We start from the raw sequence: 57,671 nt of genomic DNA, 5'->3' as shown, positions 1-57,671 counted from the left end.
CCAGGGGCGGCAATGTTCGCGGACACGCTCGCCCATGCCTTTGACCTCGATAGGCTCTACAACTACGCAGTCGAGCGTGCACTCGACGGCGTCGCAGCCCGCATTGCGACGAGACAGCCGATGAAACCATAGGCAACATCTCATTAGGGTAGCCTCACCTAAAGGCATCGGGTACACTAGCACCGATCGATAATTTGTGCACTGCACACCTGGCATCGGATTGTCGGTCCTACCCGGCGCGGACACCCTCCCCAGGCGGATCTCCGGTCACCCGCGCTTGCCGAGCCCATCGGAGGTGATTGCCTTGTCCGCGACAGACAGCACTGACGCCTGGCCGCCGGACTCCGATGAGTCCCTTCGGTCAACTCGCAGAGCGTCGCCGCCAGCGCACAACGATCTCGACGAGTCACTGATGGACGCAGACCCCCAGCTGCACACCCTCGTGTCGGAGGAAATGTCACGTCAGCGGCAGACGTTGGAGATGATCGCATCGGAAAACTTCGCGCCAGTCTCCGTGCTTCAGGCGCAGGGTTCGATACTGACAAACAAGTATTCCGAGGGATATCCGGGCCGTCGCTACTATGGCGGATGTGCCCATATCGATGAGATTGAACGTCTCGCGATTGATCGGGCTCGGAAGCTGTTCTCGGCCGACCACGCAAATGTGCAGCCGCACTCTGGAGCTCAGGCGAACGCCGCTGCGTTCGGCGCCCTGATGAAACCTGGTGACACGGTGATGGGTTTGGCCCTTTCCCACGGCGGGCACCTCTCACACGGCACGACAATGAATGCTTCAGGAACCTTCTACAAAGCTGTCCGATATCACCTGGATTCCGATACCGGGCTGGTGAACTTGGAGACCGTGGCCCGTCTCGCGCGCCAGCATCGACCGCGAGTCATCGTTGCAGGGTGGACAGCCTATCCGAGGACGGTTGACTGGGCCGGGTTCCGACATACCGCCGACGAGGTCGGCGCCTTTCTCGTCGCGGATATGGCACACCTTGCTGGCCTGATCGCAGCCGGTGTGTACCCCTCGCCGGTGCCGTATGCCGATGTCGTCACCAGCACGACCCACAAGACTCTCGGAGGTGCGCGCGGTGGGCTGGTCCTCTGCCGGGGCTCACTGGCCGACCGAATCGACGCGGCTGTTTTCCCCGGGCACCAAGGCGGAGCGCTCAATCAGAGCATCGCCGCCAAGGCTGCCACCTTCCATCTCGCCGGCCGACCTGGGTTTGTCGAGCGCCAACGGCGAACACTTCAAGGCGCGAAGATCATCGCCGAGCGGCTCTGTCAGCCCGACATCAGATCATCGGGGATCCAGGTGGTGACCGGTGGCACTGACTGTCATCTCGTGTTGCTTGATTTGTCCGAAGCAATAGAACAAGGCCAGTTCACCGACGGTGCAGACGCAGAACAGTATCTGGAGAGTATTGGCGTGACAGTCAATCGCAATACGGTTCCGAACGAGACGCGCACATCCCGTCGACCTTCTGGGCTTCGGCTGGCCACTTCGGCCCTTGCGACTCGCGGTTTCGACGACTCCGCCTTCGCCGAGGTCGCCGAGATCCTGGCCGACGCCCTAACCCGAGCGGAGAACGGTCCCAGCCTCGCGAGCCGCGTCTCCGCACTGGCCAACCGGTATCCGCTCTATGCCACAACCAGCCTGCCCTGAGCACCCATACACTTCAAGGAGATCCATGTCGTCCAACGTTGATCGAGCTGTCCCGTTAGGGTCATCGTCTGAGGCCGACGCGCGTCCGTCGGACATCATCGCGGACTTGATTGCCGCGCGGCTCGGCTGCGATGTCAGAGCTCTCAGCGACGATGCCGAGCCGTTGAAGCTCGGCCTCGACTCGCTCGGGATGATGTCCGTCATCAACCAGGCACGCCGACTGGGAGTATCGGCCACCTTTGAGCAGCTCGCGGAGCGCCCGACTTTCGGCGCCTGGCGGCAGTTGCTCGATGCCCCGCGCGCCGAGCCCGAGGCTGTGGACCCGGCACCACCGGTGAGTCCTGGCGAGCCGTTCGACCTGGCGCTCATGCAGCATGCATATTGGGCCGGACGAGACGCGGACATGGAGTTCGGAGGTGTGACAACGCATCTGTACAACGAGTTCGATGGCCCCTGCATCGATACGGACCGACTCGACAGAGCCGTGCGGCTGCTCTTAGAACGCCATGGGATGCTCCGAGTCGCGATCGGCGACGACGGGCGGCAGCGTATTCTCCCGCAGCCGGCGTGGCCGGGCCTCACCATTCATGATCTGCGTGACCTCGATGACGCGGAGCAGGCTGCCGCGTTGGAACGTGTTCGTCACGAGGCCTCACATCGACAACTCGATATCGCGTCCGGACAAGTATTCGATGTCGCGGTGTCGCTGGTGAGTGAGAGCAGAACGCGATTGCACGTCAATCTCGACATGATTGCCGCCGATGCAGCCAGCTTCAGGGTCCTCATGGCCGATCTCGCTACCTACTATCACGACCCGGACTCCGTACTGCCGAGCCTGACGTACAGCTTCCCTCAGTATCTTGCCGACCGCCGTCAGGCGGAACAGTCCGAGACTCACACGCGGGAGTATGCCGAGGCTCGCGACTGGTGGCAGGCACGGTTGCCCACACTGCCTGGTGCTCCTGACCTGCCGCGTCTGAGGCAGACACCCGGGCGGACGCCGACGCGCGTGCAGCGGCTGCACCACTGGTTGAACCCGGTTGAACGCGAACGGTTGGAACATATCGCGCGAAAGCATGGCGTGACGCCGGCAATGGCATTGGCGACCGCCTTTGTCGAGGCCATTGGCGGGTGGGCCACCGATCCGCAGTTCCTGCTCAACCTGCCCCTTTTCGACCGTGCAGATTTACACGCCCAGGTGCCACAGTTGGTCGGAGATTTCAGCAGCTCAGTGCTGTTGGCCGCAGATGTCACGGACCGTATGCCGTTTGCCGAAAGAGCTGTTCGTCTACAACAGGAGTTGCGAGCGGCGATCGATCACCGCGCCTATCCCGGCGTCGAAGTGCTGCGCGATCTGTCCCGCCTCGCCGGAGGAGAACGAGTCTTGGCACCCGTCGTGTACACGAGTGCGCTCAACCTGGGAGAACTGTTCGCACCGAACGTGCGGGAGGTCTTCGGTGATCCGGTCTGGCTCGTTTCACAGGGGCCGCAGGTATGGCTCGACGCGCAGGCCACGGAACTCGATGGTGGCTACCTGGTGAACTGGGACGTCCGTGAGGGCTTCTTCGCCCCCGGCGTGGCTGAGTCGATGTTCGGTGCGTACCGGGATGTGCTGTCCCAGCTCGTCGCAGACGACGCCGCCTGGCAACGCCCCATTGACGACCTACGGCCCCCTGCGCAGGCAGCCCGACATTCCGCTGTCAACGAAACCGGCGCACCGCAACGGGCCAACATCCTGCACGAGCCCTTCTTCCGGGTGGCCGCCGAGTGTCCTGACGCGACTGCGCTTGCATGGGAGACCGCCGAGGGGCCAGCCTCCCTCAGCTATGGCGGTCTGTGTGAGCAGGCCCTGCGTGTGGCCGGTGCTTTGGACGCCTCCGGGATCAGTGCCGGCGACCTGGTCGCAGTGAGCCTGCCGAAGGGTCCAGCACAAGTGGCAGCCGTTCTCGGTGTGCTCGCGGCCGGCGGCGCCTATGTACCGATCGGCGTCGATGAGCCGCCTGCCCGACAGACGGCGATATACCGCGCCACTCCGATGGTAGCCGTCATTACCGACGCCAACGCCCATCTTCCAGAGGATCTGCCCGGTAGCCCGGCCATCGTACGAATCGCTGATGCTCTGGAAGCCACCCCGCTGTCGGCAGCCCGTCGTTCTGATCCCGATGGGCCAGCCTATGTGCTGTTCACCTCCGGTTCTACAGGCACTCCGAAGGGAGTGGAGATCACCCATCGTGGGGCAAGCAACACCATCGAGGATCTCAATGACCGGTATGAGGTCGGCCCCACCGATGCTGTGCTTGCCGTGTCCGCGTTGAAATTCGACCTGTCTGTCGTCGACATCTTCGGATTGCTCAGCGTCGGTGGAACCGTCGTCCTCCCAGATGAGGCCCGCCGCGCCGACCCTGATGCGTGGATGCAGCTGATGACCGACACGCCGATCACCGTCTGGAACACCGTGCCCGTGCTCCTCGATATGCTGCTCACGGTCGCCGAGTCGTCCCCGCCCGCCGCCCGACTGGTCGCCAGCTTGCGGCTAGTGATGTTGGGTGGTGACTGGGTGGCGTTGGATCTTCCGCGCCGACTGGCGCGTTTGGCCCCCGGCTGTCGGTGCGTTGTGCTCGGAGGGGCGACCGAAGCATCGATCCAGTCGGTGCTCTTCGACGTCAACGACATCGATCCTTTGTGGCGGTCGATTCCATATGGGCATCCGATGCGCAATCAGAAAGTGCGGGTCGTCGATGGACAGGAGCGTGATCGCCCAGACTGGGCCGCGGGCGAACTCTGGATCGGCGGGGCGGGTGTCCACGGCCGCTACCGCGACAACGACGAGCTGACTGCGCAGAAGTTCGTTGAGCGGGACGGGCACCGCTGGTATCGGACCGGTGACCTCGTGCGCTGGCGAGACAGCGGCGAGTTGGAGATTCTCGGGCGTACAGACTTCCAAGTCAAGATCGCCGGTAATCGCATTGACCTCGGCGAGGTCGAATCCGCGGTTGAGCAGTATCCCGGCGTTCGGCGGGCAGTCGCGACCGTCATCGACGCGGAGAAGAGACCGCGGATCCGCGTGCTTGCCGTCGTCGATGACCCTGAAAACCATGCGCCGGACCTTGACGCGACCATTCGCGAACGGGCCAAGAAGTATCTCCCTGAGGCGATGGTGCCGGAACTCATCGTGAGCGTGACCAGCCTGCCATTGAACAGCAACGGCAAAGTGGACCGTCAGCGGGTGGCCGCTCTCCTGCAGGAGGCCGCTCCTTCGGCGGACGTCGACGGCGAACCACCGCAGGGGCCGGTGGAGGGGGCAATCGCACAGGTGTGGTCCGAGCTGTTGGGTATCACTGTGTCGGGACGAGACGATGACTTCTTCCGACTCGGCGGTGACAGCCTCACCGCGACCCGTTCGGTGGCCCGACTGCGCACCTACACGTTGCCGGGCGGCGTAGCGATCGCTGAATGCACCATATCCGGCCTGATGCGGGGCCGCACGGTGAGAGGGTTCGCATTGACTCTTCGCACGACGCAGGCAGGGCCGCGCTCTGAGAACGCGGTACTTCGCGCCCGCCCTGAGGCCCGCTTCGAGCGCTTCGCGTTGACACCCGTGCAACATGCCTACCTCGTCGGGCGTGACGAGACGCTCGCCCTGGGCGGAATCGGCGCGAACTTCTATCTCGAGCTCGATGGTGACCGTCTCGATCATGAGCGCTGGGAGAACGCGTGGCGGCACCTGGCAGAGCGCCACGACATGCTGCGAGTCACGGTCCGGGACGGACGCCAGCAAGTGGTCGAACAGATGACCGTGACCGAGCTTCCCCGACTGACCGCACCCACTCTTGAAGCCGCACGAACGCTGCTGGAACCCTTGCGGCGGCGGTCGTTCGATCTGGCCAGTGAGCCGCCCTACGCTGCCATGGCCGTCGAGTACGGACCGTCTGCACGTGTCAGGGTCGGGATCGTCGTGGATCCGATCGTGTTCGATGGGCGCAGTGTGAAGACACTTCTGTCTGAACTGGCACATCTGTACGACGATCCTGACTTCGACCTGCCGCCGTTGGGTCTCACCTTCCGTGACTATCTCACCGAAGTCGCCGTCGATCCGGACGACAAGGCCCGCGCTGAGGCGTACTGGGACCGTGTGGGTCCCGAATTGCCGCCAGCTCCTCTACTGCCCCTGGCTTCGGCCCCTGCGGCCCTCGGGCGGCCCCGCTTTGCGCGCGTCGCCCACCGGGTGCCCCGTGCACGTTATCGGCTCCTGCGGGAACGAGCGGCCTTGGTCGGGCTCACACCTTCAGCGCTCCTCCTAACTTGCTACGCACAGACGCTGTCGCGGTGGAGCGCCCGCCCGGAGCTGACGCTGAACCTCACCTTGTTCGACCGCCAGCCCGTGCACGACGATGTCGATTCCGTCATCGGCGACTTCAGTTCGCTGCTGCTGCTCGCACATCGTCCTGATGGGCAGGACGATCTCGTGAACCTCGCGCGTCAGGTGCAGGACGAACTCGCCCGGGCACTTGAGCATCGCAGTGTCTCGGCAGTGGAAGTGCAACAGCGGATCGCGCTGACTGAGGGGATCACCCAGGCCATCTTTCCGGTAGTGTTCACCAGCACCCTCGGCATTGGCGGCGGGCTCCTCGACGACGCGCCAGGCGGGTTCCCAGCGTACGCCGACGGCGCATCACAGACCTCGCAGGTGTGGCTCGATCATCAGGTAGTTGAGCAGGCTGGGGACTTGCTACTCAGCTGGGACTCGGTAGAGGGGCTCTTTCCGGAGGGACTCGTCTCGGCGATGTTCGAGGCCTACCTCGGTCTCGTGGACACGTTCATCGACTCCGCAGACGTTGACGCGATCCCCGCAGACGTCGCACTGCCAGCGGCGCAACAGGACAGCCGTGCTCGCGTCAATGCCGTGCCCAGCCTCGCGCCACAGGCGAATGCCTTGCATGTCGAGTTCTTCGCCAGGGCAGCCAAGCAACCAGCGGCTGTCGCGTTGCGCTGGGGACTGCCTGGCGCATCCGAGTCGGGATCTCTCACCTACGGTCAGCTCGCCGAGCGGGCGCTTCGCCTGGCCCGGCATCTTCAGCAGAACGGAGTGAGACGCGGCGACGCCGTTGCCGTGAGCATGCCGAAGGGACCAGACCAGGTCATCGCGGTGCTCGGAACGCTCGCCGCCGGCGCCAACTACGTACCGATCGGAGTCAATCAGCCCACCGCCAGGATCGAGCGCATCACGCGAACCGTGCAGCCTCGGTTGTTCCTCAGCAGCCTGCCCGACCTGAACGACCTCGCCCCACTCCCGGAACCTTCCCCGACAAAGGCTTCGGAGACGGCGTACACGATCTTCACCTCGGGCTCCACCGGCGAACCCAAAGGCGTACAGATGAGCCATCGAGCCGCCTGGAACACGATCGCCGACATCAACGCGCGGTTCGGGATTACAAAGGCTGATCGGGTTCTGTCGATCTCTGCGCTCGAATTCGATCTGTCCGTGTATGACATCTTCGGGCTTCTCACCGCTGGCGGGGAGGTGATCTGTGCGCTGGAGCACCAGCGGCGTGACCCTGACGAATGGCACGGCCTCGTCCGTCACCACGGCGTGACCGTCTGGAACACCGTGCCGCAGCTGCTGGACATGTACGTCACCGCGGCAGCATGGCACCCAGACACCAGCTCGAGTCTGCGGACCGCTTTCGTGTCCGGGGACTGGGTGCCACTCGACCTGGCCCATCGCCTCGCAAAGTCTGCTCCAAACGCACGGCTGATCGCGATGGGCGGCGCGACCGAAGCAGGTATCTGGTCGAACTTCTACCCGGTCGCCGACGGTATCGACGGATGGCCGAGCGTGCCCTACGGAACTCCGCTCGGCGGGCAAGCGTTCCGGGTGGTCGACGGTGTTGGACGGGACTGTCCGGATTGGGTGCCCGGTGAACTGTGGATCGGAGGCGACAGCCTGGCCGACGGGTACTTCGGGGATCCGCAGCGAACACGAGAACGCTTCCCTGTCGTGGGCGGCCACCGTTGGTACCGGACCGGTGATCTCGGCCGGTACCGGTCGGCGGGATTGCTCGAGTTCCTCGGACGTGACGACGGTCAGGTCAAGGTGCGCGGGCATCGCATCGAACTCGGCGAGATCGAGACGGCCTTGCGGGACCACCCCGATGTTGTCAGCGCCGCCGCCGTGGTGCTGCGGGGCACAGCTGATCGGATTGCCGCCGCGGTTGTTGCCCCCTCGGCCGATGACGAGCGAGACGCGGATGGCGGCCTCAATCTGGACGCGATCGCTCGGCATGCTGCGGGTCTCCTCGCACCCACCATGCGCCCAGACGTTGTCGTCGAGCTTCCGGCCATCCCGCTGACTGCCAATGGCAAACTCGACCGCGACGTAGTTGCCACCAAGATCCTCGCGATCACGAACGCGGAACCCGGAGCACCGGCCTCGCCCGAGCCAAGCAGTCGGTCCGATGAGCGTGTGGAGCAGGTGGCCGCGGTATGGGCGGAGGTTCTCAGCCTGCCGACCTTGCCCGCACCATCTGACAGTTTCTTCGCCCTGGGTGGCGACAGCCTCGCCGCTACCCGGGTCGTGGCTCGGCTACGGGACGCGCCGAGCACGGGCAGGGCACTCGGCGGTGTCGGAGTCGGAGCGCTCTTCGAGCATCCGGTGCTCGCCGACTTCGCCGAACGTCTACGCCCGGCCATCTCAGATGCTCCCCCGTTGCAGCTAGAACCGGATCTGGCCCAGCGGCACGAGCCTTTCCCGCTCACCGACGTGCAACTAGCCTATCTGCGTGGCCGCGCTCCGGGGATGCCGCTGGGCAACATCGGCACGACCTACTACCTGGAACTAAGCGCCGAGAGCGTGGACACTGGCCGCTGGCAGCAGGCCTGGCGTCGCATGATCGACCGACACGACATGCTTCGGGTGATCGTCGAGGGCGAACAGCAGCGCATTCTCCCGCCGGAGGATCTACCGGCTCCACCGGTGAGCATCGGCCGCGCCGACGATGAGCAGTCGGCCTCGGCCAGGCTCCACGAGCTGCTTGCACGTTCCTCGTTCGATCTGTCGACGTGGCCGACGTTCGCGACCGCGCTCATCCGTCATCCCGGCGGAGTGCGCGTGGGAATCGCAGTCGACTATCTGCTGCTGGACGGGTTCAGCGTCCAACTTCTCCTCACAGAACTCGCCGCGTGCTACCTCGACCCGGAGACGTCGCTTCCCGAGCTTGACGTGTCTTTCCGTGACTACGTCCTCGCAGTGGACACTTCCCCGGCAGACCGAGAAGCATCCGTCTCGTACTGGACGGACCGGCTGGAGAGCCTGCCACAGGCCCCGCACCTACCGGTAGCCGTCGATCCGGCACAGATCGACGCGCCCGTCTTCCAACGGCGTGCCGGACGGTTGGAAGCCGAGCAGTGGACCCAGGTCAAGCAGTGGTGCCGGCAGGCCGGCGTGACGCCATCCTCGGTGCTCTTGGCCTGCTATTCGCATGTGCTCTCTGCGTTCAGCGCGCGGCCCGAGCTCACGCTCAATCTGACCCTCTTCGACCGTTCCCGCGTTCATCCGCACATCGACCGCGTGCTCGGGGATTTCACGAGTCTCACGCTCTTGGAGCATCGCCCGACCGCTGAGGAGAGCCTCGCCGATGCGGCACAACGGCTGCAACGCCAGCTCGCCTCAGACCTCGATCACCGGGGTGTCTCGGCGTTGTGGGTCCAGCGAGAGCTGGCCCGAAGAACCAGCCCTACCGAGGCCGCGATGCCGGTCGTCTTCACCAGCACGCTGGGCCTGTCCGATGACGTTCTCGACCGGCTCCGTCCACCATTTCCCACATTCGTCGGCGGCGCGTCCCAGACCCCACAGGTGTGGCTCGACCATCAAGTCATGGAACAATCCGGAGCCTTGCTCTATCACTGGGATGCCGTTGAAGGTCTGTTCGCCCCCGGACTCCTGGACGACATGTTCGAGGAGTATCGGCGCCTGTTGGAACAACTTCCGAACGCCGACCTGTCTGCTGTCAGGACCCGCACGGCTGAATCCGCTCCCAGCCTCACGACCCCAGTGGAAGTCGCGGCCATCGACGCGTCCCCGAACGGGGATGCTACCCTCTCACAAGACCAGGTCGGCGCGATATGGGCTGACGTACTCGCTGTCGCTGAGGTCAACACTCACGACAGCTTCTTTGCCCTCGGGGGCGACTCCCTCCTGGCCACCAGGTTGATCGGACGCCTGCTCGATGCCGGGGCGACAGGAGTGCAGGTCGCCGATATCTTCACCCGCCCCGTGCTCGAGGACTTCTACACCGGCCTCGCTACGCGGACCCCACGTCAGGATCGACGGCGGCGAGTCGTGCCGAACCCGGCGGAGATGACCGAGCCGTTCGAGGCCACCGACGTGCAACGCGCGTACTGGGTCGGCCGTCATAGCGACCTCGCCCTGGGCGGGGTCGGTGCCTACTACTACAGCGAGTTCGACGGCGCCAAGGTGGACATCAGCCGCCTCGAGCAGGCGTGGAACACTCTCGTACGCCGCCATGCCGAGTTGCGTAGCGTGTTCACGCCCGACGGCCGACAGCAGTTTCTGCCATCTGACCAGACGGTTCTGCACGTGCCACACACGCAGCTGGACGCCACCACTGCGCCCGAGGCCGTGAACCAGGAACTGGACACACTGCGCGATCGCCTCTCGCATCGCGTGCTCGACCCCGGCCGATGGCCCCTGTTCACGGTCGAAGCGGTCACCTACCATCAGCTCGGTCAGCAGCGCACACGGGTCGGCATAGGACTGGACAACATCATCCTCGACGGCCTGTCGATGATGATCGTCTTTTCCGAACTCGAAGAACTCTACCGCGATCCCGGTGCCTCACTGCCCGAGAGGGAACTGACGTTCCGCGACTACCGCGTTCAGGTTGAACCATCGGACACACAACTGCGCGCCGATCGACAGTACTGGCAGGAACGTCTGGACAGCATCCCGCCTGGACCGCAGTTGCCAACACTGGTCGACCCCGACACAGTGACGCAACCCCGTTTCCGGCGCTGGCAGCGCCGCATCCCCGCGGAGACCTGGAAAGCGGCCCTGCAGAACGCCCGCCACCTGGGGCTCACCCCAGCGGTGGTCCTGTTGTCCAGCTACGCGGAAGTGCTCGGCCGATGGAGCACCAGTTCAGAGTTCAGCGTGAACGTGACGCTGTTCGACCGGCAGGAAGTTCACCCGCATATCGATCGCATTCTCGGTGACTTCACCTCGCTGCTCCTCGTCGAGATCAGAACCAGGCCCGGCGACACGCGCGGCGTACGGGCTATTCGCCTCCGCGATCAGCTGGCCTCCGATCTAGAGCATCGCTCGGTCTCAGCAATCTGGGTGCAGCGTGAACTGGCCCGCCGACGCGGTGCCGTGGCCGGCGCCTCAGTGGTCTTCACCAGTGGTCTCGGGCTGGGTACGGCGATGTCCCTCGATCCGGGGCCTGGCTTTCCTGACCGGATCTGGGGCATCTCGCAAACCCCACAAATCTGGCTCGACCATCAGGTTTCGCAGACTCCCGACGGAGAGCTGGTTATCCAGTGGGATGCCGTAGAAGGGTTGATTGCGGCCGAAGCCATCGGGTCCATGTTCGACGAATATGCCCGGCTCGTCTCAGCAATCGCCGATCCGGGTTGGGCCGACTCCCGTCCAGGCCTACCGGCAGCATCCGCGTCCCACCTCGCCCAACCAGCATCGTCTCCTCAGGGGCCCGTCTCGATACGAGGCGAGAGTTCCCCAGTCGCCGAGGCAGGCAAGCCCCGCCCCGGCGTCGAGTCGACTGTTGCCCGGATCTGGGAGGAGCTCCTCGGGTCGACCGGGATCGATCGTGTTGCTGACTTCTTCGGTCTGGGCGGCGATTCCCTCGTCGCTACCCGCATGGTTGCCCGAGTGCGCGCTGAGGTGGGGATCGAACTGAGCCTTCGCGAATTCTTCGCTGACCCAACGATCGCCGCGGTGGCTGCGACCGGGATGGGACCACATGGTGGGCAGATGCAGGCCGGGACTGAGGATTTCGAGGAAGGAGAGCTGTGAACGCCAACGCACTGATTACCGAACTTGAACATGCCGGGGTGCATCTCTGGCTTGACGGCGACAAGCTCCGGTTCCGCGGGCCCCGCGGTGTCATGAGCCAGGAACGACGCGAGCAAGTTTCCGCACGACGTGACGAGATCATTCAGCTGTTGCGCCAGCAGGCATTGCCCGAGGCCATCCCCGAGCCGGATGCCTGTCATGCGCCCTTCCCCTTGACCGACGTGCAGGCCTCATATCTGCTCGGGCGGGTGCGGGGGAACCGACTCGGTGGGGTGGGGTGCCACAGCTACATAGAGATCTCTTTCCGCTCCCTGGACGTGGACCGCCTCGAACGCGCATGGCAGGCAGTCATCGATCGGCACCCGATGCTTCGTGCAGTCATTTTGCAGCGTGGCGAACAGCGTGTGCTGCCAGAGGTACCGCGCTACAGAATTGCGGTCACGGACCTACGTGGCGCTGATCGGGAAGCGTGCCAGTCGCATCTGACGCGAACGCGCGCCGAAATCGATCACACCGTGTACGTCACGCATGAATGGCCCCTATTCACACTCCGGATCACAAGGCTGCCGGATCAAGACATCCTGCATCTGTCGATCGACATGCTCATCGCCGACTTCGTCAGCATCCAACTGCTCCTGGCTGATCTCGACCGAAGCTATTCCGGGGTCGACACCGATGAGCCGAGAGTCACGTTCCGCGACTATGTGTTGGCTCATCGCCAACTGCCTCAGCATCCAGAGTGGAGGCGCGACCGCAGTTACTGGCTCGACCGCATCGATACCCTCCCCTCGGCACCGGAATTGCCCGCGGCTGGAGATGGCACACCCGTCGCCGGCCCCGCCCCTGTCGAGGACTCCCATCCTCGCTTCACCCGTCGAACGCTGCGGTTGTCACCGCAGTCGTGGGCTGCACTGCGAGAAGCCGGCCGCAACCACGGACTCACTCCCTCGGGAACACTGCTGTCCGCCTACGCCGAAGTGATCGGGCGCTGGTCACGACACGACCGGTTCTCCCTCAATGTCACCTTGCAGGGGCGCCTGCCCCTACATCCTGATATCGATGCTGTCGTAGGCGATTTCACCTCGGTGATCCCCTTGGCCGTGGATCATTCGGCCGCGACCTACGTCGAGCGGGCCATGGCCGTGCAGAATCAGCTCGCCGACGACCTCGACCATCGAATGTTCTCCGGCATCGAGGTCCTGCGTGAACTCGGTCGCCGTCACGGGTCCGAGACCGCACTCATGCCCGTCGTGTTCACCAGCGCACTCGGGCTCACCCGCACAACCGAGTCAGACACAGGTCCCACCGAGGGCACTGCAGACGGTCTCATGACGGAAGCGACCGCCCGCTACGGCATCAGCCAGACTCCACAGGTTCACTTGGACTGCCAGGTGCTCGAAGACCGCGGCGGCCTCGTCGTCAATTGGGATGTCCGCGACGGCGCCTATCCAGCGGGCGTCATCGAGGACATGTTCGCCGCGTTTGAGTCACTTCTCCACGTCCTCGCCGGAGGGCCTGCGTCTACCGAGGGACCCAGTGATCGGGACCCCGCTTCACTCCAAACATGGGAACTGCAGTGCCCCATACCGGTGCCGGAATCCCAACTACGCACCCGGGAAAACCTCAACCGCATCACCACCCCCGCAGCTCCCGGACCGGACGCCGGGCTCGTACATAGTCCACTCCTCGCCGCCGCGCACCGCACCCCGGACGCACCGGCGATCATTGCGCCGGACACAACCCTGACGTACCAGGAACTCGTCAGCGCCGCCGCCCAACTGGCAACCCTGATCCCAGACCACGACTCGCCGGTTCCAGTAGCAGTGGCGCTCGACAAGGGGGCCACGCAGATCGCGGCCGTGATCGCCGTACTGCTGGCCGGACGACCCTACCTGCCTCTCGATCCACGACAGCCGCTTACACGGCAGATGAGCATTGTTGACGACGCCGGCGTCGACGTGCTGCTCACGGACGGCGCCGATCCTCACACATGGCCCGATGCCCTCACTGTGGTCCCCATCGACCATATCCCTGCCCCGGACACAGCCGCCCTGGTCCCGGCCGGCAGCACCGGCCCGGACGAGCTCGCGTATGTGATCTACACATCAGGTTCGACGGGCCGCCCGAAAGGCGTCGCGGTGTCCCATCATGCGGTTCGGGCGACACTCGACGATATTGTCGACCGATTCCAGTTACACCCGCAGGACCGTGTGCTCGGTCTCTCCGGTTTGAGCTTCGACCTGTCCGTGTTCGATATCTTCGGCACCTTTGCAGCAGGGGCCGCGGTCGTGTTGCCGGAGTCGCACCGGCGCGGTGATCCCGCTCGCTGGGCCCAGCTCATCGATGACCATGGTGTGTCGGTGGTCAATAGTGTTCCGGCTCAGCCTCAGATGCTCGTCCAGTACTTGCGCTCGCAGCCAGAGAGCGGGCGTGCGCTTCTCGAATCGGTGCGCTTGATCATGATGAGCGGAGACTGGATACCCACTTCCTTGCCCGGCGAGCTCTCGGAGGTGTTGCCGCAGGCGCACCAGGTCAGCCTCGGCGGGGCGACCGAGGCATCCATCTGGTCGATCTTCCATCCCATAGCCGAGGTCCCGCCACATTGGCGCAGTATTCCGTACGGGGTGCCGTTGCTGGCCCACAGCTTCGCCGTCCGTGACGAACACGGCCATGATCAGCCCGATTGGGTACCCGGTGAGTTGTGGATCGGCGGGGACGCTCTTGCCACCGGTTATTTCCGTGACGCCGACCTGACCGCTGTCCGGTTTATCACCGATCCGCTGTCCGGGGCTCGCATGTACCGCACCGGCGATATCGGACGGTATCTACCCGGCGGGATCATCGAGTTCCTCGGCCGCGAAGATCAGCAGGTCAAGATTCGAGGGCACCGGATCGAACTGGCCGAAGTGGAGACGGCGATGCAAACCTTCCCACCGGTCGCTGCCGCTGCGGTCATCGTTGACGGTGACCGGGCCCTGGAACGTCGGCTGGTCGGTTTCTACACTCGCGACCATCAGCGCGAGGCTGCTGTACCCGATCAACAGCTCGCAGTCGCCGCGAAGGATGCTGCCGCTGGCATCGTGAATGGAACCGACCCGGATCGGCTGGCAGAGTTCGCGGACCGGATGGACCGGGCAGCTCGGTTGTCCATGACATGCGCCCTTCGTGAACTCGGCCTGTTCTCTGACCCCGAGGTCGCGTACAGCACCGAAGGGCTGCTCACGCAGTCCGGGGCCACCCCTGCCAACCGACGGGTGGTGCGGCGTTGGCTGCGGATGCTCGCTGCCGACGGTCTCGTCACCCGCACGCCGGAGGGCGACTGGACCAGATTGGCCCCGGTGACGCGCCAGGATGTCCAGGATGCGTGGGACTCAGTGGAGCAGGCGCATCATGGCTTGGACGACGGGGCCGAGCTCATCACGTTCTTGCGTTCGTGTGCCCAGGAGCTGGCCGACCTGGTGCGCGGCGAGGATTCTGCCCTGTCTCTGCTGTTCCCGCACGGCGATATCGGAACGGCCGAGGCGGCGTACAAGGACAACATCATCAGCAGATACGTCAATCAGGCTGTGACGGCCGTGATGAGGACACTTGCCGACCAGCACACGGGAACTCTGCATGTGCTCGAAGTCGGTGCTGGCGTCGGAGGGACGACCGCTGACGTCGTCACGGCACTCGCCGGCACACGAATCGACTACTTGTTCACTGATCTGTCGCGGTTCTTCCTTACCGACGCGCAGCGGCAGTTCTCCAACGTGCCGGGGATGCGATACGGGATTTTCGACATCAATGCCGACCTCGACGGACAGGATGTCGAACCAGGCAGTTACGACGTGATCCTGTGCGCGAACGTCCTGCATAACGCCGCGTCGGCCGATGTGGTCATCGACCGGCTTCGTGCCCTCCTCGTTCCTGGTGGGCGACTCGTGTTCATCGAGACTGTGCGCGAGAACACATCGGTGATGATGTCGATGGAGTTCTTGATGACCTTTGACGACACCACACGCCCGGACTTCGCCGATGCGCGACACGGGCAAGATCGTATCTTCCTGACTCGCGATGAGTGGCTTGATGTTCTGCACCGGGCAGGCGGGGCCATTGAGGTCTGCCTCCCCGATGATCGGGTCATGGAACAGTTCGGGCAGGCCGCATTCTGTGTGCGGTTCGGCTCCGACGTCGACGGCGTCCAGGATCATGGCCTCTCCGAGTGGCTGTCCGAACGGTTGCCCGAACCGATGGTGCCCTCACGCCTGATCCCGGTAGATGCGCTCCCACTCACGGCGAACGGGAAGGTCGATCGAGCTGCTCTCGCCGCGCGTGTGCCACGCTCGCAGCCTGCCGCCATAGGAACCAGCGATGCACCGCGTGACGACCTCGAGCGGCGCCTGGCCACTATCTGGGCGGAGTTGTTGGGGCTCGAGACTGTGGGCCGAAATGACGACTTTTTCGCCCTCGGCGGTGACTCGCTGCTGATTGCCCGGCTCGCTGAACAGTTGCGGACTTCGGTCCCGGAGGCCTCTGACATCACGTGGGAGGCACTGATCCCGGAGCTGATGTCACGGCCGACGGTCATGGACCTCGCCGCCCAACTGCGCCGTGCCGACTCCCCACGACCCCTGCGTGTATTGCGTGGCGCCTCCGCCACGTCGGAGCGTCGGCGGGTGCTGGTGCATGACGGAAGCGCGACCCTGCTGCCATACCGGTCCCTGATCGCTTCGCTCGATTCCGATGTTCCACTACTCGGCCTGGCCCCGCCACGGCTGGACGAATACCTCGCCCGTCCAACCGAGAACCTCGTGACCGGGCTGGCAGAAGAATACGCAGAACTACTGGCCGGAGGTCCTCCGGTCGAGCTTATCGGCTACTGCATGGGGGGCATGACCGCACTGGAATTGGCACGCGAACTCCGCCGCCGCGGGACACATGTCCAACGCCTCACCGTGATCGGCAGCCACCGCGTTCCCTACTTGGTCGAAGAGCCCGGACTGGTCGAGTACGGGTATGCCAGGTTACGCGGCATCGACCCGTCCGCCGTGGGCCTGCCTGCCGATCCTGGTGCTGTCGGCCACGAAGTACGGGTGGCGCTGGACCGGCATGGGCTCGTGCCCAAGGGCAGCCTCGACGCAGTGCTCGGGTCCTATCTCACCGCTACCCGCGCCGAGCGCGTCTCCGCACTGGCCGCGCAGACCGGAGACACAGCCGAGCAGTTAGATCAAGGGCTCACCGTGTTCACCCATAGCATCACCGGGGTCGTTCAATGGCGCCCGGACCCCTACGACGGGCCGGTGGAGTTCTTGAGCCATGCCTCCGACGTGCCCTTCCTCCCTGGCGTCGTGGACGAGCCCACAACCTTCTGGCGAGAACTGTGCGGCCCCTCATTGACCATCCATGACATCCCCGGCGACCACTTCGCATGCTTGCACGATCCCCACGTCGACACGGTGGCGGCATGGATCGAGCACCGAGACCAGCAGGCCGAACGATGATCGGCATCATCGGCGCCACCGGGATGGTCGGCGCAGCCGTTGCAGAGCGACTCCACTCAGCTGGCTTCCCGATTCGACTCGGCGGCCGTCGGAGGTCAGCGATCAACCATCCAACGCACGCTGACATCGAGAGCACACAGGTGGACATCACCGACCCGGTCTCCCTCGATGCCTTCTGTCGGAACTGCTCGGTCGTCGTCAACTGTGCTGGCCCGTCCTACAGGATCCTGGATACCGTCGCTCGCGCTGCCTTCAGCAATGGAGCACATTACGTCGATCCCGCAGGCGACGATCCCGTCTACACTCGTCTCGAACAACCCCCTGGTCCACAGAGGGCAGCGGTCGTCTCTGCCGGGCTCTTGCCCGGCGTCAGCGCTATGATTCCGTCCTGGCTCGCCACCCGATTCGACGAGCCCATCCGTCGCCTTTCCTGCCTCGCTGGCGGCATCGCACCATTGTCCGATGCCGCCGCTGCAGACTTCCTCCTCAGCGAGGAAGCGGGAATAGGCCAGCCGCTGGCCGACTGGTCCAATCATCAACGCCGGACCGCGGCTCTACGCCCAATCCGACAAATCAATCTGCCGTTCTTCCCCGGCAGCGTATCGGCATTTCCGTACCTGCCAACTGAACTCGAGCGAGTGTGTCACCGGTACAAGGTGCCGGAGGCACGATGGTTCAACATCTTCCCAGCCGGTCAGGCCGAACAGGTCATCGCCACGCTCGGACCCATACCTGATACCGGCCTCGACGACGCCGTCGCTCAACTGCGAAGCGCCGTCGTACACGACATGCAGGGCCAGGCTCCATATCACAGGATCGTGGTGCAAGCCGCCACCGATGCCGGTGAAGTCCGCACCACGGTCCTCAGCTGCGAAGACGGGTACCAGGTGACCGCGTTCGTCACTGCCACGGTGGCAACGCTTGTCCACTCCGATCAGATCCCAAATGGCGTCTATCGGGCCGAGGATATCCTCGATCCATCCGACATCATCACATCCCTCCACGGCCTACAGGGTGTTTCAGTGATCGAGATCGGTCCTAGCCTTGAACTCATTGATCCCACCCAGGCCCAGACTTCCACGCATGAGGAGGAAGGAGAGCTTTGACTCGACCTCACGACACTTGGTTACGTCCGCTGACGAGCCCTCATACGCCTGACATGACCGTGATCTGCCTACCCCACGCCGGTGGAGCGTCAAGCTATTTCCGACGGTGGATACCTGTCACACCCGAACGGGTCGAACTCCTCGGCGTTCAGTATCCCGGCCGCGAGGACCGGATATCCGAGCCTGTGCCAGGGACCGTGTCAGCACTCGCTGACGAGGTCGCGGCCGCCGTTGCCAGTGAACTTCGAGAGCGCCCCAGACCACGGTGGGCACTCTTCGGGCATAGCCTCGGAGCAGCCATTGCCTTCGAAGTCACCCGACTCTTGGAAAACCAAGACCTCCAGCCTGACCGTCTGATCGTGTCTGCCCGGCACGCACCGCACATCCGGAGGGCAAGCACCTTGCACCTTGCCAGCGATGACCAGCTCGTCGCCGATCTGCGTCGGCTCGGTGGGACTGCTTCGCCAGTCCTGGACGATCCCGAGATCCGTTCGCTGCTGCTCGCCACGATCCGGGCCGATTACCAACTCGCGGAGACCTACCAGCCAAGCGCGTTTGAACCGCGCCGTGCTCTGACCGTGGCGTGCACTCCTATGATCGAGACGCCGGTCACCGCAATCGTCGGCGATCGTGACTCAGAAGCCAGCCCGGCCGACGGACGAAAATGGGCGGCCGTCACCCGTGGCTTTTTCGAGATCCGGGTGCTGCGCGGCGGACACTTCTATCTCGCCGAAGATCCTCGAACGGCCGTCAGCGAAGTCACCAGTGCAATAGCACCCGAGCTCACCAACTGGCCGTCCACCCCGTAATTGTGCCTGCCACCCACTGTTCGAGACCAGGAGCCTCCAAATGACCCTCACACCACCTATCCGACCATCCGGCCTGACCCCGTGGCCGAACGACGCCGCCCTGACCTACCGACGAGCTGGAGCGTGGGCAGACCGCCTTCTCACCGAGTCATTCAACGACTGGTGTCTCAGGAGTCCTGACGGCATTGCCGTGATAGCAGGCGCGGAGAAGCTCACATACACGCAACTCGCCACCAGAGTTGCCCGCCGGGCGGCAGGGTGGGCTGGCCATGGCATCCGTTCGGGTGACCGGGTACTGGTGCAGGTGCCCAACCGTATCGAGTTCCCGATCGTGTTGCTGTCACTCATCCGTGTCGGCGCCGTGCCGATCCTCACCATGCCGGCGCATCGACACAGGGACATAACCGCCCTCGCGAGACGCTCTGGAGCCGTTGCCTACGTGACCGTCGATCGTGAGCGGGGTTTCGACTACCGGAATCTCGCTGCCGAAGTACAGTCAGCAGCTCCTCAACTTCGATACGTCTTCGTCGACGGAGACCCGGGACCGCACATATCGCTGGCACGCGTCGACGCGGACCCTGCGAGTATGCCAAGCGATGACGGAGCAGACCCGAGCGACATCGCGCTCCTGCTGCTGTCCGGTGGCACTACCGGCGTACCGAAGCTCATTCCGCGCACCCACAACGACTACGCCTTCAACGCCCGCGCCTCCGCCGAGCTCTGCTGCTTCGACTCCCACACCGTCTACCTTGCCGCTCTTCCGGCAGCGCACAACTTCGTACTCGCATGTCCCGGAATTCTCGGTACATGGGCGTCCGGCGGCACCGTGGTTCTGGCGCCATCGCCCGCACCAGACGAGTGCTTTACCCTCATCGCGCAACACCAGGTCACGCATACCGCGCTCGTTCCCTCACTCGTGCAAGTCTGGCTCGACGCCGCCGAATGGGAGCACCCCGATCTGTCCAGCATGGACCTGTTGCAGGCCGGCGGCTCACGACTGTCCGCCAGTCTTGCCCGGCGCGCTCGAACTGACTGGCAGCTGACTGTGCAACAGGTTTACGGCATGGCCGAAGGACTGCTCAATTTCACCCACCTTGATGACCCCGACGACATCACCGATAACACCCAAGGGCGCCCTTTGTCCTCCCTGGATGAAATCCGGATAGTCGACGAACACGGGCAAGACGTGCCTGCCGGTGAGGAGGGCGAGCTCTGGACCCGAGGTCCCTACACCATCCGCGGATACGTCGCCGAGGACGAGGTCAACCAACGAGCCTTCTCGAGCGAGGGCTTCTATCGTTCTGGCGACCGCGTTCGACGCTTGGGCAACGGAAACTTGGTCGTCTCCGGTCGAGTCAACGAAACAATTAGCAAAGGCGGGGAGTCCATTGCCACTGATGACATCACCGACATCCTACGAGAACACCCCGCTATCGACGACTGTGCAGTAGTCGGGATCGCAGGTGACGGAGTGGATCAGCGGATCTGCGCAGTCATCGTCCCCTCAGGTACCCCGCCGGTCCTCACGCAACTGCGGGAGTTTTTGCTGGCTGAAGGGATCGCCGCTCACAAACTCCCTGACGTCGTCGAATGCATGCCCGCACTTCCGCTCACGACCATCGGAAAAATAGATTCCAACGCCATCCGCCAGAACCTCGGCCTGAAGAAGGAATAGACCGACAGCCCGAAACCATCCGAATAGCAAAGACACAAACCTACCATGGATGAGAGACTGTACAGTCCCGATGGCTTTCGCGCACTACTTCCTGTCACCTTCGCTGTCGAGGAGACTGACAAGGATGTGAGCGAATCGGAGCTCTTTCCCGAGGAGAAAGTACAGGTGATGGATGCCGTCCGATCGCGACGCCGGGAATTCGCAACCGTACGCGTTTGTGCCCGCCAAGCTCTAGGGAAACTCGGATGGCCACCTGTTTCCATCCTATCCGGTCGGCGGCGCGAACCAATTTGGCCCGAAGGCATTGTTGGGAGCATGACGCACTGCGACGGCTACCGAGCCGCCGCAGTTGCATCGAAGACCGACGCGGTTGCAGTTGGAATCGACGCCGAGATCAACGAGCCACTACCCGTGGAAGTGGTGGATTTGATAATGGCCGGACACGAAGCACAAGCACTCAGCATACTCGCCTCATCCGATCCGCAGATTGCCTGGGGTCGCCTCCTTTTCAGTATCAAGGAGAGCATCTATAAGGCCTGGTATCCACTGACGGCGTCGTGGCTCGATTTCGCCCAATGCGAGGTATCAATCGGGGCCAATACCTTTACAGGACGCCTCTGCGTTCCGGCTCCCGCAGTAAACGGCATTGACCTAAGTTGCATACGAGGACGCTGGACAGTTTACCGCGAGCATCTCCTGACGGCGGCTCTTGTGGGGTAAGTCACATGCTGAACTAATAAATAAGTCCAGCCACTCACTCGCTATGTCCGGCCGCCAAGCCAATCACCATCACCCGCTCAAATAATCACTCTCTGCCTGAATACTTTCAATCCTCGTTGAAGGCGATGAACTGACTGGGCAGATGACACAGATTTGAAGGAGAAGAAAATGCTATACCACCAGTGCGCTTCCGAGTCCGTCACCGAAGGACACCCCGACAAAATCTGCGGCTCAATCCTCGATGCGCTGCCCGAAAAAGGTTAGGGCGCGCGGGTCGCGGTCGAAACACTTGTGACGTTGTGGTCGTGGCCGATGTGCGAGGCGTGAAAATACTCCTCCGTGACCTGCTGCCCATCACGGGTGGCCGTGTATTCCTTGGGCTCGCCGAAAGTGGCCTCTCCCGGCCCACCCCGACGGCGACCAGCCGGCCACGGGGCAGTCATGCAGCGAAGGACTTCTCGGTGCCCGGCTGGGTGCCGGCGCGCAATAGCTCCTCGATCTCGGCGCGATCGGTGCGCAGTTGGGCGGCGTCGGCACGGGTGGGCCAGGCGCGGAGTTTCGTGATGATCGGGCGTGCGGTGCGCAGCATGACCACCCCGGTCCCGAACGGCATCGTGCGCAGCGTGTCCGGCGGCAGGATCGGCACCCTCCGGAGGGAGCGCTGGTTCGAATGCGACCCGTAGGCATCGGTGCTCACCGAGTCGGTGGTCTCGTCCCGGTCCCCCACGAGGGTGGAGACGTCTTGGAGGTCCTTGGAGTTGCTCGCCCCGCCGAGGAGGATCTTCACAATCGAGGCATCCCAGAGCGCGTTCGCATTGTTCTCGCCCCACTTCTCCCTCGCCTGCGCCAGAGACTGCAACACCGGCAAACACGTGATCCCAGTACCGCCTCCTTCGGCCATGAGCACGGGCAGCGCCGGCAGCGGCGCTAAGTTCCCAATCTCGTCCAATGCCAACAGCAGGGCCGGGTCCATCCGGGCGCCTGCTGAGCGGGCCGCGAGCTTCCGGGCGGTCTCGACGAGGTCTTCGATGAACGCGGCGACGAGGGCTGCGGCCGCACCGGACCCGCTGCCGGTAGCCAGCAGGTACAGGGTCCCGTTGGCGGTGAGGAACTCCTCCGGGTCGAACTCTTCGTCGGGACCCGGTGAGACGGCATCGAGCACGCGCGGATCGGCCAGGGCCGCGAAGGCCAGGGAGACGCCTTGCCAGATCGAGTCCCTCGTGCGGGGGTCGGCCTGGACCATCGCGTCGAGGGAATCGGCCCACCCATCGGCAGCATCCGGATGGGTCGAGAGGATACGGACCGCGTCGGCAGCCGAGGTGGGGTTCAGCGCCCACTGGTAGACGGTGCGTGCACCCTGCCCGTCCAAGGCGGCGGCGTGGAGCATGGCCTGGATCGCGGCGGTGGTCTTGCCCTCCCAGAAGCCCCCATCGGAGACGCCGCCGAAGTTCGCTGCCGTCGCCAGGCCCTTGGCCCGGATCATCGCCGTCAGGGGGTCGGCGCAGCCGCGGACCGGGCTCCACCGCATTCCCGCCGGCAGGCCCGGTGCCAGCTGCTGCGGATCGAAGATCGCCACCGGCCCCTTACGCTCCCGTGCCTTCATCGTCACGGTCAGGTTGTCCGGCCGGGTCGAGGTCGCGATCACCGGGCCTGCGGCATCGAGGATCATGTTGATCACGATGTTCAGGCCCTTCCCGCTACGTGGCGGGCCAAGCAGCAGCATGGAGTCCTCGATCGTGGCCCACACCTGCCCGCCCCGCGTCGTGCCCAGCAAGTACCCGACGTCGCTGGGATCGACCCGCCCCGTCAAGGACGGACGCAGCGTCGATGCCTTCTGGATGAGGGCTTTGCGGGAGGCCACGCGTGCGACTTCGTCTGCCGTCGCCGTCCCGTCCAGGCGATGGATCTGGTTGCTCTGCTTCGATCGGCGCGCGATCCGCCATACCAGCCCGGCCAGGAGCGCGAGACCGGTGAGGGTGAGGAGCACGAGCGCCCAGAACACGAACGGGTTCAAGCCTGGTGCTCCCATCGCCGCCCCGGGGTCTAACGGGGAGGCGAAGACACCGATGCCGGTCGCGGGTCCGCCGGTCGGTTGTGGCCTGCCGGTGACGAACGCGGCCGCTGAGCCGATACCGCGTAGGAGCAAGGCGAGGGCGGCGAATCCGGCCAGAGCGCCGAGGGCGAGACTGACGAGTTGGTCATTGGGTGGGCGGTTGTTCACGAGCGGGTCTCCTTCGTGCCAGCCGGCCAGAAGAAGAGGCCGGGCAGCACTCAGGTGAGTGGCCGGATCGTCACGGTGCGCGAGATGCGCCCGGCCAGCACCACCTCGACCGGCTCGGGCAGCTCGTCGACGTCGAGCTCGCCCCGGTCGATGAGGACACGGGTACGGCCACCGGCATCGGCGGAGGCGTGCCGGATGACGAGGGCGACGAGGACCTCCTCCCCGGAGGTGAAGTCCTCCCCGGTGAGCTCGACCAGCCCCGACTCCTCCGCACCGTCGTCTGCCCTGTCGGTGTCGTCTTCGTCTGAGGTGTCGGACTCGGGCGGTGGCGGGTCGAGGATGTCGGCCAGGACGCGGCCGTCGGGTTCATGCATTTCGACGCGCGTGGCGACCCCGAGGGCGCTGACCTGCTCGGCGATATGCGTCCAGAAGTCGGTGCGGGCGATCGTGGTCGCGGTGGCCTTATCGCCGTTGGTGGTCACCACGAGGGTGTCCTCGTGGGCCTCGGCGACGATCAGCGGCAGCACCGGAGGGATCGCCTCTGCCCGGGCCGCGGTGTGCCTACCGGTAGACGTGCTGGAAGGGCGGGAGCGTTTCTGACGTGATCTCACACCCGGCAGGTATGTCGCCTGTCCGGCTAGTCCGCTTCTACGGTGCGTTCACAGCGCTTAGCAGGCGAGCAAGCGCGAGACCCACGAGGAGGACACCCACGATCGCGCAGATGCCGCCACCGATGCGCAGGAGCCGGCCGCCGCCACTCTCTGGGTCCGCATCGGTGGTGGCGAACACCGGAGGCTCGCCGATGCTAGGACTTCTCTGCTGTGCTGGTGGTGCGGTCAGACGGCGTTCGACCCTGCCGTCGAGGTGGTGGATCTCGACGTGCGTGCGCCCGCCCATCTGGCCGGTGAGCTCGTCGATCGCCGCGTCGAGCTCGCTGGTGTGGATCGGGGCGCAGGGCATGCGGGTGCCGTTGATCGTCGCGATCAGCCACGCCTCATCGTGGGCATCGAAGCGAATCCGGTCCGGGGTGACATCTGCTGAGTCCATACCCGGCAGGTACGGACACCAAGCCCCCGCTACCGAGACCATGCACCCAGACCCCGCGCGGTCGGGCACCGGGACTGTGTCGGGGCCTCAGAGCGTCAGGGCAATTCCCGGGTTCGCTGCGGCGAATCGGTCACAGATCGAATGCGGCCCGCGCGGGGATTCTCCATGTTCATCGTCGCTGACCGTGCCGCAGTGGACAGGCACTTTTTTTGAGGTTCGCTGATCACGAGCGGAGTATCTCGTACACTCGCCCCATGGCAAGGAAATTCGTGTCCCAGATTACCGACGACATCGACGGCGAGATTCTCTCTGAAGAGGACAGCGAGACGATCCAGTACAGCCTTGACGGGCGGCATTACGAGATCGACCTCGGTCCTGCCAACGCGAAGAAGTTCCGCGAGGTCCTGGAGCCGTATGTCTCCGTCAGCAGAAAGGCTGCCGCCCCCGCACGGACGCGCCAATCACGATCGAAGACCACGAAGCCCGGTCGCGGGCTCGACATGTCGGCTGTCCGGTCCTGGGCGCGCGAGAACGGGCACACTGTCCCAGACCGCGGCAGGATTCCGAATGTGGTCTTGGACGCATACGAAGCCGCCCATTAAGGTCAATCGCTCGAGCTTGCCCTGAACGGTGGCCGCTGCACGTCCGGTTCGCTGGCGGCGAGTCCTTCCACGGTTACTTCGTAGCCGGCCAGATCGGCAGGAGGTCCCGGCTCGTCGCGGAAGAGCGTGCGTAGAGCCGTCAGGCGCTCGATGAACTCGGCTCTGTCCTCGGCGAAGATGACCAGTGGTTCTTCGTCTTCCTCGCCCGCGCCGATGGCCCGCACCGTGAAGCGCGAGGTGGTGAAGCTGGAGTCGTGGACGCCATGTCCGAGAATGTCGGCGGTGATGTTCTGACGTCGCAGCGTCGTCTCGAGGCGCTCGACGAGGTCGTGTTCTGCGGCCTGCACGCCGTCATCGAGGATCAGCGACTCACCAATCACCAGTGCCGTCGGGGCGTCTGGCTCATCAACGTGCCGGGCCTGACCGCCGAGACTGGAGACGACATCGACGACAGCCGGCGCGTCTTCGCGCCGGACCCTCATCGTCAGGATGATCACTGCCATGAGACCCAGGCTAGCCCGACCACCTGTCTCTGACGACTCCTGGACGGCGAGCGCATCGACGTTTGTGTCCATCGCGCGCCTTCCTTGAACGGAGGCCTCGTGCCGTGAGGGCTGGTGGGCCGGCGTTGGCGGGCCTATTCTGGATGGTGTGTGCCAGTTACGGTCTTGGAGGCGGCCCCTACCCGTTGGAGGGTGAGGAGCCGGAACTCGATCTGGCTCCGCTCGATGAGCAGGTGCCCGCCCAGCAGATCGCTGAGTGGATGCGCGAGCAGGGCCATACTGCGAAGATCACTGGGTCCCGGGCGCGCAATCTCAACCCGATCATCATCAGTTCCGGTGACCATCGGCGCGTCGAGCTCGCCTGGTGGTGGCTCCACTTCGGCGGCAAGCCTGCGAAGTTCTCAGCGTTCAATTCGCGTGCCGATGCCCTCACGCGTCGGTGGAAGGCGGGCCTACATCAGCGCGGTCTGGCCCCGGCCACGTGGTATGTCGAGAAGGGCCGCACCTTCGGCCTCGGTGGTCAGGCCTTCGGGATCGCTGCGATCACCACGACCGCGACCCAGCCCGACGGCTCCGAGCTGCTGACCTACTCCATCGTCACCCGTGAGGCCGTCGGCCCGGCGGCTAGTGTACACCCGCGGATGCCGTTGATCGTGCCCCGCGAGCTCGAGGCCGAATGGCTCTATCCCGGGATCCCCGGCGACGACGGGTTCATCGCCGATGTCGTGGCAGCCTCCGACGAGGTCAGCCACGCCGTCGAGATCGCCGATCCCCCGCAGGCCACAGCCACCCTGCTCTAAGGGCCTCGAACAGAGCCGTCCGAATGGGCCTGTGCTCATCGCGTTCTGACCTGCGTTGGGGCTGTAGGTGTGCTGTCCGGCAGCCGCCAGGACAGAAATGGAGTGACCATCATGCATACGGCTGACCCCTTCTCGCTTCGCCCCGACTGGCTCACCGAGCCCTGCCCGTCCTGGTGCTGCGGTGATCACCGCGGCCAGCACCACCCCGCCGACCGGGTCCACTTCAGCGAGGCCCGGCTCGTGCCCGTCATTGAACGCCTCCGCGCCCGTGACCCATCCAGCGGGGAAATCCAGGTCTACGCCAGTGCCTGTGATGCGGCACTGGTAGCCGTGCAGGCCGTAGGAGAGCGCGACGTGTGGGTCTCCATCGGGACCGAGGAACATCAGGTCGAAGTCAGCGTCGAGAGTATCCGGCGCCTGCGCGACCATCTCACAACGTTCCTCACCAGCCTCGGCCACGACTAAGCGCCCTCGCGTCGGGGCGCACCCGACTGACGCATACACAGTGGAGTGCGCCCCGACGTCGTGTCCCGGCACTCCCTGGGTCCATACCTTCCTCGTGCCGTCCCTCCCGCAATTCGTGGTGGGAATCAATCGTGCAGTGTTCCCGGAAGGAGCCCCTCGTGTCCCAGAACGATTCCGCCCTCGGCGTCCCGAACCCGCTCCCGCTCGTCCAGTCCCAACTCGACACCGGGTTGGACCGCCTCGATGCCGCCTCCACCACGCTCGCCCGCCAGCGCTCGGCCCTCGTCCTGCAAGGGGTGGCCTTGCGCATCGCGCAGGCCAGTCCTGACGCCGTCGACTTCACCATCGGCAAAGTCGACGACACCCGCTGGGAAATCCTGCGCCTGGCCGACGCTGAGGGCCACAATCTCCCCGTCGACCACGACCTGACTCGAGACGTGAACACGCTCTTGACCTCCGGGCCGGTAACCCCGGAACCGTCGATCCTGCCGGAGGCAGCGACAGAGCGCCATGACGCGATGGATGTGTGGGAGATCCCGGTGCAGCAGATGTGGCACCGCATCACCACCGAGAAGCCCACTGTCATCGATACTGATCAGCTCACCGATGCCGAGTTCACTGACGTCATCCAGGCCGCTCAGGACCAACTGGGCATGGTCGGTGTCGTGCGTACCAAGGACGACATCATCCAAGAGATCGTTGAGCGCCCCACGATCCGTGACGACATCTCCGCAGAGGACCTCGCCGTGGCCACGACCCTCGTGCATCGGAAGTACCGCGAGACCCAGGAACAATCCGGTGGCGCGTTCGACGAGGACTACGCGACCTTCTGCGACACCGTCAAAGAAGTCGCCGAGTACCTCGGACTGAGCACCGACACCGACCCTGCCAACGAAATCACCCGTACACCTCCCACGTTCGGCCCTGGACGCACCCCGCTGTCCTGAGTGCGAACCTCTCGAGCGTCCGCGGCTCCTCCAGGAGTTCAACGGTGCTCCCTGGCGTATCGACGCCGATCCCGACGGGAATACCCCGTTGTACGGGTGTGGGAAGATGCTCGAATGACGCACGAGTCCAGCGCGAATGACCACCAGCTCGACCAGCATCGCGATCCATCCGAGGCGGCCTTCGTCCGAGACTTGGCCGCCGGCGTGGCATCCCGCTACGGGGGCGACCTCATGCGGATGCGACGGGCCAACGGGTACTCGAATGCGACATGGGTCGGTGACGGCATCGCCGTGCGGATCGCGCATACGCCTATCGAGATGGCGCGCGAGGCCACCCTCGTACGTGCCCTGCCACCCGGAGTTGGGCACCCCGAACTCCTCGGAGAAGGCACAACTGAGGGCCACGGCTGGATCGTCACCAAAAAGGTTCGTGGCCGGAATCTGGGCGAGGCATGGCCGACGCTGACACCCGCGCAGCAGCGGCAGGCGGTCCACCAACTGTGGGATAGGACCCAGATCGTGCACGAAGCGACCCCGGCTCTGAAAACGCATGTCCGCTCACACGGCGGCTACGTCCCGGCAACCCTCGACGACGCAACCACGGCGGCTGCACGCGCGAACACCGCGCTAATGCTCTCCAAGACCCAGCGGTCGCGTCTCCACCACATTCTCCAGGGCTACTTCCAGGCAGCACCCCTGGTCCGCCAGGTCGTCAACCACGGCGACCTCGCCTTGATGAACGCCCTCTGGGAGGACGACGTCCTCGCCCTACTGGATTTCGAGTTCGCCGTGCTCGGTCCGCTCGAGATCGACCTCTGCCGGCTGGTGGTCGAAGCATGCGTGTCCGAAGACGGCCACCTTGTCGAGTCCGAAGCGGGCGAAGCCGCCGTCCAGATCGCGGCTGAACATATGAACCCGCTCCATGGTCGAACGCTCATCCACGGCGCCGCAGTCCTCGACCAGCTCCGCGACCTCGATATCTTCCTCACCCAAGACAGCGAGGAACCCATCGAAGACTGGCGTCCCTGCCGCTTGCTCACCGGCCTGCTCGAGCCCGAGGGCGGCTACCTCGCACCCCTGCTCAAGTAGCAGTCTCGTGCGTTGTGTCCTGATATGACTGGGGGGCGCGTGGAACTCGCCGTACCGGCGAACTACATCGCGGGTCGTCTGGCGGCAGGCATCTATCTAGTCCACGTCGCGCACGGCATACTGTGGAGATGGATACCGACAGCGCTCCTGTTCCCACAGTCCTGCACCTCAATGTTGAAGAAGTCATTGACGGCGCATGGGGTGCCGATCGCACTCTGCTGCCAGCTCTCTCCAGTGACGGGGACAGTCCACTCCCGGAAGAAGGCGACTTCCAGGCGGTCTATCGCCGCGTGTATGAGGACTTCGTCGGCCGATTCACGGAGACGGTCAATCGCCTCGCGCAGGAGGAAACACCCGTTCAGGAAGTGATCGTCGAGGCAGGTGACGTACTCCGGCCCTGGTATGAGGGACATAAGAGCAGCTCCAACGAGCCACTGTTCGCGAAGGCCCTGGCACTGACGCCACTGCCGACACGCGAAGACATTGAATCGATCTGAGGCGCAACCCACATAGGTCCGCTGGGAGAGGTCGGAGCGAAAGGCTTCCCGCTCTCCACCGGGCGATCCCGCTGCCTGATCTTTAACCTAAAGCAGTCTGCTCCGAGTATCGAACTTCTCCAGTTCCCCGGGCGTCATCTGATGCTGAACCAAGAAGGCGTGATCGCGAATCCGCCACAGACCCTGCCCGATCCCCAAGGAAGGCAGGAGGGAGCGTTCGGTTCCGGTGAGGCCGAGGGCGGTGGCTGCGCCGGCGAGCTGGTCGGATTCTTGCCGGTAGACGACTCTGACCTCGGCGTTGGCGAGGAGGCTGTTGGCCAGGCTGCGCATCGCCGAACCTTGATCGCCAACATTCTCCAGATCGCTGAGTTTGTGGAAGACCAGACAGTTGGAGATCCCGTAGTGGCGGGCGAGCCTCCAGTGACTGTCCATGCGCTTGAGCAGTGCCGGCTGGCTCATCAGCCGCCACCCCTCGTCATAGATGACCAGCCGCTGCCCACCGTCAGGGTCCAGTAGTGCGGATTCCATCCATGCGCTGGCACAGGTCATGAGCACCGCGATCGCCGAGGAGTTCTCCACCACGCGGGACAGATCCAGGCTCATCATCGGCAGTGAGGAGTCGAACGCGACCGTGCTGGGTCCGTCGAAGAGCCCGGCCAGATCACCGGCGACGAGGCGGCGCAGGGCGTGGCCGACGTGGCGGCCGTCGTCGACGGTGAGGTCTCCGAGTCGGTCGGGACCAGGATTGAGGATCCGGTCGACGACCAAGGGCAGCACCGGCACGGTGGCCTCGCGCACGGTCTCCTGGAGGGCGAAGTCGATCGCGGTGTGTTCCAGCGGGCTGAGGTGGCGTTCGAGGACGACTTCGGCCAGTGCTCCCAGCAGGTCCCGTCGACGGGCGCTGAGCAGGCTCGACCATTCCTCATCGCTGATGTCTTGGGGCCGGTGCCCCTCATCCAGCGGGTTCAGGCGGGTCATCATGCCGTGGCCGAGACGGATCGCTTTGCCGCCGACGGCCTCGGCGATTTCGCTGTGCTCACCTTTGGGGTCTCCGGGGAGGTAGACCCGGCGGCCCAGGGCGATCGAGCGGGTGTAGAGCGACTTGATCAACGCGCTCTTTCCGGCACCGACGATGCCTGCCAAGACGAGGTTGGGGGCGGTGATGAAGCCTTGTCGGTAGAGCTCGAAGGGGTCGAAGACGAACGCCGACCCGGAGTACATGTCTTGGCCGATGAACACGCCTTGGGCGGTCAGGCCGCCTTCGGCGAGGAAGGGGTAGGCGCCGCGGAGGACGGCGCTGGTGTCCTGGTGGGCGCGAGCGATGAAGGGTCGCGGGGTGCGCAGTGCGGCTGGGCCCTTCTCCCCGGATGCGGGCAGGTAGGTGGTCTCGCGGGCCTGCCGGTGTTCGGCCTCGGCTTCTTCTTTCTGTGCCTTGCGGCGGGCTGCGGCGTCTTCGGTCAGGCGGCGGGCGGTGGCGCGTTTGCGCGCTCGCCGGTCTTTCCGGGATTTCCGGGTCCCGGAGACCAGCTCGGTCGCGTGCAGTTTGCGCTGATCATCATCGTGCATCACAAGGGGGTCCTCTCGAGAACGTGGAGTGGTGGGTTTTAGAGGCCGCGGGCCAGTGGCAAGGCGGCAGCGGCGAACGCCGAGGCCTGCTGTCCCACGAGCCGTCTCGTTTCGCAGGAGGCTTGGACGGCGGCTTGTTCGAGCGCGGACACGGCGGTCTCGAGTTCTTCGGAGGTGTCTGCGGAGACGGCCAGCAGGCCGGTGAAGCGCAGGATCCCGTGCCCGGAGACGAGGTCGGCCTCTTGCTGGAGGACGTCGGAGAGTTCCGCGGACTGCTCAGCACCTTCGATCTGGCCGATGCGCTGACGCTGGGATCGGTCGGAGATGTGCTCGACCTTGCGCTTGCGCACATCCCGGGCGGCGAGATCGGCGCGGATCGGATCGCACAGCAGCGTGAACGACCGGCGGATCCCGCTGGAGAGCAGCACCGGGGACAAGAAGCCCGGGAAGACTTGTGAGCGGGGCCATTCGCTGATCCAGAGCACCGCGTGCCAGGCGGAGTCCGAGCGCAGTCGATCCCAGGTTTCTTCGACGGCGACCGGGCCGGCGGTGGCGAGGTCCTGGCCGAGGTCGCCGGCCCGGTCGAGGGTCGCAGTCACGGCCGGGTCGTAGGCGGTGCGCAGCATGATGGCGAGCTCGCCCGGTGTGGCCCACTCACCGACGTGGAGGTCCGCGGCGCGCAGGGCCGTCGTCACGGTTCGCATTTCCTGGCGGAGCACTTCCGATGCTCCGCGTAGGCGACGACCGGCCGCGCGGATCTGACGAGCGGCGGCGTGCATGTCCAGGCTCACCGACAAGGTCGAGACGTGCCGTTCCCCGGCGGGACCGGCGCGATCGATGAGCTGCTTGTAGGTCTCCGAGACCCAGGACCCGTCATCTCTGCCGTGCTCAGCCCACCACTGGGCCAGGCCCGACCCGGAATCGGGGATCGTGCGCTCGAGGACCTGCAGACGGGCGACCCGCCCGCTGCGGCACCCGGTGGCGAGGACGCGGCCCCAGGCCTGGACGCGGCGTTCTTGTTCGCCAGGGTCCAGAAGCACGAAGGACGGGTGGTGGATCTCAATGAGCGCCGTGAGAGTCTGGGCATGCGGGTCATGGACCATGACCGCGCCGGTGACCGGGTCGGTGTACTGCCGCAGGGAGGCCGCATCCCCGGGCAGTGCCAGCGTGCCGGCCGGGCGGGGACGGGTCACGCGGGCTCGGTACTTCCGCTGCCCGGTCAGGCTCCGCCACACCCAGATCGAGGCGACTGGTGCCCACTCGATGATCGGCCGTCCGGCGGCAGGAATGAAGGCGATCGCGATCGCGGGCACCCACACGATGGAGGCGTAGATCGCCCAGGCGCCACCGAGCATCATGCCGGTGATGAAGCTCGCGATCGCCACGGCCAGGCAAGCCAGTTGCGAGATCGACAGGCCCAGCAAAATGCCCCTCTTCGAAAGGCGGGAAAACTTCACCGGCGAGAGCTGTTGAGATCGGTCGGAGTCAGGTGGCGTAGCGGGCATGAGGACGGGTTTCCCTTCGCATCAAGCGCCGAGCACGACAGCGTGGGGAGCAGACCCTCGGGTGTGGGTCTGGCCCGCACGGATCGGTCCAGGTCGCCATGTCCTGTCGATGCCGTACGGGCCAGACCGCGGGGATCGTGCTCCACCTCCTTTCGCTCGGCTGAGGTCACCGCGTCGCAGGGGGTTCCGCCTTCGGCGGTTTCGGCTGCTCCTGCGCGGGCGGCTGGGCGCCCTGCTGCGGTGCAGGTGAGGTATGTGCCCCTCCCGGCGCAGCACTCGGCGGCGCCGTCGCCCCGTCCGTGGCCGCCCCGGCCTGTCCCTCGGTCGCCCCGGCCACGGCTGCGCCGGTGGCGGGCCCGGCATCGGCGGCCTTCTTCGCCACCGCCAGGCCCGCGCCCACCGCAATCCCGGCAGGCCCCGCGGCCGCACCAGCACCCGCGCCGGCAGCCGCGCCCGCTCCGGCGCCTCCGCCTGCTGCGCCACCGCCGGTGGTGGCAGCACCGCTTCCGGCTTGGGCCGTGCTGGCTGCCGGCTTCGCCCCGGCACCAGCCGGGCCTGCGGCACCCTCGTCGCCAGCGCCGGGGGTTGAGGGCGGTGACTGGGGCTTGCTACCGGCGGAGTCGCCGCTGTTCTTGTTGCCGTCGCCGGAGCCTTCGAGCACCCGACGGGGCGCATCAGCTTTCGGCGCGTGCGGGACCGGCAGCGGCCGGTTCATCGCCTGCTTCGCGTCCTGCTCGGTAGCTGCGAGGTGATACATATCCGCGCCCGCGAACGCCAAGAGTTTGTACGCCAAGTACGGGGCGAACGCGGCGGTGAACATCAGCACGATGCCCGCGATCGGGTCCGAGATCGCTGAGATGTCCATGTCGATCGGGGCGTTGACCTGCGTGATCGCGACCAAGAAGATCAGCACCACGATCAGCTTGGAAAAGATCAGCGCGACGACGAACGTCAACCACTTCGCGAACCACCCCTTGGTGACATCCCACCCGGCGCCGGCGAGCGCGATCGGGCCGAGAACGACGCAGACGAGGATGAGTGCCTTGCGCACGAGCAGGCTGAACCACACGATGATCGCCCCGGAGATCGCGAGGAAGGACAAGAAGATCGTCACCAACGCCGCCACGCCCGGTGCGCCCATGTTCAGCGCCGCCAGCCCGGCAACGAGGGCGGCAATCTTGACGCCCATCTCCTCCAAGGTCGTGCCGGTGGCCTGGATGATGCCCATGGAGAGCTGGTCGACTATCTCGAGGAGGATCACGGTGATCGTCACGAGCACGAATGAGCCCACGATGCTCTTGGCCATGCCCGTGGCCGCTCTGGCCAGTGCACCGGGCTCGCGGCGGATGAGGCTCCCGATCAGCTGCAGGCAGAAGAACGCGAACGTGATCAGCACGGCGATGCCGAAAATCACGTTGTATACCTGCAGGTAGGCCGGGTCCAGAAGATCGACCAGGGTCGTGGTGTGGAAGACGGCCCAGACGCCTTCGAAAAGCCATGCCGCAGTGTTCGCCGAGGCGGCGGCCAGCCAGGTGAACGGCATCGTCACCAGTTCAGCGATGCCGTCGCCGAAGATGTCGTCGACGCCGTCACAGACGGAGCTGATGATGGGGACTTCGCAGATCTCGTTGCTCACCGGATTCCTCCTTCCCGAACTGGCACGGTCAGGACACGGACTGGCCGACGTTCCAGAAGAACGCGATGAGAGTGACGGCGGCGCCCGTTATGACAGCGGCGGCGCAGGAGACGAGCACCCCGATCTTTCCGCGCGAGGCCAGCGTGGGATTCGAGCTGTTCGCACCGAAGCCCCAGACCACGGCACTGATCAGCAGTGCGAGGACCGAGAGGATCAGCGCGATCGTCATCACGGCGCCGACGATGTCGCGCAGGGCGGCGATACCGGGCAGGCCGTTGTCGTTGGGGGTGACGTCGATGTTCAGTGGCACCAGGACCGGTGCCAGGGCCATGGCAGTCTCTTGCAGCATGAGGGGCTCCTTCACAGGCAGAGATGCCCACGCCGGTCGTGGGCTCACTCCTGCAGGTGCGGGGCCCTCCCGGACCCTCCACTCGCCGCCGTAATGGGCCCAGCCGCCACAGGCCCGCGTCTTGGAGGCATGCTCGTCGAGCAGCTGCGCGGATTGTCGCTGGGTGAAGTCGACGACAGCGCTGGGACGCTGCATCTGGCTCGGTGCGCTGACGTCCGTGTGGCGCCCGCCCCAGGCTGGGGCGGGCGCCACATGAACTGGCGGAGTCCGCCGGTCTCGCAGCGATCCGCTATCGCACCGGCAGCGCCGTTCGCTGGCAGGTCAGCATCACTGGGAGCCGAGTCCTCGGTTCCTGCCAGTCAGGGTCAGCGGTCGAAGAGGGTGCGGCGGATGCTCGAGGAGGTTTCGGCGCGACTGGCCCCGCTGATGCCCGAGGTCGGGGTAGCACGCTCGGCCGGCTGAGCCTCGATGCTCTCTGCCGGGAGTCCCTCAGCGTCCTTCGCGGCTCCGATCTTGCGCAGTAGGTCGAAGGTCGACTGCATGTACGGGATCGTTTCGGGGATCGCGTTTTCCTTGAAGGCGGTGATCATCGCCTCGGCTTCTGCGGAGAACGAGGTGCCGTTGCGACGCGCGTTCTTCTCGGCGGTGTCGATGTCGATCAGCGCCTCGACGAAGGCGTCGGCAGGCTCGAAGTCCCCGAAGTCCCGTGCCGCGTATTCGTGCAGAGCCTGCACCTCGTCTCGCAGCTCCGGCGAGACGGCCGAGTAGTAGTTGCAGCCGCCGCGCCCGTCGTTTTCGACATCGACGACGTGCCTGCCGTTCCGATGGATCTCCGCGGTGAAGGCCCCGGTGCGCAGCTCCGCGACCTCGGCGACCGCGTATCCGCCCGTGTGCTCGGTGATGTCCATGGTGTACTCCCTTGCTCGATGGATGACTTCTCTCTCGAGGTATGCGCGCACAACGACAGGGTCGTGCCGCTACCGGCTCACTTCGAGTGGCTGCAGGGCCAACGTCGGTGCGCACCCGCGCTGCAGTTGAGGGTCAGAGGGTGGGGCCAAGGTCGATGAGGAAGTTCATCCAGGCCACGCCCGCACCCGCGAGTGCGGCGACGCCGAGGCTGACGAGCACACCAATCCGTCCGGTCTGGGCGAGGCGGTAGTTGCCGTTACCCGCGCCGAGTGCCCAGAGGATCGCCGAGACCAGCAGCGAGAGGACGGCGGCGACGAGCACGATCGTCAGCAGTGCCCCGAGGACCTCGAGGATGAGGTCTCGGCCTCCGATGGCATCGAAGTCCGGGAAGACCGTGGCAAGCAGACGTGGCATAGAGTGGGCTCCTGAGGGGTCGGCGGATCCTTCAGGTGCGTCCGGCCACCGCGTCACTGGCAGCCTCCGGGAGGCTGCGGGTCGCTCGGGGCCTCACCCGATGCGAGATCGTGTTCTTCCAGCCAGGGTTCGGGATCGATCGGTTCCGCTTGCGCCCCGCCGGGATGGACCTGCAGGTGCAGATGCGGGCCAGTGGAGTGGCCGGAGGAGCCGACATCGGCGATGTGATCGCCGGCCTTCACCTGGTCGCCCGCCTCGACGTGGATGCCGTGTTCCCACATGTGCACGTACATCGTCGCCACAGCCTCACCGTCGATGGTGTGCTCGATGATGACCGTGCCCGAGGTACCGCCGGACATGTGCGCGGTCACGACCTTTCCGTCGGCGAGCGCGGAGATCGGGGTGCCATCTTCTGCGGCGTAGTCGACGCCGCCGTGCAGGCGGGATTCTCCGGTGATCGGGTCGGTGCGGGGCCCGAACCCACTCGTGCGGGTGTAGGTGCCCTCGGGCAGGGGGAAGACGAGCCGTTCCGTCTCTGGCACGTCACCACCGGAGCCCCCGCCACCATTGCCGCCGTTGTTGGCGTTGTCGGTGAGGGTGGTCAGGATCTTCTCGGCGACGGGCTCGTAGTTGGTGTACCGGTCCGGATGAGCGGAGACTTCGACGGCCTGGGCGGCTTCGCCGCGGTCCATGTCCTCCCAGCCGGGAATGTCGAGCAGGCCGCGCGGCGAGGGGTGGTTCGGTCCGGTTTCGCCGCCGAAGAACGCTTCGACTTGGTAGTCGACGTCCATGAGTTCTTCGACCGTGCCCCACCCGGATTGCGGGCGCATCTGGAACAGGCCGAGACTGTCGTGATCGGCACCTTCGCCGTCGTTGGGCATGTCCCCGGATTCGGGGTAGGCAGCACTGTTGGCGAGCTGTTTGAGGTTTGACTCGGTGAGCGCGGCCATGAGCGCGATGATCACCGCGTTGTCGTCGATGCCCTCGATTTCGCTGCCGCCGGTGATGATCGAGCTGGCCCGCTCGAGCTGGGTGCGTCCCAGCGTGATGGTCTCCCCGTTCTTCGTCTCCGCGGTCAGCTCATCCGGGACGGGTCCGACGTTGAGGCCCTCTCGTGAGCAGGTGCCCTGGAACAGGAGCGCGGGGCTGGCGAGGAGGCCCACGCTCATGGTCGCCCCGAATGGGGCGAGGAGGATCAGGCAGGCGACGACGGCGAGTGTCTTCTTCATCCGGCAACCCCTGCCTGGTTACTGGAGGGCTTCGCCGGGCACGGACAGGCGCAGCAGGGCGCACTGCTCGGTCCGTGGCGGGCAGGCCAGGAACATCGTGAACTCCACCGGATGCGCGCTCTCAACCGCGTCGCCGACCCACACGCCGTCGCGGAGCCGGGTGGCGTGGACGGTGTAGGCGATCGTGCCCTCTTCGAGTGCCGGACCGCCGGCGGCCAGCGCGTCCTCCCACTCGCCGGGCACGGCCAGGGTATCGATGTCGATGCGTTGGCGCGTCTGGTACTCCTGCAGCTTGGTCCAGGTCGCCTCGTCGGGCAGGTAGTTGTCGAGGTCGGAGATCAGGCCCGGGGTTTCCAGTCCGGTGGGATCGGCGGCCTCGATCAGTCGCATCCGATGGTCTTCGACATCGAGCAGGCTGTGCGTGTCCCAGTTGAACAGCGCCTCGGTCACGGCCTGGGCGAACTCGTCGGGGTCGTCGGTGGCCGGCAGCGGCTCGAGCGTCGTGGCCGGTTCCGGCGTCGACTGCCCGCCTGCTCCCGGTGACGGTGTCTGGGTTGCGATCGGGCGGGGCGCCTGCCGGGTGGGCTCGGGCGGTCCGGTGATGAGCCCGTAGACGCCGACACCGATCATGAGGAGCATGACGAGGCCGGCGGCGATGAGGATGATGCGGCGGGCCCAGCGCCGCGGCGGGGCTGAGTTGTCAGGCACCAGGGGCCTCCCTTCCAGAGGGGACGCGACGAAGCAGGTCACGCCTCAGGTACGACACCCCTCCGGCACACGCGCTGCTGGTTAGCGGGTCAGGCCCTCCGTGCCCGGGGTCTGGGTGCCGTGCCGGAGGTGAAGGGGTGTGAGTCCTTCGATCTCGCCGCGGGCGACACGGTCGGCGCACTGCTGGGCCCAGGTCCGGGCGCGGTCGATGAGCCGGTCGATATCGGCCGGTGTCGTCGCGCCCTCAGCAACCAGTTGGGCACTCGTGGTGCCGTCGGGTTGGGGCACCATCTGGTAGTCGACCCAGGTCCAGCCGATAGGTGTACGGTCCGGGTCTTCCCAGTCGGTGCCGCGTTCGTAGCGCTCTTCGACTGCGAAATGTGAGCCGTCCCGCTCATACGGCAGGAACACGAAGTGGCCGGGATCGAACGCGAACGGGTCGCCTTCGTTGTAGTACCAGACGTCGTCGGCGAACTCCTTGCCGAGTGCGTCGAGCCCGTCGCCGAGACGCATCATCTGCCGGCTGCGGTATTCCGGGTCGAGGCTGGCGCAGGCCATGAGGGCGGGTGGGGCTGGCTCGTTGGCGCCGTAGACGGCCAGGTAGTCCTCGCCGTGCTGGTGGATGTGCATCTCGTAGCCGCTATCGGTGGGCATGAGGTAGACGGTGGCCAGGCTGGTGCCGTCGTCGAGGTCGAAGTCCACGCGTCCGAAATCACCGTCTTCGGCCGGCCTGGCCCGCCCTTCGGGGCTGGTCGTCTGCCCGTGGACCCAGACGTGTGGTTCCAGACGTGCACCGGTGTCATAGGGTGTCAGCTTGCCCATCGTGTCTCTCCCATCCACCCCTGCCGATCACGGGGGCTCGTGTCTGTGTGGATGGAGATCAGGTACGGCACGACGTCAGACGCCCTGCCCACACCAGGTGCGGGCAGGGCGTCATCAGGCATCCGGGGTTACCGGCCCGGCGGCGGCCGGGACTGCGAGAGGGTCCGCGCCTGGCTGGTCGTCTCCACGGTGGCGGGGTCAGGTTGCCAGGCGATGCGCCCGTTATGGGAGAAGGCCTCTCGCAGTTGGTCGTAGGCGGTATCGATCGAGGCCGCCGCCTCCTGCAGGAGCGTCTCCGCCTGTCTCGCGGCCGTGTGCCCGACGACCTGGTCGGCGGTGTCGCTGGAGGCGCGTATCCACTCGCGGTTGTGCATCTGCGCGACCTGCTGGATCGACTGGTGCAGATCGGCCAGAGTGACTTGGAGATTGCCGAGCACCCGGTAGCTGTCGGCGGGGTCGTCGAAGACACGGCTGGCGTAGGCGAGATCCCGTGCCGCCTCCGCGAGTGCCTCGGACGCCTCGATGGGGCGGTCCTCATTCCTCGACATCAGCAGCCTCCCCGTTCTCGCCCTCGACCGTCGGGTCGCCGGCTGCATCGTCCTCGGCCTCACTGGTCTCGGAAGTGTCGGGGTCGTCGTCTGTTCCCGTGTCCTCGACCGGCCCGGGCTGGGTCGACTCTTCTGGGGTGTCCTCGTCTGGCTGCGGTTCCTCGCCTGGTGCCTCCGGCTCCGAGACAGCGGTGGCGCGGGCTTCGCGGGCGGCGTCGCCGAATGTGGCGGTGCCGGTGAGGTAGGTGTCGATGAGCTCCCACTGCTCGGCGGTGGCGTACTGGCCGATCTCTGCCGGATCGAATCGTTCCCACCAGCCGTGCTCGCGGCGGAGCAGGTCGACGAGCTTGCGCACCGCGTGCTTTTGCCGCATCAACGGATCCACATCCGCCCACCCGACCTGTTCGGGGCGGGCGGCATCGATGAGCTTCTGCACGCGGGCAACGGCGAGTCCGGCCTCCTTGGCCCGCTCAGCCGGCGGCAGATCCGCGCTCACGGCGGCCAGTTCCTCAGTCGCGGCCTGCCGAATGTCCTCGGCGGTATCGGGGTGCTCGGCCCAGCCCCGCAGCCGGGCCACACCTTGGGCGGCTTTGACGCGGACGTAGCGGCCGTTGACCTTCCCGTCCTCGTTGAGCTCGATGAGGGCCTCGGCGGCATCCTGGCGCACCATCGGATCCTCATCATCGTCGGCGGCGATGCGCTTGAGCTCGGAGATCTGTTCCATCTGAGTGCGCGAATCCCGCCCCGAGACGGCCTTGGCTGCCTGGACGCGGGCCTTGTGATCGTTGCCGGTCACCGGTGGTGCCGAATCGGCACCACCGTACCCGGCATCCCCATCGTCGCTGTCCTCGCCACGGGTGAGCGAACCGAACTGGGTGGCTTCCTTCCGGCGGGCAGCGTCTTCGGCGTACAGGGCTTTGAGCTCTTCGTAGAGTTCGGCCTGCTCGACGGGTTTGAGCTCGCGGCGCAGCGTCTGCTCATCGCGCATCGCCAACACCTGGGAGAGCCGGTCGGAGACACCGTGGACGACCCACACCGGGGTGACCCGGTAGCCCAGGCGCTCCATCGCCGCCAGGCGACGGGACCCGGCGATGAGCACCGAGCTCTCGGTGACCGAGGGTGGGGTGAGCAGGCCGCGTTCACGGATCGACTCGCAGAGTTCGTCGAGGTCGTCGAGATCGCGCCGGTAGCTGTGCCCGCGCACGATCTCACCGATCGCGTGATCCATGACCAGATGTGAGCGGCTCATGACCGGACCCCCATCTGCGCGACCAGTGCCCGGGAACTGTCCACCAACCGCGTGTCGGCCAGCAGCTCGGGCACCGTGTCACCGAGCAGGATCCGGGCGAAGAGCCCCAGCTCCGGTTCGCTGCGGCGGGCGGCATGGCCGACCATGAGCTTGACCAGGCCCCGCCAGGTCTCCCTGCCCAGTCCCAGCCGGTGGGCGATGTGCACGTCCCCACCGGCGGTCTCGATCGCCGCCTCCCGCGAGCGCAGCCCGCAGACCCGGTAGGTCAGGTAGTCCACGGCTTGTTCGACGGGGCGGGCCGGCCACCCGGTGAGGATGAGGAACACGCTCGTGGCCCGCACCACCCGGTCGACGGCGCTCTCCCCGCCAGATGGGGTGTCGGCGTGGGGGTGGACATCGAAGAGGTACTCGGCATACTCGCCGGCCCTGACCGGTTCGCTGGCGGGGCGTTCCTCGCTGCGTCGGGCTGCGTCTTGGGAGAGCAGTCCGCGTTCGGCGACGGTCTCGGCCGGGATCGACAACGCGACGGCCTTCGTCACGACCGCCCAGGGGTCGCGGGCTTTCAGCGTCGAGGGGGTGCGCATCGCGAAGAACGCCTCGGTTGCGGCATCTTGGGGGCTGCGATGCCAGGTGCGGCCGATCGGCGCGTACTTCTCGGCCGCGTAGGCCATGAGCTCGGCGGCGACCGGGCTGGTGGCCCACGCCTGGTGGTCGGTGAGCTCGCGAATGACCTGGCGCAGGCCTTCGGGGGTGGTGAAGTCGATGCCCTCCCCGGGCGCGCGATCATCGCGGTCGTCGGGTTCTGGGCTCGTAGTGGTGGTGGTGTGCATGGCGATTCCTCAACATCGGATCCTGGTAACGAGTAGGTATGGGGCCCCTCCGGAACCACCGACCCCGGGATAGCCGGCTCCGGAGTGCGGGCAGGCTCGGGCCCCGCCATTGGAGCCACCGCGGTGGCTGGTGAGGCGGTTCGGGGTGGTGCGGGTCAGGCGGTGCGTGCGCCAGTGGCGGGCGCGGGTGGGGTCACAGGCTCACCCCTTCCCGGCCCGGCCCGCGCCGCGTCGTGCGCTCGGGGCTGGTCGTCTCCAGGTCCGTCTCGCGCTCGGCGACCTTCTTCGCCAGAGTCGGGCGGATGCTGCGGGCAGCATCGTGGACGGCCGCGGCGAGGCTCTTGTTCAGTTTCATGCCCTCATGCAGCATCCCGGCGCCCCCGCGGGAGGCCAGATCGGACGCGCGGACCCATTCCACGCTGCCGCGCCGCCCCGCCACTTGTTCCGCCTCCGGGCTGTCAGGCTTGCGGGTGGCCAGGCGGGCCTCGACGGCCTCCGGCGTTCCCGGCATCTCCCTGGACTCGGGGCCCTCCGGGGACGGGTCGGGTCTGTGCCGGTCGCGTTCGGCCGCCGGCGTCGTCGGTGGGATCTCGGGGTTCTGGCTCATGAGGGCTCCTCATCTCTCGGGTGTGCCTGTGCAGGTATGGCCAGCCACCGGCCCACCGTCGTCGGATGCACCCCCAACGTCTCGGCGATCTCCCGCCGAGCCACACCGTCAGCGGCCATCGCCCGGGCCTGCTCGACCCGCTGACCGCGATCGGCCGGGCCAGGACCATCCGCAGTACCGACGTCGTCTGACCTGTCAGGCTGCGTCGGTGCCTGCTCGAGAGCCTGAGGTCTCGTAACAGCCGGAAGCAGACGGGGTGCCGGCTCCTCGGCAGTGGACCCACTGAGAGGTGCTGGGCTGGCTGTGGGGGTGCCGGTGTTGCGCATGAGCTCGACCGTCAAGTGCGTCATGGCGAGCAGGGTCAGGGGTGGGACGGAGGCCACGGCGGCGGCGACGAGGCCGGGCACACTGGTGGCGGTGAGTACGGCGTGGGTGATGTTCGCTGCCACCGACACTCCGGCCCCGGACGTCAGGAGCAGCCAGGCGAAACGGCGGGCTTTCGTGCTCGCCTCGCGCAGGGCGACGACACTGGTGGTCGCCTCCAGAATGACGCCGTCGACGACCAGCGGCCACAGCCACGCCTGCCCGGCCGGAACCGCGGCGAGGATCGCGAGGTCACGCAGTGCGGTGAAGGAGAGCACGAACGCGGCAGCAGCCAGCCCGAACGTGCCCACGACGGCCACGACGACCGGGCCCCGCCCCCGCGAAGCCGCCGTGCCGCTGCTGCTCGACGGAGTCATAGCGTTCTCCCCGTCACCCACCCCGACGCGTGAGAGGTCGACCGATACTCCACGTCCGCATCTGGGCTCGCGGTCTGGTGGGCGCGGCGGATGATGCCCTGCGTCTCCCGGTCGTCGAGACCGAGCTCGGCGGCGGGTTCGGCGAGGGCTGTGTGGGTCTCGGTCTCGGCGGCGCCGAGTTCGACGAGGCGGCAGGCCGCCCAGAACACGGTCTCGCTGCGGTTGCTGCCCACCTCCTGACGGGCCAGCCACGCCGCGATCCGCTCACCATCAACCGACAGATCACGCTCACCAGTAGGCAGAGACGGGCGCGGGGCCGGCGGTGGGGTGAGCACGTCGCGGATCCCATCAGCGTCGATCGGCTGTCCCGGGTAGGTGGGCCCGACTGGGTGATAGCCGCGCACGCCTCCATCGGTGTCGATGCGTGAGGGTGGGGTGATGATGTAGCCGCCGGCCCCGCGGAAGTCGATGTGCTCGCGGGGTCTGCTCCAGCTGCGCTGCTCCCGGCCCGGGTCGGAGGGGTAGTACAGGTGCAGACCTCCCGAGGGGGTGCGTACGGCATGCGTCCACGACCCGGCGAACCCGTTTTCGAGCAGGCTGCGTAGCCGAGTGAATCCGTCGCCGGTGGGGTGGTAGTCGATGTCGAGGACGTCGATGCCCTCTCCGGTGCGCAGGCCGATGTTCGAGGCCGGGAGGCGGTCCCACCACCGCGCGACCCGATCGGGGTCGGTGGTGGCATCGTGGAGACCGTTCTCGGTCGCGGGCCGTTTCGTGCCGGCGATGCAGGGGAAGACAGCGACGCCGGAGTGGGCGTAGAGGGCGGCGGCCTGCGGTAGTGTCAAGGAGGCTGCCCGGGTCAGGGGCAGGTCTGCGGTGACATCGGGATCGGACATTGTGGGGGCACCTCCTGGGCTCTCGGGATGGGAGAGCGTTGCCGGCTCGACGATGAGAAGGTGCGGGAGCATCCTCATCATCGAAGTGCCAGCAGGTCGGCCGATGGAAGCGGGTGGCTTCCGGGCCGTATATTCCATTAGCCACCGGATTCTGGAGATCGCAATACTCTGCCGCTCGGATGCGCGAAATCGTCAGGTATCTGCGTCATAGAGTGCGTGTCCCGGCTCCCCGCGCTACCCGTGCCGTGCTACAGCCACAAGACCGTCACGCCGTAGTTCGTTCGGACGGTGCCGGCTCTGTAGCAGCACGCAGCACCTCGTCACCCGTCGTCCGATCCCATCAGCGCCTCGGCCGCTGACCGGACAAACTTCGACTACGTCCGCGAGGCATTTGCGCTCCTCCGCCCGATGGTCGGCTTGACTGGCGAAGGCGACGGTTCAAAACGCCATGGATCATGTCCTCGGCAGCCCGCATGCGACGCCGCGTCCGACATCGTCCAGTTCGGAAGAGGGACACGGATTTCGTGTACCCCATCCGGAGCGCTTTGTTGAGCGTGAACGGACCGTTCGGTTGAGCGAAAGACCTAACCAGGGTCGGAAGGGGCAGGCGGTAGCCCGGTCAGTGCAATGTTCTCAGGCGCAGCTCTACCGTTACCAAGTGCGTCGCACGGCCCTGCCCAGCAGCTCTGATACGTGAGCGCCGAGGTCTCTTCTGCAGCAACTTACGGAACACTGTCGTACCATGTTCATGTCGCGAAGCATCACTCCTGGGTTTGCAGATGCCGCCTAGTACCAACCCCACGCGCCTCGACCGTCGATTGAGGTTACGGGTTGCAGTGGTCCGTAAGTGATGTTACGGTCGTCACAGGACCGGCGAACAGGAGCCGATCCTTTGAGTAGGAAGGAGTGCATCATGCAGACGTATGAGGCACCGGCAATCGTCGAGGCAGGCGAGTTCAGTGAGCTGACTCGTGGCGTCATCGGCGTCCGTCATGAGGCCGTTGGATACTTCTTCGGCTGACAACGATGAGCCTCGGCAAGCCGCAACAGTTGCTGTTCGTCCCTGACACTGAACTGGGGACCAGGCTTGCCGAGGCTCACTCATGTCCAACGATCGACTCGTATAGCTCAGGCCGACCGGCAATCGTCGGCGACGCTGAACCCACGAGAAGCACCAGAGCCGATATGTCCGGCAAGATCATGCTCGGGTTCGGGACGGTTCCATCCACCTTCCCGCCATCCGTGAGGGCATCCCTGCAGGCAGCCAGACGCGGCTCAGATGTCGATACCTCGGAGATCCCCGGTAGCTTGGTCCTCACGATTCGAGTTGCCGACACCGTACGAGTACAAGGCACCATCTCATGCCTCTACCAGGTCTTCTGGGCCACTGTTGACGGGCAGGTGGTCGCCGCTACCGACGCCCGACTCCTCGCCGAACTGGCAGGGACGGCCGTGGATGCGAACATCTTGACGACATGGACGCTATCGCCACAAGCCCCGTACCCCTTCGGCCTTCAACCGCCGTGGAAGGATATGCATGTCGTACCGCCCGGCCACTGCCTGATCTTTAATACGGACGGAACGCACCCGTGCATCGAGCAGTACTGGTGCCCTCCGGCGCCGGATCGCGATGCCCAGGAATCGAGGGACCGACTCCGAGAGCGCATGATCGAAGCGGTGAGAGTCCGCGCCGAACGAAGCGACGCCCTCTCCTGCGATGCCTCGGGAGGCATCGATTCAAGCGTCGTACTAGCGCTTGCGGCCCGTGAGCGCAACGACACAACGGCGTTTACCACCGGCCCTGCGGCTCTGTTCGATGAAGAAACTAGCTGGGCGCGCGTCATTGTAGATGCTACGGGCGTCGAGCGCTGGAAGACCGCCGGGCCGGATTCGTTCCCACACGTCTTCGATCGTATTGACGAGACTCTCCTGAGGACCGACCTCCCGTTCGCCGGTGAACCCGTCAAGATGCGAAGTCGGTTCATCGCCGAGGCCGTGAGTGCTGCAACCTCAGGTACCGTCACGACCCATCTCACAGGACACTTCGGCGACGAACTGTTCTCCAGTGGTGTCGCCCACCTACGGGATCTCGGCCTCCGCCGGCCGTTGGAAGTCAGGAAGCGCGTCGAACTCCTCCACGCGAGAACACGAATACCGCGCCGCACGTTGATGAAGTGGGCGACTTCTCGTTCCAGCTATCACCAGAGTCTCCAAGACTTCGTCCGCGATGGCCACACAGCACCAGGCTGGCTCAGCATGGAGTCATCCATTCCCCCATGGGTGCACTACCGGGAGGAAACAAGAGAACGTCTTGGATCCCAGCTCGAACACGCCACAGTCCCGCCGTTGGGGACCACCGCAGAACAACACGAAACGCTGTCGCGCCTGATCACCAGCGGCAGCATTCTCCGCCATGAATCTCAGATCATGGCCCCCGCCGGAATCTTCGTCGACGCACCGTTCGGCGACGACAGAGTCGTAGACGCCGTATTGCGGTCACCAACTGGAAAACTCCAGGACCCCAGCAGAGTGAAGCCGGTGCTTCTCGACGCCATCGGGGATGAGCTGCCGCAGGCGATCGTGAACAGGACCGCCAAGACCGATAACACCGCCGCAATCTGGACCGGACTCACGCAGAACGCATCACGTCTGCGCACCATGAGTACGAACATGCTTGCCGCACAGCGGGGCGTTGTGGATGAGGGTATGTTCCGTGCAAGTCTTCTCGGCCCCCACCCTCCGAGTCTTCTTCCCATGTCACTATGGCGGACACTCGCCGTCGAAGCTTGGCTCAGAGATAACGAAGGCGTGCGCCACCAGATATCTGTTGATCCGATCGGAGTGAACCATCCATGAGCCCTCACGAGCCCGTCAAACTCGTCCGTGCCGATGATGGAAGCGGGGTCGTCCTGTCCCCAAGCACGGGAAAGTACTTCCAGTTGAATGCCACCGCCGCGGAAGTACTCGAAATGACTTTGGACGGAATGACCTTCGACGGCGTGGTGAACAGGCTGGCCGAAAAATTCCCGGCAGCAGACAAGGCTGCGATCAGCCAGGATGCGGAAGCCATTATCGGCGATTTTCGCACGCGAGGTTGGGTGACCGCATGAGCAATCAGGTCAATATGGTTGTACCTCGACCGAGCTTCAATGGTGGGATCATCCGCCGGGTAAGGACGCTTATCACGATTGGATCAGCGAAACTCCTCGCTACGCGGCGACCTGCCACCATTGAGAAGACCCTTCGCCGCGTCGCGGTGCGTTGTCGTCCAGCCACAGCGGAATCATCGCTGAGTCTTCGGCGAGACGTTGAGGCGCTGAGCGTCACATGCGCCGGTGAGGGGTGCTTGCCGCGCTCCATCGCCATCTGCCTCCTCTCAGCTCAAGCCGGATTACGGTGGCCGACGTGGAAGACCGGCGTCACGCTTGAACCGTTCCGCGCTCACGCATGGGTCGAGTGCGGCGACAAACCGATAGGGGAACCTAAGGACTTCCGCGCGGGCGACTACTTGGTCACCATCGAAATAGGAGCGGGTCGTGACTGATGAAAACTTCAACCCCAGCAAACCCAGCACCGGGTCTTCTGATCCGGCAGATTACGACGACGTGGCCGACAGATACGGCGATGAGTTCATCAACTGGGCAGGTCTGCAACTCGCCAACCTGATCGATCCCGTCGCAGGTGAGCGCATCCTCGATGTTGGTGCGGGCAGGGGCGCGGTGACCCGTCCCTTGGATCGCAGGGGCGCAGAGGTGTGGGCGATCGACCTGTCCGAACGGATGGTCGAGTACCTGCGCGAGATCGTTCCGCCGGAGCGAGCCATCCGCGGTGATGCAGGCGACCTCCCTCACGCAGATGGGGAGTTCGACGGTGTCACCGCCGGGTACCTCGCGACCATCCTCCCGCACAAAATGGAAGGCATGTTGACCGAGTGGTCCCGTGTGTTGGGCCCTCAAGGTCGGCTCGCGGTCTCCGAGCCAGGCCCTATTCATGAGGACTGGTTGTGGCTGCATGACGTCGCCTGCCAGTTCTTTTCTCGTCCTACAGCCGAGGAACACAACCGCACGATCAGCGAGAACCTGGAAGAACTCGTCCGTGTTGCTGCTGATGTCGGCCTTGGTCTCGACGCGTCCTCCACCATCCGTCGTCCGAAGCGGTTTCAAACTACTGCGGCAGCCGAGCAGTTTCTCATGCAATCAGGACTAGAGGCTGCTGTGGAGCACCTGGAGTCAGACGATGCGCAGTCCTTCGTCGGTCAGATCCGCGCCGGACTAGACTCGATGTTTCGCAGACGTGGCTCGATTGAAGTTGATCGGTGCGCGAAACTGTTCCTATTCGAGCGATACCAATGAGCCGCGCCATTGGCGCCTAGCTCAACAGTGTTGTTCACACGTAGCGTACGGCCCGTGGCCGTTTACCTCGGACGAGGCGGCCGATGAATTCCACGACTCGATCAGCTTCCGAACCGAAAGGGTTGTCCGTGACCATATACGTCCACGTGGAAGACGGCCTGCGAAGGCCAAGATCCTCAATGGCACGTGCCTCGTCATGAGCCCTGCACAGAGTCTCCGCACAACGGGCAAGGTAGTCAGACTCAAGATGCGCTAACGACTCGTTTGCGATGATGAGGAACTCGTCGAGTGGATTCTGCCTACCCAGAACTCGCAAGTGTATTCCTTCTCGAACGCCAGCTAGGTGTTCAAGGTGATCGGCCCAGCCCTGATCGATATGGAAGAGCACGACTTGGCGAACAAGCTCTCGCTTCTCGGGTTGCTTCCATCGCTGCCTCGCAGCTGACGCATCGGGAAAAATGCTGTCAAGGAGACCGTCGAGAGACCCTGGGGAATCGGAGAGGATCTGCTCGCGAAGGCGGAGGGTCAGGACTCTGTGTCTGTCGGTCACGGTGTGGTAGGACCGGGTCGTGCGGTGGAGCTGTAGCGCTTTGCCTTCGGCCACCCGTTGGGCGTGTTCGTAGACTTCCTGGAACCAGGCGTCTTCAATGAGTCCAATTCCGGACACACTATCGGGGGTGACACCAATCTCCAGGTTCTCCGTGACAACGGGGTCCTCGAGGCTGGTGTAGAAGACGGATTCTCCTGGATCGCTCTGACGGCCGGCGCGTCCTCGCAGTTGATGATCCAGTCGCGTGCTGTCGTATCGTGCGAGGCCGAGCACTAGCAGACCGCCCGCACGAGACGCCTCCTCATCGAGCATGATGTCGACTCCTCGGCCGGCCATCTGCGTCGACACGGTGACAGTACCGGCGGTACCGGACCGTGCGATGATTTCTGCTTCCTCCGCGTCGTTCTTGGCGTTGAGGACGGCCGCCGAGATTCCGTGGTCGGCGAGGACGGAGGCGAACTCTTCAGACTCTCGGACGCTTCCCGTTCCGACGAGCACAGGTCGGGACCGTGATCGAGCCTCTGCGACGTGGAGTGCCGCTGCCTCGTTTCGTTGGGCTCTTGTGAGGAAGAGGCGGTCGGGCAGGTCCGTGCGGCGAAGTGGACGGTTCCGCGGTATGACTCCGGTGCGGAGTTCGAGGTCCTCTTGGATGCGTTCGGCGGCTTCGGCCGCGGTGCCGCTCATGCCGGTCAGGGCGGTGTACTCGCGGACAACGGCCTCGACGAGCATCTGGTCGAGTACTCGTGCCTGCTGGGACACTGGCAGACGTTCTTTCTGCTCTACGGCGGCCTGGAGGCCATCGGGCCATCTCTGGCGGTCTGCGACGCGTCCCCGTGTGGTGTTGATGAGTTCTATACGGTCGTTTGACACGACGTAGTCGATGTCGCGGTGGACCAATGCGTGAGCGTGGAGGGCGAGGTGTGCTGCCGTGAGCAGGTCGTTGGAGTCGTCGTCATAGAGGTTCAGTCCTCCGAGGGCTGCCTCCAGCGACTCTACTCCCTCTTCCGTGAACGACGCGGCGAGTCCGTCGGCATCAACTACATAGTCGACATTGGGCCGCAAAGCTCGAACCGCGTCGACGAGCTCAGCGTCTGGCGGCTGACTGTCTGCTTCACCGGCGATGACGAGAGGAACCATTGCGTCATCGATCAGGACGGCGTCGATCTCGTCGACGATCGCGACATCCATGGCGTCAACGATGGTGTCGGGGTTCTGTGTGCGTTGGCGATCCCGGAGGAGATCGAATCCCACCTGATGCACGGTTGTGTAGACGACTTCGGCTTTGAATGAGTCTCGGCGGGAACGGCGGGGCATCGACTGGGTTACCGCACTCACCGACAGTCCCAAGGACTCAAAGAAGGCAGACCCGAATTCAGCGTCTCTTTCTGCAAGGTAGTCGTTGGCTGAGAGTACGTGGACCCGTCGGCCCATGGTTGCGTACGCCGCGGCTACAAGAAGGCCGACCAGAGTCTTTCCTTCACCTGTTGCCATATCGACCACGCGTCCGCGAAACATGTTCATGGCAGCGAGGAGTTGCACGTTAAACGGACGCAATCCGAGACGTCGGCGAGCAAGCTCACCGGCGACCGCAAAGAAGCCCGTGGACTCCTCGGGACTCGGCGGATTTCGCAGAACCTCATCTACGACATTTTGGAGCTCCGCGGACGTTGCCGTCTCCAACTCAATCATCCTGGCATAGCAGCTCTCGGCGGAGCGTTTGAGTCGCAGCAGGTTCTCGGACCCCGGTTCCTGCTTCCACGACCGCACCCACCCTCGAACTGTCGCCCAGGGGGACCTCCGATCAGACAGCCGCGGCTCAGTCACCGTGCATCACTCGTCTTAACTTGTGCAATCACGATCGCTTGGGCCTCCGGCGTGGCCACTGGCGAGGCTACTCCAGGCGTCACGCAGGAAGGGTTCGTGCGTGGCTGCGGCAAGGATTGCAAGCGCGCATCCGGGTCCATGCCCGGTTGCCGATTGACTGTACACATATCAACACAGTCTATAACCAAACTCGCGCCTTGGTACATGCCGTCATCCTGCCACGGAGGAGGCTGGTAGTGTACCGTAACATGATCACCAAGCAAGAGGGACGCCCCAGGAACCCAGCCATCAGCCAAGCCCTCCGCCAAGCGGCTGAACGGCGCATGGAAGCTGACGGGTTCGGCAGCCTGACCGTCGATGGCCTCGTCAAAGAAGTGGGAACTACCCGGCAAGCCTTTTACCGACGATACTCAAGGGTTTCCGTACTTGCCTTGGAGGTCATTCTTACCCGTTTCGGCGAGTCGAACCCCGTGGACACCGGATCGTTAGAAGCCGACCTCCTCAAACTTCAGCGAGACGACGTGTCCATGATGACCACGTCGCTGGTCCGCAAGAATCTCCCGGGCATGTTCGAAGACATTCGCACCATCCCTGAGGTCTGCGCCATCTACTTCGAAAGGCTGATCTTGCCACGTAGGCAGAATGTCGGAAGGGTTATCGACAACGCCGCAGCGCGGGGCGAGGTGAATCCGCCTCACGTCGATGCAGAATACATCTGCGACTTAATGTTCGGCGCCATTCTCTCCCGGCTGCTTCTACCCACAGGCCTACCTGTCGACGACCATTTTGCCCGAGAGACGGTTGCGACCGCAGTCCATATACTTACGTGTCCGCAGATGAGCGTTTCATCAATCGCCGCTGAAGGAAGGTAGTACACGCGACCTGGAGTGCTACAGGGGCAGAGCAGGCCTCTCCCATTCCCGCCCAGACCGCGACGCTCATCGTCGTCCATCTTGCAATTCCGATTCGTTAGCACATCAACGTCCCGGGCCCCCTGGTTCTGTGGTCGAGTCGAGGTCTTGGCTTACTCGACCGCTACTGGCCAGGAAGGTGGTGATGCTCGCCAGTAGCTGCGCGGGGTCCGGGCGGTCAAATGCGTGTTCGAGTAGGTGGGCGATCTGATCGAGGATGCGGCTGTCATGCTCAGCAGGAGGAAACGCAGCCGACGCGTCCACCTCAGGCCCGCTGCTGGTGGGGCCGACGACGACCCTGAATTGGCTTTCGCCGTCGAGGCCGGTCGCCGGGTAGATGCCGGGATCGATCCATTTGTGGGCCTGTGAGGCCGGTCCCTCGTATAACTCTGGGCCCTCCGGATCATCCGGATCCGGGATGCGCACCTCGACATCGGCAGCCTCGAGCAGGGCTATCAGATGCTCACGATGGTCCTCGGTCAGAATCTGGCCGACCACCTGAGGGTCGGCGGACAGGAGCGCCTGCAACGTGGTCACGGCGATGAGGTCGCGAGGCACCCACTCGCGGTGGAACTGCGGCGGCAGATTCGCCGTGCGCGGCCCCGCCTCGCGTGCCGCCTGCCCCAGAGCCTGCTCCCGGGCGGTCACCGCCTCGGCGACCAGATCTCGCCACCGGGCATGGTCCTGAGCGTAGGGCTCCCACACGAGGAACTCGCCACCGGCGGCGATGTCCTCGGCACTGGGCACATAGTCTTCGCGCCGGGGCTCTGCCGGCAGCTGATACCTGTCAAGGACGTCAAGGATCGCGTCCCGGCCCTGTTCGGCTTGCTTCATCCGCTCGAGCAGCTCCGGCAGACGACTGGCCTGTGTTGCAAGCGTCGTGCACGTCTCCACCCACTCCCGGTGCGCAGCCTCGAACGCCTCATCGTTGCCGTAGACGACGTCTTCGGGCTCGGGCGGGAACATCGCCGCGAGCGCTTCGACCACGCGTGGCTGGTGCAGCGCAGCCGGCAGTGGGGAAGAAAGTTCCCTCGGCTGCTCTAGCTCATGCGGATCCGCCTGGTTGGGGGTCGGTGTCATGGTGGGCCGTCCTTCTCATCGGTGATGCCCGAAGAGGAACGGGCAGGTCTGCGTTCTGGCTTACCCGCCGCCGCACTGGCACGGCGAGGGTTCGGGGTGAAGATGCGCGAAACCGTCGTGAACATGCGTCAAACCGTGCCGAACCAGGCAGTGTTAGAGCCCTCGCCGCCAGGCAGTCTCGGGGCCCGAGTCGCGGCGGGAGCGCTGCGGTTCGGTGCCGCCGAGGCGGTCGACGCGGGCTTCGAGCATCGCCCCGACCGTGTCCGAATCCGCGGACCGTCCTTGTCCCTGTCGGGTGTGCTGCCAGCCGAGGAGGCCTGTCACATCCCCGTCGGGGCGCACGCGCTGTCCGCGTTGGACCACGGCCGGTGTTCCAGGCTCTACGTTCCCGGTCAGGGCGTCATCGACCATCTGCTCAGCCTCGCCGCGGGTGCGGGCGGAGACCTCGACATCCAGCGACACCCGATACGTGAACAGCTCCTCATCCTCGGCAGGCGAGGCAGCCGTGCGCTCGACGCCGACTGCGGTAACGGGGCCGGCCGGCGTGCGGGGTGTCTCCTCCGGTGCGGTTCCCGGTGGTGGAGCACCGACGCCGACGCTTTGGATCGAGATCGCCGGCAGCGGTGTCACCTGGTCGAAGGCATCGAGCCAGGCATCGACATCCTCGGGCCTGTGCCACTGTTCCGGCGAGAGATGGGTGTCGAGGAACGCGGCAGCCCCGTCGAAGGCGGGGTTGCCGTCGAGGTTCTCATACAGTGTGGTCGCGAGATTCCGGGCGAGGCGTACCGGATTGGTGTCGACGAGGATCGTCGGGTCCTCGTCGTCGAGATCAGTCCAGGTGATCACTCCGACAGACACCCGCTCCGGACCCTGCGAACCAGCGACGGCTGGCCGAGGCTCACTGGATTCAGAAGTTCTCTCCACATCGCCGGTACCGGGGCGTTGCGGGGTGGACGGCACCTCGGTCGGGACTGCTCCAGCGCTGCTGGTGTGCAGTGCTTGGGTGAGGGCTTCGTCGCGGCGTTGGCTGACCGTGAGGTACTCATCTCGCCACTCATGGTGAGCCTCGTGGAAGGCGTACCAATCCTCGTAGTCGTCGCGTAGCGGCTCGGCGGGCTTCCGATAGTGTTCCAGGACCTCGGTGATCGCCTCGACGGTGTGCTCGGCGCTGTCGAGACGCCCCAGTAGTTGCGGGAGCTGGGCGGCGGCGATCGCACGGTCGAGGCATTGCTCACGCCAGTCGGCGTGGACGTCTTCGAACGCGTCCTCATCGATGCCGCCGCCGGCCAATCGGAAGTCTTCCATCGCTGGTTCGGGCTCAAACATGTCAGCCATGAGGTCGAGCACGCCTGTTCCCTCGAACTGTCCGAACGTCTCCACGAGGATCGGGTTGGTGAAGTCCCACCCGCGTAGCGCCGGCCGTGTCCCCGACGAGGCCGCGTGCCGGGCGGAACCGTCCTCGGTGAGGCCGGTCATGAGCTCGTCCACGACCGTCCGCGCTTCCGCCAGTGTCGGAGCCTCGACATTGAAAGACACCGATACCTGATGGTGGCGCGCCGTGGCGCTGGGCTTGTCGTTCTCGTTCACACTGCACCGTCCCTCTCATCATGACGCTCTGGGCTCACAGGTATGCCCGCCACCTCCACCCACATGCGCGAAGCAGGCTGGGCTGTGTTATCCCCGGGGCCGTCGGGTCCCGGCCGGCCTTCCCTCCGGTGGAAGCGGTTGGTGGAGTCCTCGTCGCCGGGCAGCTCAGCTGCACGCTTCTCGAGCACCGGCTGGTCTCGGGGCGTGGGCTCCCGGCTGTGGTCCGGTCGATGCGTGCCAGACGGGCCGGCCTGATCGTCACCGCTGGGAAGTCGGTGGTGCGGGCCCGGTCGCGCAGCCAGGTCACTACCGTCATCTGCGAGTCCCACTGCTCCGGCGGGGCGTGCTGGGCGAGGAAGCCCGTGGCCCCTCATAGGCTGGGGAATCCTGCAGCTCGTGATGCACGATAGTTGCGACCTCGCGCATGAACACGAGCGGGTCGGGGTCGGTGAAGCACTCCGGATCTGTGTCCGGTGACCACCGCACTTCGGCGAGGAAGACCTCCTCCGGAGCCTTCATCTGCTCTTCCGGCGTTGGGCCGAGCCATCGCGCTCCCAGATTCCGCGCACGGTTGGGTTCGACCATCGCTGACCACCTTCCTCACGCGCCGCTTATCCTGCCCGCGAGTCGGCCAAGGCACACCGGCTTCCCGACAGGTATGACGGCCCGACGAGGTGTTGATGGTCGCTTCCATCCTCGCTGATCTTCAAGTCCCCGGCAGCAGTACCGCCGGCACTCGGACGCGACCACCATCTGCAGGCGAGCGCGGGGGCCACTGCGCCTTCTGTTCGCCGCAGTGGCCCTGGCTGGTTCTCCGGCCTGCTACCGGCAGGAGCAGGCCGGGTGGGTGGTCACCCGTGGAGGCGGTCGAGGCGGGATTCGATCAGCGGCAGGTAGGACTCGTCACGTTCGATCGCGACGACCTGGAACCCGGCCAGTGCGGCGGCCTCGATCGTGGTGCCCGACCCGGCGAACGGCTCGAGCACGATCCCACCGGGAGGGGTGAGCAGAGATACCAGCCACCGCATGAGTGCCAGAGGCTTGACCGTCGCATGCGAGACGCCGAACGCCCGCGGCCGCTCGGCGGGCCCGGGTTTCGTCTCGAACCGGAAGATCGGGAAGCGTCGAGAGGTCGGCTCGTCGCTGTCCCACGTGCCGGTCAGGACATCGAGAGCGTCGGCCTGCCCGGGATCCAGGGCCGCGTTCGTCGGCCACTTCCCGTCCCCGAACCGGCCAGCGTCGATGCCGAGTCCGCCGGTGCCGTGCTCGAGGAGATTGTTCACCGTGGTCGAGGACATCGGGGCGCGGGCGATCACGATCGGTTCGAACGCCGGCCGCAAGGCCGTGCCGTATCCGTCCCACTTCTGAGCGTCCTCAGTGACCGGGGTGCCGTGGTCGTCGACCGAGCGCGTGATGCCGAGGATGCCCTCGGTCTGCCCCTGCTGCACTTGCCGATCGGGTCGCTGCACGCCGTGGTGCTTATCGAGCGCGTAGGACACGTCCATGCTCTTGGGCATGCCCGCCGAGTGCAGCCATGCGATCTGATCGCGGATCTCCAGACCTGCACGCTCGAGGCCGTGCACCATGCGATGCCAGGTGCGCGTGCCGCCGAATGCTGCAACATGTGCACCCGGTTTGAGTGCATGCAGTGCACCGCGGCCCCAGGCCGTGCACCACTCCTCGAACACGTCTGCATCGCTCATGCTGCTCGTATCGACGTCGGTCAGGGACTCGCGGAACCCGTCGGCGCCGTCCCACCGGTTTCCGTTGAACGAGAGCCCGTAGGGCGGGTCAGTGATCAGCGCGTGGACGGATGCGGGTTCGAGCCGCGAGAGTAGGTCGATGGCATCGCCGTGGAAGACGGTGATGCCGTCCCGCTGGATCGCGGGTTCGGGGCGGGCGGGGGTGGTGGGCAGCGTGGTTGTCACGGAAACGGCCTCCTGGTCTCTGCCGTGTCCGTCGCCGTTCGACGTCCATCGGCTGCCACCAGGTGCGGCGTTGTCGCACCGATCCCCCCGGGAACCTCAGTCCGCTGCCAACAAGCGCGAAAATTCGAACACGTGTTCCCTGACCGTTTTCTGAGGATCGCTGTTGGCTACAGCGCCTGTTCTATTCTCGCGGACAGCCGGTTTTCCATCAGGCTCTGAGGTGGTCCACACGATCGGCAATCGACGTTCCGGCCACTCAAAATCGGGCACGATGCGACGCCCTCATGCGAGCTCCAGTCCGGGAGCCACCGAAGCCCGAATCTGACCGTCAACGAGCTTCAGGAGCGCTCGGCCTGACTGCGCCGCTCACCCATAGACGGAATCAACCCGCGAGACAGGAGCAGGCCGATGGACAGCGTCACCGAACCCACCCGCGCCAACAGGGCGAGCCGGGCGATGGCCGCCGCTGTCTTCGAACCCGGCGCCGGGGCACTGATCCGCACCGAGGGAGCAGCGGGCACTCTGAGCATCGCCCGTCACACCGGGGCGTTCCCGGACTCGGAGCAGGGTATGAGGACCTCTGGCGGGCACGCGCACAAGCGTCTCCGGAGGATCTCGGCGACCAGATCGTTGCCGAAGCCGAGCATCTCGGCCTGCGGATACTCATCCACGGCGGCCCCGGTTGGCCAACCGAGCTCGAGCAACTGGGTGTCCGTGCACCTTTCGCACCGTGGGTCCGCGGGAAGCCAGGCATCCTGGGGCACGATGCGCCTGCACGCCTGGGCATCGTGGGTGCACGAGCTGCAACACCCTACGGAGCAGACACCGCAACCACTATCGCCGGGGACCTCGCTCAGCAAGGCGTGCACATCGTCTCCGGCAGCCAGTACGGCATCGACGCGGCAACGCACCGTGCAACCCTGCTCGCAGGCGGAGTCGCCATCGCCGTGATGCCTTCTGGACTCGACCGGCTCCATCCAGCCGGCAACGCATCTCTGCTCCACCACGTCGCTGAGAACGGGCAGTTAGTCAGCGACCTGTCGCCAGGCACCGAGCCCACCCCGCACCGGACACAGCAGCACGGACGCATCATCGCCGGGCTCGCCAACGGCGTCCTGGTTCCGGAGGCCGGCGCGAACGCTTCGTCTCTCCGTGTAGTCAGCGAAGCACGAGCCCTCAACCGGACTATCGGCGCTGTTCCCGGACCAGTCACGAGCCCGACGAGCACTGGATGTAACTGGTTCATTCAGGGAGACGGCGAGCAGCTGACCATGGGAAGCGGTGATGCCCGCAGGTTCTTGCTCAGCGGTGGGGCACGCCTGGATTGTCAGCTCGACCTCACTGATCAGGCATCTGGGCTCCACCGTCCGATTGAAGTTTGTGACAACGGGCCCTGCCGCTAGGCTCCGCCTCCCGTTGCGAAGCTGTGTCCTCACGACGTAGTAGCTGCGCTCCGCGAAGGCGTGGGACCAGTGCCTGTCGTGCCGCAGGAGAGGTCTCTTTTCGTCACGACCAAGGACCGTCCGGGCCCGATTGCGGCTACGCGACCCTGTGTTGTCTGCCTTCGAAGTGCGTCGCCGCAAAGCTCTTGGGGCTCACTCCGTATCGCTTCTTGAATGCGCGGCTCGCTACTGTCGGATTGGACCAGCCTGCCTGCCGGGCCGCCTCGCTGACTCCGATCGTCATGGTGCTTAACCTCGATCCACCGATCTAGGCTGAAGCTGCACGCTGGTCTGGATTTCGGTGTTTG

The 57,671-nt window shown here is 65.3% G+C and carries 47 protein-coding genes (1 of these 47 running past the window's edge); 21 read left to right on the top strand and 26 right to left on the bottom strand.

Annotated elements, in window-relative coordinates:
• From INT40_RS00225 to INT40_RS00190, 8 genes are all read left to right on the top strand, one after another.
• Positions 1 to 132 carry the end of a hypothetical protein gene (locus INT40_RS00225; RefSeq protein ID WP_073884832.1) on the top strand. 573 nt of this gene lie to the left of the window's left edge, so the window shows 132 of its 705 coding nt (coding positions 574–705); its start codon lies beyond the left edge, outside the window; its stop codon occupies positions 130 to 132.
• A 280-nt stretch (positions 133 to 412) separates the two neighbouring features.
• Complete coding sequence (glyA, locus tag INT40_RS00220; RefSeq protein ID WP_096157085.1) at positions 413 to 1,672, top strand: serine hydroxymethyltransferase; 1,260 nt, start codon at positions 413 to 415, stop codon at positions 1,670 to 1,672.
• Between the two features lie 25 nt (positions 1,673 to 1,697).
• Positions 1,698 to 11,720, top strand: coding sequence for a non-ribosomal peptide synthetase (locus tag INT40_RS00215; protein ID WP_193095229.1), 10,023 nt, complete (start codon positions 1,698 to 1,700; stop codon positions 11,718 to 11,720).
• Positions 11,717 to 17,203, top strand: coding sequence for a non-ribosomal peptide synthetase (locus INT40_RS00210; RefSeq protein ID WP_096157087.1), 5,487 nt, complete (start codon positions 11,717 to 11,719; stop codon positions 17,201 to 17,203). Before INT40_RS00215 ends, INT40_RS00210 begins: the two co-directional genes overlap by 4 nt.
• Positions 17,167 to 18,309, top strand: a complete 1,143-nt coding sequence (locus INT40_RS00205) for a saccharopine dehydrogenase NADP-binding domain-containing protein (RefSeq protein WP_165770431.1) — start codon at positions 17,167 to 17,169, stop codon at positions 18,307 to 18,309. Before INT40_RS00210 ends, INT40_RS00205 begins: the two co-directional genes overlap by 37 nt.
• A gap of 53 nt (positions 18,310 to 18,362) precedes the next feature.
• Positions 18,363 to 19,118, top strand: a complete 756-nt coding sequence (locus INT40_RS00200; protein ID WP_096157089.1) for a thioesterase II family protein — start codon at positions 18,363 to 18,365, stop codon at positions 19,116 to 19,118.
• Positions 19,119 to 19,158: 40 nt separating this feature from the next.
• The gene (locus INT40_RS00195) at positions 19,159 to 20,793 is read left to right on the top strand and encodes a (2,3-dihydroxybenzoyl)adenylate synthase (protein ID WP_096157090.1); all 1,635 of its coding nucleotides are present in this window, start codon (positions 19,159 to 19,161) and stop codon (positions 20,791 to 20,793) included.
• A 45-nt stretch (positions 20,794 to 20,838) separates the two neighbouring features.
• Positions 20,839 to 21,513, top strand: coding sequence for a 4'-phosphopantetheinyl transferase family protein (locus INT40_RS00190; protein WP_096157091.1), 675 nt, complete (start codon positions 20,839 to 20,841; stop codon positions 21,511 to 21,513).
• Between the two features lie 439 nt (positions 21,514 to 21,952).
• Here INT40_RS00190 and INT40_RS00185 read toward each other — a convergent pair whose 3' ends face one another.
• Genes INT40_RS00185 through INT40_RS00175 form a run of 3 tightly spaced genes read right to left on the bottom strand, consistent with a single transcriptional unit; the run spans position 21,953 to position 24,781 of the window.
• On the bottom strand, positions 21,953 to 23,734 hold the full coding sequence (locus tag INT40_RS00185; protein WP_096157093.1) for a type IV secretory system conjugative DNA transfer family protein: 1,782 nt from the start codon (positions 23,732 to 23,734) through the stop codon (positions 21,953 to 21,955).
• Between the two features lie 50 nt (positions 23,735 to 23,784).
• Positions 23,785 to 24,345 carry a hypothetical protein gene (locus tag INT40_RS00180; RefSeq protein WP_133066619.1) on the bottom strand — a complete coding sequence of 187 codons (561 nt, stop codon included), beginning with the start codon at positions 24,343 to 24,345 and terminating at the stop codon, positions 23,785 to 23,787.
• Positions 24,346 to 24,382: 37 nt separating this feature from the next.
• Positions 24,383 to 24,781, bottom strand: a complete 399-nt coding sequence (locus tag INT40_RS00175; protein ID WP_096157095.1) for a hypothetical protein — start codon at positions 24,779 to 24,781, stop codon at positions 24,383 to 24,385.
• A gap of 254 nt (positions 24,782 to 25,035) precedes the next feature.
• Here INT40_RS00175 and INT40_RS00170 point away from each other — a divergent pair, with 254 nt between their 5' ends.
• Positions 25,036 to 25,383, top strand: a complete 348-nt coding sequence (locus INT40_RS00170) for a histone-like nucleoid-structuring protein Lsr2 (RefSeq protein WP_096157096.1) — start codon at positions 25,036 to 25,038, stop codon at positions 25,381 to 25,383.
• Between the two features lie 2 nt (positions 25,384 to 25,385).
• Here the strand turns inward: INT40_RS00170 and INT40_RS00165 are convergent, their stop codons facing one another.
• Positions 25,386 to 25,958 (bottom strand): hypothetical protein, encoded by a 573-nt coding sequence (locus tag INT40_RS00165; RefSeq protein WP_096157097.1) that lies wholly within the window; start codon positions 25,956 to 25,958, stop codon positions 25,386 to 25,388.
• A gap of 71 nt (positions 25,959 to 26,029) precedes the next feature.
• On the opposite strand from INT40_RS00165, the gene INT40_RS00160 reads away from it, so the two are divergent.
• The 5 genes from INT40_RS00160 to INT40_RS00140 all read left to right on the top strand — a co-directional run bounded on the left by INT40_RS00160 (position 26,030) and on the right by INT40_RS00140 (position 29,684).
• Positions 26,030 to 26,686 carry an SOS response-associated peptidase family protein gene (locus INT40_RS00160; RefSeq protein WP_226830479.1) on the top strand — a complete coding sequence of 219 codons (657 nt, stop codon included), beginning with the start codon at positions 26,030 to 26,032 and terminating at the stop codon, positions 26,684 to 26,686.
• A gap of 111 nt (positions 26,687 to 26,797) precedes the next feature.
• A complete protein-coding gene (locus tag INT40_RS00155; RefSeq protein ID WP_133066620.1) occupies positions 26,798 to 27,151 on the top strand; it encodes a DUF6907 domain-containing protein in 354 nt (117 codons plus the stop codon).
• Positions 27,152 to 27,309: 158 nt separating this feature from the next.
• On the top strand, positions 27,310 to 28,098 hold the full coding sequence (locus INT40_RS00150; protein WP_135448481.1) for a hypothetical protein: 789 nt from the start codon (positions 27,310 to 27,312) through the stop codon (positions 28,096 to 28,098).
• 114 nt (positions 28,099 to 28,212) lie between these two features.
• Positions 28,213 to 29,187, top strand: a complete 975-nt coding sequence (locus tag INT40_RS00145) for a phosphotransferase family protein (protein ID WP_096157100.1) — start codon at positions 28,213 to 28,215, stop codon at positions 29,185 to 29,187.
• A 128-nt stretch (positions 29,188 to 29,315) separates the two neighbouring features.
• Complete coding sequence (locus tag INT40_RS00140; protein ID WP_096157101.1) at positions 29,316 to 29,684, top strand: hypothetical protein; 369 nt, start codon at positions 29,316 to 29,318, stop codon at positions 29,682 to 29,684.
• 87 nt (positions 29,685 to 29,771) lie between these two features.
• Here INT40_RS00140 and INT40_RS00135 read toward each other — a convergent pair whose 3' ends face one another.
• From INT40_RS00135 to INT40_RS00065, 15 genes are all read right to left on the bottom strand, one after another.
• Positions 29,772 to 31,250, bottom strand: a complete 1,479-nt coding sequence (locus tag INT40_RS00135; protein WP_135448425.1) for an ATP-binding protein — start codon at positions 31,248 to 31,250, stop codon at positions 29,772 to 29,774.
• Between the two features lie 38 nt (positions 31,251 to 31,288).
• Positions 31,289 to 32,755, bottom strand: a complete 1,467-nt coding sequence (locus INT40_RS00130) for an SCO6880 family protein (protein ID WP_193095228.1) — start codon at positions 32,753 to 32,755, stop codon at positions 31,289 to 31,291.
• 166 nt (positions 32,756 to 32,921) lie between these two features.
• Positions 32,922 to 34,391 (bottom strand): conjugal transfer protein TrbL, encoded by a 1,470-nt coding sequence (locus tag INT40_RS00125; RefSeq protein ID WP_319021906.1) that lies wholly within the window; start codon positions 34,389 to 34,391, stop codon positions 32,922 to 32,924.
• Positions 34,392 to 34,419: 28 nt separating this feature from the next.
• Entirely contained in the window at positions 34,420 to 34,722 is a 303-nt protein-coding gene (locus INT40_RS00120) for a DUF6112 family protein (RefSeq protein WP_413463543.1), read from the bottom strand.
• Positions 34,723 to 35,105: 383 nt separating this feature from the next.
• On the bottom strand, positions 35,106 to 35,648 hold the full coding sequence (locus tag INT40_RS00115; RefSeq protein WP_193095227.1) for a hypothetical protein: 543 nt from the start codon (positions 35,646 to 35,648) through the stop codon (positions 35,106 to 35,108).
• 133 nt (positions 35,649 to 35,781) lie between these two features.
• Positions 35,782 to 36,063, bottom strand: a complete 282-nt coding sequence (locus tag INT40_RS00110) for a DUF6112 family protein (protein ID WP_193095226.1) — start codon at positions 36,061 to 36,063, stop codon at positions 35,782 to 35,784.
• 53 nt (positions 36,064 to 36,116) lie between these two features.
• Positions 36,117 to 37,292, bottom strand: a complete 1,176-nt coding sequence (locus INT40_RS00105) for a M23 family metallopeptidase (protein WP_193095225.1) — start codon at positions 37,290 to 37,292, stop codon at positions 36,117 to 36,119.
• Between the two features lie 18 nt (positions 37,293 to 37,310).
• On the bottom strand, positions 37,311 to 38,000 hold the full coding sequence (locus INT40_RS00100) for a hypothetical protein (protein WP_193095224.1): 690 nt from the start codon (positions 37,998 to 38,000) through the stop codon (positions 37,311 to 37,313).
• A gap of 81 nt (positions 38,001 to 38,081) precedes the next feature.
• Positions 38,082 to 38,822 (bottom strand): hypothetical protein, encoded by a 741-nt coding sequence (locus INT40_RS00095; protein ID WP_193095223.1) that lies wholly within the window; start codon positions 38,820 to 38,822, stop codon positions 38,082 to 38,084.
• 128 nt (positions 38,823 to 38,950) lie between these two features.
• Positions 38,951 to 39,370, bottom strand: a complete 420-nt coding sequence (locus INT40_RS00090) for a hypothetical protein (RefSeq protein WP_193095222.1) — start codon at positions 39,368 to 39,370, stop codon at positions 38,951 to 38,953.
• Positions 39,357 to 40,619, bottom strand: coding sequence for a ParB/RepB/Spo0J family partition protein (locus tag INT40_RS00085; protein WP_193095221.1), 1,263 nt, complete (start codon positions 40,617 to 40,619; stop codon positions 39,357 to 39,359). The genes INT40_RS00090 and INT40_RS00085 overlap by 14 nt, the downstream gene beginning before the upstream one ends.
• Complete coding sequence (locus INT40_RS00080; protein WP_193095220.1) at positions 40,616 to 41,449, bottom strand: hypothetical protein; 834 nt, start codon at positions 41,447 to 41,449, stop codon at positions 40,616 to 40,618. The genes INT40_RS00085 and INT40_RS00080 overlap by 4 nt, the downstream gene beginning before the upstream one ends.
• 193 nt (positions 41,450 to 41,642) lie before the next feature.
• Positions 41,643 to 42,056, bottom strand: a complete 414-nt coding sequence (locus INT40_RS00075; protein ID WP_193095219.1) for a hypothetical protein — start codon at positions 42,054 to 42,056, stop codon at positions 41,643 to 41,645.
• The gene (locus INT40_RS00070; protein WP_193095218.1) at positions 42,053 to 42,796 is read right to left on the bottom strand and encodes a DUF2637 domain-containing protein; all 744 of its coding nucleotides are present in this window, start codon (positions 42,794 to 42,796) and stop codon (positions 42,053 to 42,055) included. The genes INT40_RS00075 and INT40_RS00070 overlap by 4 nt, the downstream gene beginning before the upstream one ends.
• A complete protein-coding gene (locus INT40_RS00065) occupies positions 42,793 to 43,761 on the bottom strand; it encodes a bifunctional DNA primase/polymerase (RefSeq protein ID WP_193095217.1) in 969 nt (322 codons plus the stop codon). The genes INT40_RS00070 and INT40_RS00065 overlap by 4 nt, the downstream gene beginning before the upstream one ends.
• A gap of 841 nt (positions 43,762 to 44,602) precedes the next feature.
• Between INT40_RS00065 and INT40_RS00060 the strand changes: the two genes are divergently transcribed.
• From INT40_RS00060 to INT40_RS00040, 5 genes are all read left to right on the top strand, one after another.
• Positions 44,603 to 44,710 (top strand): lasso RiPP family leader peptide-containing protein, encoded by a 108-nt coding sequence (locus INT40_RS00060; protein ID WP_165770432.1) that lies wholly within the window; start codon positions 44,603 to 44,605, stop codon positions 44,708 to 44,710.
• 164 nt (positions 44,711 to 44,874) lie between these two features.
• On the top strand, positions 44,875 to 46,545 hold the full coding sequence (locus INT40_RS00055) for an asparagine synthase-related protein (RefSeq protein ID WP_193095216.1): 1,671 nt from the start codon (positions 44,875 to 44,877) through the stop codon (positions 46,543 to 46,545).
• Entirely contained in the window at positions 46,542 to 46,799 is a 258-nt protein-coding gene (locus INT40_RS00050) for a PqqD family protein (protein ID WP_096179132.1), read from the top strand. Before INT40_RS00055 ends, INT40_RS00050 begins: the two co-directional genes overlap by 4 nt.
• Positions 46,796 to 47,233 carry a lasso peptide biosynthesis B2 protein gene (locus INT40_RS21285; protein WP_205677289.1) on the top strand — a complete coding sequence of 146 codons (438 nt, stop codon included), beginning with the start codon at positions 46,796 to 46,798 and terminating at the stop codon, positions 47,231 to 47,233. The genes INT40_RS00050 and INT40_RS21285 overlap by 4 nt, the downstream gene beginning before the upstream one ends.
• Complete coding sequence (locus INT40_RS00040; RefSeq protein WP_096179131.1) at positions 47,226 to 48,041, top strand: class I SAM-dependent methyltransferase; 816 nt, start codon at positions 47,226 to 47,228, stop codon at positions 48,039 to 48,041. The genes INT40_RS21285 and INT40_RS00040 overlap by 8 nt, the downstream gene beginning before the upstream one ends.
• A 34-nt stretch (positions 48,042 to 48,075) precedes the next feature.
• Here INT40_RS00040 and secA2 read toward each other — a convergent pair whose 3' ends face one another.
• Complete coding sequence (gene secA2 / locus INT40_RS00035; RefSeq protein WP_114329662.1) at positions 48,076 to 50,358, bottom strand: accessory Sec system translocase SecA2; 2,283 nt, start codon at positions 50,356 to 50,358, stop codon at positions 48,076 to 48,078.
• Positions 50,359 to 50,663: 305 nt separating this feature from the next.
• On the opposite strand from secA2, the gene INT40_RS00030 reads away from it, so the two are divergent.
• Positions 50,664 to 51,287 (top strand): TetR-like C-terminal domain-containing protein, encoded by a 624-nt coding sequence (locus tag INT40_RS00030; protein WP_096179128.1) that lies wholly within the window; start codon positions 50,664 to 50,666, stop codon positions 51,285 to 51,287.
• 105 nt (positions 51,288 to 51,392) lie between these two features.
• Here INT40_RS00030 and INT40_RS00025 read toward each other — a convergent pair whose 3' ends face one another.
• The 6 genes from INT40_RS00025 to INT40_RS20420 all read right to left on the bottom strand — a co-directional run bounded on the left by INT40_RS00025 (position 51,393) and on the right by INT40_RS20420 (position 56,451).
• Positions 51,393 to 52,406 (bottom strand): hypothetical protein, encoded by a 1,014-nt coding sequence (locus INT40_RS00025; RefSeq protein ID WP_096179126.1) that lies wholly within the window; start codon positions 52,404 to 52,406, stop codon positions 51,393 to 51,395.
• Positions 52,403 to 52,531: a hypothetical protein gene (locus INT40_RS20880; RefSeq protein WP_264298384.1), complete on the bottom strand. Its 129-nt coding sequence runs from the start codon at positions 52,529 to 52,531 to the stop codon at positions 52,403 to 52,405. Before INT40_RS20880 ends, INT40_RS00025 begins: the two co-directional genes overlap by 4 nt.
• Before the next feature lie 28 nt (positions 52,532 to 52,559).
• The gene (locus tag INT40_RS00020; protein WP_096179124.1) at positions 52,560 to 53,993 is read right to left on the bottom strand and encodes a hypothetical protein; all 1,434 of its coding nucleotides are present in this window, start codon (positions 53,991 to 53,993) and stop codon (positions 52,560 to 52,562) included.
• A 312-nt stretch (positions 53,994 to 54,305) separates the two neighbouring features.
• A complete protein-coding gene (locus tag INT40_RS00015; RefSeq protein ID WP_096179122.1) occupies positions 54,306 to 54,578 on the bottom strand; it encodes a hypothetical protein in 273 nt (90 codons plus the stop codon).
• Between the two features lie 266 nt (positions 54,579 to 54,844).
• Entirely contained in the window at positions 54,845 to 55,921 is a 1,077-nt protein-coding gene (locus tag INT40_RS00010; RefSeq protein WP_240518555.1) for a DNA-methyltransferase, read from the bottom strand.
• Positions 55,922 to 56,259: 338 nt separating this feature from the next.
• Positions 56,260 to 56,451, bottom strand: coding sequence for a hypothetical protein (locus tag INT40_RS20420; RefSeq protein ID WP_226830630.1), 192 nt, complete (start codon positions 56,449 to 56,451; stop codon positions 56,260 to 56,262).
• Between the two features lie 96 nt (positions 56,452 to 56,547).
• Here INT40_RS20420 and INT40_RS00005 point away from each other — a divergent pair, with 96 nt between their 5' ends.
• Positions 56,548 to 57,324: a DNA-processing protein DprA gene (locus INT40_RS00005; RefSeq protein ID WP_240518556.1), complete on the top strand. Its 777-nt coding sequence runs from the start codon at positions 56,548 to 56,550 to the stop codon at positions 57,322 to 57,324.
• Positions 57,325 to 57,671 lie beyond the last annotated feature (347 nt).

The organism is Brevibacterium sp. FME17 (assembly GCF_014897515.1).
Taxonomy (GTDB): domain Bacteria; phylum Actinomycetota; class Actinomycetes; order Actinomycetales; family Brevibacteriaceae; genus Brevibacterium.
Note: the sequence above shows the minus strand (reverse complement) of the source record. Positions and strands in the feature narration are given on the sequence as shown.

Coding starts and splice junctions, on each gene's coding strand:
- glyA (WP_096157085.1), top strand. CDS start 413: ATGGACGCAGACCCCCAGCTGCACACCCTCGTGTCGGAGGAAATGTCA.
- INT40_RS00215 (WP_193095229.1), top strand. CDS start 1,698: ATGTCGTCCAACGTTGATCGAGCTGTCCCGTTAGGGTCATCGTCTGAG.
- INT40_RS00205 (WP_165770431.1), top strand. CDS start 17,167: ATGGATCGAGCACCGAGACCAGCAGGCCGAACGATGATCGGCATCATC.
- INT40_RS00200 (WP_096157089.1), top strand. CDS start 18,363: ATGACCGTGATCTGCCTACCCCACGCCGGTGGAGCGTCAAGCTATTTC.
- INT40_RS00195 (WP_096157090.1), top strand. CDS start 19,159: ATGACCCTCACACCACCTATCCGACCATCCGGCCTGACCCCGTGGCCG.
- INT40_RS00190 (WP_096157091.1), top strand. CDS start 20,839: ATGGATGAGAGACTGTACAGTCCCGATGGCTTTCGCGCACTACTTCCT.
- INT40_RS00175 (WP_096157095.1), bottom strand. CDS start 24,781: ATGGACTCAGCAGATGTCACCCCGGACCGGATTCGCTTCGATGCCCAC.
- INT40_RS00170 (WP_096157096.1), top strand. CDS start 25,036: ATGGCAAGGAAATTCGTGTCCCAGATTACCGACGACATCGACGGCGAG.
- INT40_RS00165 (WP_096157097.1), bottom strand. CDS start 25,958: ATGGACACAAACGTCGATGCGCTCGCCGTCCAGGAGTCGTCAGAGACA.
- INT40_RS00160 (WP_226830479.1), top strand. CDS start 26,030: ATGGTGTGTGCCAGTTACGGTCTTGGAGGCGGCCCCTACCCGTTGGAG.
- INT40_RS00155 (WP_133066620.1), top strand. CDS start 26,798: ATGCATACGGCTGACCCCTTCTCGCTTCGCCCCGACTGGCTCACCGAG.
- INT40_RS00145 (WP_096157100.1), top strand. CDS start 28,213: ATGACGCACGAGTCCAGCGCGAATGACCACCAGCTCGACCAGCATCGC.
- INT40_RS00140 (WP_096157101.1), top strand. CDS start 29,316: ATGGATACCGACAGCGCTCCTGTTCCCACAGTCCTGCACCTCAATGTT.
- INT40_RS00135 (WP_135448425.1), bottom strand. CDS start 31,250: ATGCACGATGATGATCAGCGCAAACTGCACGCGACCGAGCTGGTCTCC.
- INT40_RS00130 (WP_193095228.1), bottom strand. CDS start 32,755: ATGCCCGCTACGCCACCTGACTCCGACCGATCTCAACAGCTCTCGCCG.
- INT40_RS00120 (WP_413463543.1), bottom strand. CDS start 34,722: ATGGCCCTGGCACCGGTCCTGGTGCCACTGAACATCGACGTCACCCCC.
- INT40_RS00115 (WP_193095227.1), bottom strand. CDS start 35,648: ATGGACATCACCGAGCACACGGGCGGATACGCGGTCGCCGAGGTCGCG.
- INT40_RS00110 (WP_193095226.1), bottom strand. CDS start 36,063: ATGCCACGTCTGCTTGCCACGGTCTTCCCGGACTTCGATGCCATCGGA.
- INT40_RS00105 (WP_193095225.1), bottom strand. CDS start 37,292: ATGAAGAAGACACTCGCCGTCGTCGCCTGCCTGATCCTCCTCGCCCCA.
- INT40_RS00095 (WP_193095223.1), bottom strand. CDS start 38,822: ATGGGCAAGCTGACACCCTATGACACCGGTGCACGTCTGGAACCACAC.
- INT40_RS00090 (WP_193095222.1), bottom strand. CDS start 39,370: ATGTCGAGGAATGAGGACCGCCCCATCGAGGCGTCCGAGGCACTCGCG.
- INT40_RS00085 (WP_193095221.1), bottom strand. CDS start 40,619: ATGAGCCGCTCACATCTGGTCATGGATCACGCGATCGGTGAGATCGTG.
- INT40_RS00080 (WP_193095220.1), bottom strand. CDS start 41,449: ATGCACACCACCACCACTACGAGCCCAGAACCCGACGACCGCGATGAT.
- INT40_RS00075 (WP_193095219.1), bottom strand. CDS start 42,056: ATGAGCCAGAACCCCGAGATCCCACCGACGACGCCGGCGGCCGAACGC.
- INT40_RS00070 (WP_193095218.1), bottom strand. CDS start 42,796: ATGACTCCGTCGAGCAGCAGCGGCACGGCGGCTTCGCGGGGGCGGGGC.
- INT40_RS00065 (WP_193095217.1), bottom strand. CDS start 43,761: ATGCTCCCGCACCTTCTCATCGTCGAGCCGGCAACGCTCTCCCATCCC.
- INT40_RS00060 (WP_165770432.1), top strand. CDS start 44,603: ATGCAGACGTATGAGGCACCGGCAATCGTCGAGGCAGGCGAGTTCAGT.
- INT40_RS00055 (WP_193095216.1), top strand. CDS start 44,875: ATGTCCGGCAAGATCATGCTCGGGTTCGGGACGGTTCCATCCACCTTC.
- INT40_RS00050 (WP_096179132.1), top strand. CDS start 46,542: ATGAGCCCTCACGAGCCCGTCAAACTCGTCCGTGCCGATGATGGAAGC.
- INT40_RS21285 (WP_205677289.1), top strand. CDS start 46,796: ATGAGCAATCAGGTCAATATGGTTGTACCTCGACCGAGCTTCAATGGT.
- INT40_RS00030 (WP_096179128.1), top strand. CDS start 50,664: ATGATCACCAAGCAAGAGGGACGCCCCAGGAACCCAGCCATCAGCCAA.
- INT40_RS00025 (WP_096179126.1), bottom strand. CDS start 52,406: ATGACACCGACCCCCAACCAGGCGGATCCGCATGAGCTAGAGCAGCCG.
- INT40_RS20880 (WP_264298384.1), bottom strand. CDS start 52,531: ATGTTCACGACGGTTTCGCGCATCTTCACCCCGAACCCTCGCCGTGCC.
- INT40_RS00015 (WP_096179122.1), bottom strand. CDS start 54,578: ATGGTCGAACCCAACCGTGCGCGGAATCTGGGAGCGCGATGGCTCGGC.
- INT40_RS20420 (WP_226830630.1), bottom strand. CDS start 56,451: ATGCTCAGAGTGCCCGCTGCTCCCTCGGTGCGGATCAGTGCCCCGGCG.